This is a genomic window from Arthrobacter sp. B6 (assembly GCF_001663775.1).
Taxonomy (GTDB): Bacteria; Actinomycetota; Actinomycetes; order Actinomycetales; family Micrococcaceae; genus Arthrobacter.
The window spans coordinates 1,582,541-1,640,211 of record NZ_KV467168.1 but is presented as its reverse complement, the minus strand read 5'-3'; the positions used below and the strand labels follow the sequence as shown (position 1 = coordinate 1,640,211).

Below are 57,671 nucleotides of genomic sequence, written 5' to 3'. Positions count from 1 at the left end.
GAACGCCAAGAACCTGTTCACCGGCTGGGTGGACGTTGACCTTAACGACCAGGGCCGCGAGGAGGCAGCGCGCGGCGGTGAGCTTCTGGTGGAGCACGACCTGCTTCCTGACATCCTTTACACCTCGCTCCTGAAGCGCGCCATCAACACGGCCAACATCGCCCTGGACAAAGCCGACCGCGGCTGGATTCCCGTCAAGCGCGACTGGCGCCTGAACGAACGCCACTACGGCGCACTGCAGGGCAAGGACAAAGCACAGACCCTGGCCGAATACGGCGAGGAGCAGTTCATGGAATGGCGCCGGTCCTATGACACCCCGCCGCCGCCCCTGGACGACAACAGCGAGTTCTCCCAGGCACACGACCCCCGCTACGCCAACCTCGGTGCCGCCCTCCCGCGCACGGAGTGCCTGAAGGACGTCCTGGTCCGCTTCCTGCCGTACTGGGAGTCGGACATCAAGGAAGACCTCAAGGCCGGCAAAACGGTCCTCGTCACCGCCCACGGCAACTCGCTGCGCGCCCTCGTCAAGCACCTTGACGGCATCAGCGACGAAGCCATCGCCAGCCTGAACATCCCCACGGGCATCCCGCTGGTCTACGACCTGGACGAAGACTTCCAGCCGATCAAGCGGGGCGGCACCTACCTGGATCCCGACGCCGCTGCCGAAGCCATCCTCGCGGTAGCCAATCAGGGCAAGAAATAGGGCGTACTGAGCAGTTAACGACGGCGGGCCGGTCACCTGAGGTGACCGGCCCGTCGTTCGTATTGGAGTTTTTGTCCAGATAAAGCGCGCTAATCCCCTCGAAAGTGTCTGTATCTGGACAAAAACTCCAACGTGTCAGCTGTGCTCTGTGCCGTTGGGCTGCCAGGCACCCGTCACGAGGTAAGTAACCTTCTGGGCCACGGAAACGCCGTGGTCCGCGAAGCGCTCGAAGTACCGGCTCGCCAGGGCCACGTCCACTGTGGTGGCGGGGGTTTCCTGCCAGTCGGGGCTGGCGATCGCTTTGAACACGCTCAGGTGCAGGTCATTGATGGCACTGTTCGCCTTCAGGATGTCCCGGGCGACTTCAAGGTTGCGGGTTTCCAGCAATACCGTCAGCTTGGCCGCGATCAGTTGGTCCAGCTCGGCCAACTCCTTGAAGGTATCCGTCATCGAGGCCGGGATCACCGTGGAGGGGAAGCGCAGCCGCGCCAGCTGTGCAATGTGGCGGGCGAGGTCGCCCATCCGTTCCAGGGACGCACTCATGCGAAGCGAGCCCACCAGCATGCGGAGGTCGCTGGCGACCGGCCCCTGCAGGGCCAGGATGTCGATGGCGCGCTCATCGAGGCTGTTTTGAAGGAAATCGATGCGGGCGTCGGCGGCGATCACATCCTGGGCCAAATCCACATCCGCCACCTGGAAGGACGTCGTTGCCTTTCCGATCGCTTCGCTGACCAGCTGTGAGATCTCCACGAGCTGCTCACCGACCTGGGCAAGTTCTTCCTGAAAAACCTTACGCACGTTGGCGTCCTTTCCTTGGAACTCCCGCCGGCCTTGTCCGCCGGCGGCAATTCGTGTCGCCGTTCGGCAGTCCAACTCCATACTCTGCCAGCAGCTGGTGAACGATTGCCACTCGCAAGATGAACGTTAGTTGAACCGTCTCCTCAGGAGGGCCTGATGCGGCAATGCCGCGTTTCCCACAGCATAAGCTGGGAACGTGGATCCTATGCTCATCGGTGTCATTGCAGGCCTCATCGGCCTGTCGTTCGGCACCTTCGGCGTGCTCGCCTTCAGGGTCAGCGAAAAGCAGCGTCAGCTGGTGGACTTCGACTTCGATGAACTCGCCCTGCCTGCGGGCGCCGCGGAGGTGCTCGCCGTCGTCGGACGTGCCTTTGTGGTGGTGGATGCGGTGGACGGCGTGGTGAGGGCAAGCCCTGCGGCCTACGCCTACGGCCTGGTACGTGGCCACACAGTGGTCCACAAGCAACTGCTGGACATGACGGCGGGTGTGCGCCGCGACGGTGTAATCATCGAAAAGCAGTTGGAGCTGCCCCGTGGCCCGCTCGGGCAAGGGACCATCGTTGTGCAAGTGCGTGCGGCCATGCTCGGTGAGGAATATATTCTCCTGCTGGCCGATGACCGCACGGAGATCACTCGGACCGAAGAGATCCGGAACGATTTCGTGGCCAACGTATCCCATGAACTGAAGACTCCCGTGGGGGCCATCTCCCTCCTTGCCGAAGCGATCGAGTCCTCGGCTGACGATGAGGAGGCCGTGCGCCGGTTTGCCAAGCGCATGCACAAGGAGTCCGGCCGCCTGGCCGCACTGGTCCAGGACATCATTGAGCTGTCCCGCCTGCAGGGGGCCAGCGTGGCGCAGCAGGGCAGGCCCGTGGATATCAATGCGGTGATCCACGAGGCAGTTGACCGGTCCCAGCTGCCAGCCGAAAGCAAGAACATCAAGATCGTTGTGGGCGGGCACGTGGACGGCATGGTCCACGGCGACCCTGACCTGCTGGTCACGGCGCTGCGCAACCTGATCGACAACGCCATCCGGTACTCGCCGGAGAACACCCGTGTGGGCGTAGGAGTCCGGGCCAAGGAAGGGCTTATCGCCATTTCGGTCACCGACCAGGGCGAAGGACTGTCCCCGGAGGACCAGGAGCGCGTGTTTGAGCGTTTTTACCGCGTGGACGCGGCACGTTCCCGGCACACGGGCGGAACAGGCCTTGGACTGAGCATCGTCAAGCATGTTGTCTCCAACCACGGCGGCGAGGTGACCTTGTGGTCGCAGCCCGGCCAAGGCTCGACGTTCACGCTGCGGTTGCCGGAGATGGAGGGGCAGGACGTCGAGGAAGAACCTGCCTCCGGTCCGCAGGCCGCACGGTCGCGGCACCACGCCGCCCAGCACAGCCATGAATCCCGCGCCGCCGGCGCACACGAACAAGGAGCTAGCGCTTGAGCAGGATCTTGATAGTTGAGGACGAAGAGTCGTTCAGCGACCCGTTGTCCTATTTGCTGGGCAAAGAAGGGTTCGAAGTGGAGGTCGTGGATAACGGACCTGACGCCATCACCGAATTCGACCGCAACGGCGCCGACCTGGTCTTGCTGGACCTTCAGCTCCCGGGGCTGTCCGGGACAGAAGTGTGCCGCCAGCTCCGGCAGCGGTCCGGTGTCCCGGTCATCATGCTGACCGCCAAGGATTCCGAGATCGACAAAGTGGTGGGCCTGGAGCTCGGCGCCGACGACTACGTAACCAAGCCGTATTCCTCGCGCGAACTCGTGGCCAGGGTACGGGCGGTGCTCCGCCGCCAGGGCGAACCGGAAGAACTGATCTCATCCACGGTGCAGGCAGGACCCGTCCGGATGGATATTGAGCGGCACGTCGTCAGTGTGGGCGGCGAGCAGGTACTGCTGCCGCTCAAGGAATTTGAGCTGCTGGAGATGCTGCTCCGGAACTCCGGGCGGGTGCTGACGCGTGGTCAGCTCATCGACCGGGTCTGGGGTTCCGACTACGTAGGTGACACGAAGACCCTTGACGTCCACGTCAAGCGGCTGCGGAGCAAAATTGAGCCGGACCCGTCGACGCCACGGTTCCTGGTGACGGTACGGGGCCTCGGCTACAAGTTTGAACCCTGAACCGGTTAGCCGGCCAGTACAAGTCGGCTAAGCGCGGTCTGCAGAAGGAGGGGCTCCCCACGGGGAGCCCCTCCTTCTGCATCGTGTTCCGGCCCCGGAAGGGCCTAGTGGGCGCCTAGTGCGCTGCCGCGGCAGAGGACGTCGACGGCGAAGGCTTCGGTGAGCTGGTTCCGGCCGGTTCGCCGCCACCCGGTACGTACTTTTTGTACTCTTCCAGGGTTGCATCCAGTACGGGAACGTCGATGCTCTTTGTTACGTTGGTGCCGCTTTCGGTGATCTTGACCGGCACCAGGGAACCGGGAATTCCACCGCTGGTGCTGAGGATCGCTTCGTCGGTGGAGTCGTTGAGCAGCGTGTAGGAGTTTGCCTTCACGGACACCTGCGTCTGCGAGCCTTCGGCTCCGTTGACCGTCAGCTTCACGTCCTGCGACGAGGAGTTGTACACCGCGCCGAGCAGGCGGCCCGGCCGGTCTTCGCCGGCGGAAACGATCAGGAAGTTCCGCAGCTGCAGGGGGCCCAGGTCCGCGAGGACGCCATCCGACGCGGCGTATTGGTGCGAAGTCTGCTGGGGGGTGATGTAGCCGCAGCCGGTCACGGTCACCAGGCTGAGGCCCAGGGCTGCTGCCGCCAGTGCCAGTTTGCCGCGCTGGGCCCGGTTCATCGCAGTGAAACGCACGTCACGTACTCCTCAAGAGTCTTGGAACATTATTCAGCCCATAGCCTATCCGCAAACCCGCCGAAACGCGGATTCCGGCCGGTCACATTGCCCTTGGCAGGGCCCCTCCGATGCACTATTATCCGCATTCGTCAAGGGGTCCGGAGGGGTCGATTCTGCCCATTTTCCGCGTATTCCTGCGGTTCCGGCCCCCTTTCGCGGCCAGTCATATGCCTGAATCGTGATAAACTGGTCTGCGGGAAAGGGGAATGTTTACATGGTATTTGAGGTCGGCGAGACAGTAGTTTACCCTCACCACGGTGCAGCAAAAATTGAAGAAATCAAGATGCGCACCGTCAAGGGCGAAGAGAAAATGTATCTCAAGCTCAAGGTGGCTCAGGGTGATCTGACCATTGAAGTTCCAGCAGAAAACGTTGACCTTGTTGGGGTCCGGGACGTAGTGGGCAAGGAAGGCCTGGAGCACGTATTTGATGTGCTCCGTGCCGAGTTCACTGAAGAGCCCACCAACTGGTCACGCAGATACAAGGCAAATCTGGAGAAGCTTGCTTCCGGTGACGTCATCAAGGTAGCAGAGGTCGTCCGCGACCTGTGGCGCCGGGATCACGACCGGGGCCTTTCCGCAGGTGAGAAGCGAATGCTGGCCAAGGCCCGGCAGATTCTGATTTCAGAGTTGGCGCTGGCCGAAAAGACCGACGAAGAGAAGGCTGCAAGTGTTCTCGACGAGGTCCTGGCTTCCTAAGAATTGAACCCCGGCGGCACGCAGGTGCCGCCGGGGTTTCTTTTTGCCCGGATGCAGGTCCGGGCGGGGGGAGTCCGGGGGACGTAGGCTAGTCCGCATGAGTGATACACCTACGCGCCTTGTCACCGCCCTGATCCTGGTGGCCGCCGGTTCAGGGCAGAGGCTTGGCTACGGCATGCCAAAAGCTGCGGTACCGCTGGGCGGCGAGCCCCTCCTGAGCCATGCGCTGCGCGGCGTAGTCGCGTCCGGGATCAGCAGCCAGGTATGCGTCGTCCTGCCGGCAGGAGATGACGGACTCCGCCAGCTTTGCGAGGACTTCCTGCAGGAACTGGCCGACGGCGGACCCGTCCTGACCATCGTCGACGGCGGCGCCACCCGCGCTGACTCCGTCCGGGCGGGCATCGCTGTCCTGATGGACGGGATTGAGGCGGTGCTCGTGCACGACGCTGCACGGGCCCTCACACCCGAGTCCGTGTTCCACCGGGTTGCCGACGCGCTGGCCTCCGGGGCCGCTGCGGTCATCCCGGCAATTCCGGTCGTGGACACGGTCAAGACGGTGGCCGCCACCACGGGGCAGGACAGTGTCCTGGCACCGGAGATCGTGACCGGGACCGCGCCGCGGGAGGACCTTCGTGCGGTGCAGACGCCCCAGGGTTTCCAGCTCAGCACCCTCCTGAAGGCGCACAAGGCGGCCCAGGCCTTGGGCGAGGAACAGTCCGCAGCCGTGACGGATGACGCCATGCTCGTCGAAATGCTCGGCACGCAGGTCTTCGCTGTCCGCGGCTCCACCCAGTCCCTGAAAATCACCACACCTTTGGACCTGATCCTCGCTGAAGGGCTCCTGGAGGGGCCACTGGGCACCCGATGGGTGGAAGGCTGAGCATGGGACCGGACGGCATGATCCTGCCGCGGACGGGCATCGGTCTGGATGTGCACGCCTTCGCCTCCGCCGACAATCCACGCTCTTTGTGGCTGGGAGGACTCCTGTGGGAGGGCGAACGTGGCCTGGCGGGCCACTCCGACGGGGACCCCGTGGCCCACGCGGCTGCTGACGCGCTGTTCTCCGCCGCCGGGGTCGGCGACTTGGGGACCCACTTCGGAACCGACCGTCCAGAGTTTGCAGGCGCCTCCGGTGCCACGCTGCTGGCTGAGGCGGCGAGGATCGTGCGGACTGCGGGATTCGAGATCGGCAACATCGCCGTGCAGTTTGTTGGCAACCGCCCCAAGTTCGGGCCCCGGCGGGAAGAATCCCAACGCGTCCTGAGTGAGGCCGCGGGCGCCCCGGTCAGCGTCAGTGCCACCACCAGCGACGGCCTGGGCTTCACGGGCAGGGGTGAGGGAATCTCGGCCGTGGCCACTGCGCTGGTGTATCCGGCAGGCGATCTGCGCACTTCGGCTAATCTGGAGCGGTGACCCTGCGCTTTTACGACACAGCATCCGCCGAAGTCCGAGACTTCGTCCCCCTCCAAGCGGGCAAAGCGAGCCTCTATTACTGCGGCGCTACCGTCCAGGGCATGCCCCATGTGGGACACATCCGTTCCGCGATCGCCTTCGACCAGCTCACCCGCTGGCTGGAGTATCGCGGGTACCGTGTCACCGTGGTCAGGAACGTCACGGACATCGATGACAAGATCCTGGCCAAGTCTGAAGCTTCCTTCGCGCCCGGGTTTACGCCCGAACCAGGGGAGCTGCGTGAAGAAGAATGGTGGGCGCTGGCGTACCGCTACGAACAGGAGTTCCTCAAGGCCTACGACACCCTTGGCGTGTCCCGGCCAACGTATGAGCCCCGCGCCACCGGCCATATTCCGGAAATGCATGCCCTCATCCAGCAGCTGATTAACCGCGGCCACGCTTATCCGGCGCTGGACGGGTCCGGGGATGTCTATTTCGACGTACGGTCCTGGGACAGGTACGGGTCCTTGACCCGCCAGAACATCGATGACATGCAGGGCGCCCAGGACGCTGACCCGCGGGGCAAAAAGGATGCCAGAGACTTCGCGCTGTGGAAGGGTTCCAAAGAGGGAGAACCGACGACGGCGAGCTGGGCCTCGCCGTGGGGCGCCGGACGCCCGGGCTGGCACCTGGAATGCTCCGCCATGGTTACCAAGTACCTCGGCACGGAATTCGACATCCACGGCGGCGGGCTGGATTTGCGCTTCCCGCACCACGAGAACGAGATGGCCCAGTCCCAGGCTGCAGGCCACGGCTTCGCCAACTTCTGGATGCACAACGGGATGGTCACCTACCAGGGCGAAAAGATGTCCAAGTCCGTCGGCAATACCGTCAGCCCCGCCGAGATGCTGGAACTGGCCCCGCCACGGGTGGTCAGGTACTACCTGGGCCAGGCGCATTACCGCTCCGTGCTGGACTACCGGCCCACGTCACTGGATGAGGCCGCCGCCGCCGTCGAACGCATTGACGGGTTCCAGGCCAAAGCTGCGGCACGTTTCGGCAACGACTTCGGCTTTGAACCGGACGATTTCGGGCCATCCACCGAGTCCGTCCAGGCTTTCGCCGACGCCATGGACGATGACCTGAACGTCCCCCGCGCGCTGGCGGCGCTGCATGAGACCGTCCGTGCGGGCAATACTGCCCTTGCCGACGGCAATGACGAGGCAGGCCGACACGCCATGAACGCGGTCATGGTCATGACCGACGCCCTGGGCCTGAACGCTGTCGCAGGTTCCGACGCCGCGAACACCAAGGAAGCGGCCGCGCTGGAGGTGCTCGTCGAAGCCCAGCTCGCGGCCCGCGCGGAGGCCCGCACGTCGAAGGACTGGGCTGCCTCGGACGCCATCCGGGACACGCTTAAGGCAGCCGGAATCGCCGTCGAGGACGGCCCGGAAGGCGCCACCTGGAGCCTGCAGCGGGACTGAACCGGCGATTTAACTTGATTCAGTAGACTGGTAGGCAGACTCAGTCGAACAATCAAGGGTGGAACACAATGGCCAACAATGGTCGCCGATCGGTTAAAGCGAAGAAGGGCCCAACCATCGGAACCGGTGGTCATGGCCGCAAGGCTCTCGAAGGCAAGGGCCCCACGCCCAAGGCGGAGGACCGCCCCTACCACAAGGCCCACAAGAGCAAGCAGTTGGCGGAACGGTCGGCTGCAAAGCGCGGGACCGGCGCCCGCAGCGCTGGCGCGGCACGCACCGGCCCCAAGGGAAGGGCCACCGAAGAGGTCGTGACCGGCCGCAACTCGGTGGTGGAGGCACTGCGCGCAGGCATCCCCGCCAAGGCCCTGCACATCGCCATCCGCATTGAAATGGATGACCGCGTCAAGGAGTCCCTCAAAATCGCGGCTGAACGCGGCATCCCGCTGCTCGAAACCGGCAAGCCCGAGCTGGACCGCATGACCGACGATGCCGTCCACCAGGGCCTGGTCCTCCAGATTCCGCCCTACGAGTACCAGGACGCGTATGACCTGGCCGAGGAAACCGTGGATCGGTGGAAGAAGGGCCACGTCGCCAACGCTCCGTTGTTCGTGGCGCTGGACGGCATCACCGACCCCCGCAACCTCGGTGCGATTATCCGCTCCGTTTCCGCCTTCAGCGGCCACGGCGTCATTGTCCCGGAGCGCCGGTCCGTCGGCGTCACCGCCTCCGCCTGGAAGACCAGCGCCGGCGCGGCAGTGCGGGTTCCAGTGGCACGCGCCGCCAACCTGAACAGTGCACTGAAGCAGTTCAAGAACATGGGCATTTTCGTCCTCGGGCTCGATGGCGACGGCGACGTTTCCCTGCCGGATCTCACCCTAGCCACGGAACCCGTGTGCATTGTGGTCGGCTCCGAGGGCAAGGGTCTGAGCCGCCTGGTCCGGGAAAACTGCGACCAGATCGTCTCCATCCCGATCGACTCGGCTATGGAATCGCTGAACGCCTCCATGGCCGTCGGCATCTCCCTCTACGAGGTTTCCAGGCAGCGCGCCACAAAGTAGCACTGCTGCGAGGATGAAGGGTGGCGGCTGCCCTGCGGGCGACGTCACACAATCGGAAGCACTGGTGTTTTCACGCCGGCGGCTAATATTTAGGTGATGGTCATGCCGTTTTTCGACACTGCTTCCACCATGGACGCCTCCACGGCGCGTCCCCTCGGTGTCAGCGTTCCGCGCCCGGATGCCGGGGGTGGATATGTTTCCCACTCCCGCGCGAACGTGGCCGTGTATGCACCAGGTGTGGCCGGCCTGGAGATCGCGTACAAGGCGCCGGGCGGCGAGTGGCAACTGAAGGCGCTGCCCAACGTCAGCCACGGCGTCCACCATGGCATCGTCGACGGTTTCCCTGTCGGGTCGCGATATGGGTTCCGGCCCACGTCCAAAGAGGAGTCTCTGCCGCTCTCAGTCCCCACGCTTGACCTGGACGACGACGGCGGGCAGCCACTGCTGCTCGATCCCTACGGCCGGGCGGTGGACCAGCGCGAGGGTTTCCTGACGAATGTCAGGATGGCCGGAGACTTTGACTGGGGCAACGACGCACGTCCGCGGACGCATTGGCGGAACACGATCATTTACGAGGCCCACGTCCGCGGCCAAAGCATGCTGCATCCGGACGTGCCGGAGGAACTTCGCGGCACCTACGCCGGCATGGCGCACCCCGCCATCATCGAGCACCTCAAAAGCCTCGGGATCACCTCCGTGCAGTTGCTCCCGGTTCATTTCCACCTGGACGAACCCCACCTGCAGAACCTTGGCATGACCAACTACTGGGGCTACAACACAGCCGCGTTTTTTGCGCCCCATCCCACATACGCCACCAAGGCTGCGCAGGAGTCCGGCCCCCAGGCCATCCAGGACGAGTTCAAAGGTATGGTCAAACTGCTCCATGCCGCCGGGCTCGAAGTCATCCTGGATGTTGTCTACAACCACACGGCAGAGGGCGGGCCGGACCGACCCGCTCTGAGTTTCCGGGGCCTTGGCGAGGACAAGTATTACCGCACGGATGGCCACGGGAGGTACCTGGACACCACCGGCTGCGGCAACAGCCTTAATTTCGGCGAACCCCGGGTAGTGCAACTGGTGCTGGACTCGCTCCGGTACTGGGTGGACGAGTTCCATATCGATGGCTTCCGCTTCGACCTCGCGGTGACGCTCTGCCGCAACGCGGCCAATGAATTTGATCCCCGGCACCCGTTCCTGGTTGCCATCGCGGCGGACCCCGTGTTGTCGGACGTGAAGCTGATCGCCGAGCCGTGGGACGTGGGCTACGGCGGCTGGCAGACCGGGCGCTTCCCCGGCGGCTGGGTGGACTGGAACGACCATTTCCGGGACGGTGTGCGGACGTTCTGGCTGGCTGACCGTGCGGCCATTGAAGATGGCGGCCAGGGCGGTTCGGTGGCCAGGCTTGCGGACGCACTGTCCGGTTCGGCCGGTCTCTTCGAAGGTTCCGGCCGCTCCAGGCTGGCTTCGCTCAACTTCATCACCGCCCACGACGGCTTCACCCTGAACGACCTTGTCTCCTACGACCGCAAGCACAACGAGGCCAACGGTGAGCAGAACCGGGATGGCCACGGGGACAACCGCAGTTACAACCACGGGTTCGAGGGGCGCACGGAGGACGAGGCAATTCTGGCCGGGCGCGCCCAGTCCCGGCGCAACCTTATGGCTTCCCTGATGATTTCCATGGGTGTGCCCATGATTACCGCGGGGGATGAGTTGGCTCGAACCCAGCAGGGAAACAACAACGCCTATTGCCAGGACAACCCACTCGCCTGGCTCGACTGGACCCGGACCCCTGAATCTCATGAAATGCTGCGCAGCACCAAGAGGTACATCCGGCTCCGCAAGGAATTTCTCGCCAGCCAACCCCACGATTTCCCGGTGCGCGACGAGCAGTCCTACCTCTACTGGTTTGACCAGTCGGGTGAGCCGATGTCCATGGACCGCTGGAACGACCCCAGGCACCGGGTCATGCAACTTTTGCTTGGCTCGGATGATGGCACGCTGGCGGGGCTGGTGGTGGTCAACGGCAGCAACGCCGACGTGAAGATCACCTTGCCGCAGGTCAGGAACGACGACGGAACGCCCCACCGCCTGTTCGAGCTGAGGTTGACCACTTCGCCGCTGCATGACCTGCGTCAGGGCGGCGTCGTGGCGTCAGGGGAGACGGACCTCGTCGAGGCCAACTCGATCAACATCTACCGTACGTAGTCAGCAGAAGGCAGCTAAGTCACTCCCATGAAGATCTACTCCGCCGACACCTGGACCCTCGAAGAACTGCTGGAGCAAGTCGCGGACGCCGGCCGCCGCAGCCTGATAGTGCCGGCAGCCGACAGCAGAAAGGCCGTGCTTGAGACCTTCAGTGAAGTCCTGAACTTCCCGGAGCACGACGGAATCAATTTGGATGCCCTGAATGATTCACTCCACGACTTTGCGGACAGCATCACGGACGACGGCGTACTTCCCGTCACCGTACTGTGGCAGGTGGCCGCACCTTTCCGGGGCGACAGGTCCTTCGGCATCATCTGCGAGATTCTCCAGGACGCCGAAAGTTACGCCGGCAAGGACCTGGCGGTCACGGCAGTCCTGCTCTAACTGACTTCGTCCACCGCCTCGGACGTTGCCACAACGTAACGCCGGATGTCAGGAAACGGCTCAGGCGTTGACGATCAGCCCCAGCTCCGCCTTGGAAGCCAGTGCCTCATGCGTGGGCAGGACGCGGACTGTGTAGCCGAAGGAACCGGCCCGATCAATCACCAATGACCCGGTGAACAGGTGCCGTCCGCCGCCAAGGTCCTCCTGGACCTTTAGCTCCATCACGGTGACGTCAGCGAGCGTGTCGTTCTCCTCGGCCCGGCCGTACGCCACCTCCACCGATACGTCCTCCGGAAAGAGCGTGTGCAGGGCCACGTAGGCGTTGACCTGGAGGGTGTCGCCGATCTGTGGGTCTTCGGCAACCCCGACGGAGTCCACGTGCTCCACATGGATCAACGGCCAGGCGGCGCGGACCTGGGCGGTCCAAGCGGCCAGGGACCGGGCCTGGGCGTACGAGTCCGTGACAGCCCGACGGCCCGCCTCGGCTGCCGGGCGGTACAGGATGTTCACGTAGTCGCGCAGCATACGGTCGGCCGAAACAGCCGGTCCCAGGTGCGAGAGCGTGTGCTTGATCATGGAGACCCAGTGCGTGGGGACCTTTTCGGTGCCGGATTCCGAGGGGCCGGCCGCGCCGGCGCCTTCGGACACGGTGTTGCCGTAGAAGCGCGGCGCCACCTCGGTCTCCAGCAGTTCGTAGAGGGCGGCAGCCTCGATATCGTCGCGTTCTTCCGGGGACGCGCCATTGTTGGCGGTGGGGATCGCCCAGCCGTTCTCGCCGTCGTACATCTCGTCCCACCAGCCATCCAGCACCGACAGGTTCAGTGAACCGTTAATGGCGGCCTTCATCCCTGACGTACCGCAGGCCTCCAGGGGCCGGAGGGGGTTGTTGAGCCAGACGTCACAGCCTGGAAACAGCGTCCTGGCCATGGCGATGTCGTAGTTCGGCAGGAACGCGATCCTGTGCCGGACCGCAGGATCGTCGGTGAAACGGACCAGTTCCTGGATCATCTTCTTGCCGGCATCATCGGCCGGGTGGGACTTGCCCGCGATGACCAGTTGGATGGGGTGCTCCTTGTGCAGCAGCAGCGCCTTCAGCCGGGCAGGTTCGCGCAGCATCAGCGTCAGTCGCTTATAAGTGGGCACACGCCGGGCAAAGCCGATCGTCAGCACATCGGGATCCAGCACGTTGTCGGTCCACCCAAGCTCGGCGTCCGCGGCTCCACGCTTCTTCCACGCAGCACGGAGGCGGCGTCGGACGTCCTCCACCAGCGCCTTACGCATGGCGCGGCGCAGCGCCCAGACGTCGGCGTCGCTGACGTTGTATGCGAGGTCCCAGCGGCCGTTGGCCTCAGCCTCCGTGCCGAACTGCTCCCTTGCCAGCTTGGATATCCGTCCGTCCACCCAAGTGGGCACATGCACCCCGTTCGTCACCGACGTAATCGGCACCTCGGAGTGGTCGAACCCCGGCCACAGCGCCGAAAACATGCCGCGGGACACTTCACCGTGGAGTTTGGCGACGCCGTTGGCCCGCTGGGCGAGCCGGAGGCCCATCACTGCCATGTTGAACACCGAGGGGTTTCCGTCGGCATAGTTTTCGCGGCCCAGTTCAAGGATCCGGTCCACCGGCACCGCGGGAGCGAGCCCGGCCTGGAAGAAATGCTGGATCTGCGCGATTTCGAAGCGGTCGATGCCGGCAGGCACCGGCGTGTGCGTGGTGAAAACCGTGGAAGCGCGTCCCGCTGCGAGTGCTTCATCGAAGCTCAGCGCGTTGTCGCCGGACATCAGTTCCTGGATGCGTTCAATTCCCAGGAACCCTGCGTGGCCTTCGTTGGTGTGGAACACCTCGGGGGCGTCCCCGCCGGTGAGGCGCTGGTATGCGCGCAGGGCCTTCACACCGCCCATGCCCAGGAGGAGCTCCTGCTGGAGCCGGTGGTCCCCGCCGCCGCCGTACAGACGGTCGGTGATCCCGCGGGCGGCATCGTCGTTGCCCGGAACGTTGGAGTCCAGGAGAAGGAGGGGAACGCGTCCGACGTCGGCGCGCCAAATGTGTGCCAGCAGTCGCCGGCCGTTGGGGAGCGGCAAGGAGATCTGGAGGGGCCGGCCGTTGACGTCATCCGAGGGTTCGCGCAAGAGGGTCAGGGGGAGGCCGTCGGGGTCCAGCACAGGATACGTCTCCTGCTGCCAGGCGTCGCGCGACAGCGACTGCTTGAAGTAGCCCGCCTGGTAGAGCAGGCCAACACCGATCAGCGGCACACCAAGGTCCGACGCGGCCTTCAGGTGGTCGCCGGCCAGGATTCCAAGGCCGCCGGAGTACTGGGGCAGCACCTCGGTGATGCCGAACTCCGGCGAAAAGTAGGCAATAGAGGTGGGAGCGCCGGGGCCCAGGCCCTGGTACCAGCGCGGCTCGTCAAGGTACCGGTCCAGGTCCTCTTCGGCGCCGCGAACCCGCTCCACAACTGACTGGTCAGCTGCCAAGCGCTGGAACTCTTCGCGGCTCACCAGGCCAAGGAAGTTCACAGGATCCTGGCCGCTCTCCTCCCAGACCCGCGGGTTCAAACCCGCGAAAAGCTCACGGGTGGGCCGGTGCCAGGACCAGCGCAGGTTGGTGGCCAACCGGGCCAGCGGCCTGATCGGTTCCGGGAGAACAGTTCGGACGGTAAATCTGCGGATTGCCTTCACCTGCGCCACACTAACCGACAACATGGGCCGCTGGAACAGCTTTAGCTTTCTTTTAGGTAAATGACAGATGAGGCCCCGAAGAAGTCGAATCGCCTCGCGGAAAAGTGCGCAGGCTTAGCAATCTCGGTGATTTCTCGCTAACGTCGAGCCTGTGACGACTAAATCAGGAACCAGTGCAGCAGCAAAGCAAAAAACGAAGGGCCGAATCACTGACGGTCTGCGGTTTGGCCGTTTTCCCATCACTGACGTGCAGCCCGTGGTCGAGGGGGGGAAGTTTCCTGCCAAGGCACTGCCCGGCGAGGGAATTGTGGTTGGAGCCACCGCATTCCGGGAAGGCCATGACCAGCTCGGCGTCAGCGCCGTTCTCCTTGACCCCAAGGGAAAGGAACGCCAGCGCGTCAGGCTGGCGGCCCCACGCGGGGAACGCGGAATGGGAACGGACCGCTGGGAAGGTGTCCTCACGCCGTCGGGCACGGGCAACTGGTCCTTCCTCATAGAAGCCTGGCACGACCGCTACGGGACGTGGCACCACAACGCCGAAGTTAAGGTTGCCGCAGGCATCGACGTCGAGTTGATGCTGGCGGAAGGTGCGGCCCTGCTGTCTGAAGCCGCCGAGGACTCTTCCCGCAACGCGTCGGACCGCCGCACCCTGCGGATGGCCGCTTCGATGCTTGCCAACCCGGCACTCACCGACGAGGAGCGCCTGGGCGCCGGATTCGGCGCGGATGTTGCCGCCGTCGTGGACCGCCAGCCGGTCCGGGAACTGGTTGCCGTCTCCGAGCAGTACCCCCTGTTCGTCGAACGCGACCTCGCCGGACGCGGCGCCTGGTACGAGTTCTTCCCCCGTTCCGAAGGAGCAGTCCGGGACCACAGCACGGGTGCCTGGACCTCGGGCAACTTCAGGACCGCAGCCAAGCGGCTGGACGCGGTGGCCGCCATGGGCTTTGACGTGATCTACATGCCGCCCATCCACCCAATCGGCGTGCAGCACCGCAAGGGGCCCAACAACACACTCATCGCCGGGCCCCACGATCCCGGCTCGCCCTGGGCCATCGGCGCCAAGGAAGGCGGCCACGACGCCATCCACCCGGACTTGGGCACCTTTGAGGACTTCGACGCCTTTGTGGCCCGGGCCAATGAACTGGGCCTGGAAGTGGCCTTGGACCTGGCACTTCAGGCAGCCCCGGACCATCCGTGGGTGGAAAGCAATCCGGAATGGTTTACCACCCGCGTTGACGGCAGCATCGCTTACGCGGAAAACCCGCCTAAGAAATACCAGGATATTTATCCGCTGAATTTCGACAATGACCCGGAGGGCCTGTCAAAAGAAATCCTCAGGATTGTGCTGCTGTGGGTCAGCCACGGCGTCAAGATTTTCCGCGTGGATAATCCGCACACCAAACCCGTCTGGTTCTGGGAATGGCTCATTGCGCAGGTCAACAAAAAAGCCCCCGGTGTTGTGTTCCTGGCGGAGGCCTTTACCCGTCCGGCCATGATGCACGCTTTGGGGCGGGCAGGATTCCAGCAGTCCTACACGTACTTCACCTGGCGGAACACGAAGAAGGAGCTTGAAACCTACTTCAACGAAGTCAGCCACGAGTCCGCTGCCTTCTTCCGCCCCAACTTCTTCGTCAACACTCCGGACATCCTGACCGAGTATCTCCAGTACGGCGGCCCGGCAGCTTTCAAGATCCGTGCCGCGCTGGCTTCCACCGCAAGCCCCTTGTGGGGTGTGTACGCCGGTTACGAACTGTACGAGCACGTGGCGCGGCCGGGTGCGGAAGAGTACATCGATAACGAAAAGTTCGAGTACAAGGCACGCGACTGGGACGCCGCCGCAGAATCCGGGCGTACGCTGGCGCCCTACATCACCCGGCTCAACGCGATCCGGCACGCACATCCGGCGCTGCAAGACCTGCAAAACCTGACGGTCCATCACAGCACCGATGACGCCACCGTGGTGTACTCCAAGCACAAGACCCTCCCTGACGGCAGCAAAGACACCATCATCGTGGTGGTCAACGTTGATCCTCACGGCACAAGGGAAAGTACCGTCTCCCTTGACCTGGCCGCCCTGGATCTCGATCCGGAAGACCTGTTGCACAATGGAGGCTTCCAAGTGGACGACCTTATCTCCGGTGAAACCTGGGAATGGGGAGAGTACAACTACGTCCGCCTGGACCCGCACATCGAGCCCGCACACATCCTGAGCGTGAGGAGAATGCATCAGTGAGTTTCAATCCGCAGGGCTCCGGCCAGCATTTCACTCCTAAAAGCACGTTCGAGCTGAACGCGCCAGGACTTCAACATGACCCGCATTGGTACCGGAAGGCGGTGTTCTATGAGGTGCTGGTCAGGGCCTTTGCGGATGCGAACGGCGACGGGTCAGGTGACTTCAGCGGCCTGATCGACAGGCTTGACTACCTGCAGTGGCTCGGAGTGGATTGCCTGTGGTTGCCGCCGTTCTTCCAGTCCCCGCTGCGCGACGGCGGCTACGACATCTCGGACTACAACTCGGTGCTGGACGAGTTCGGCACCATCAGCGACTTCAAGCGCCTGGTGGCCGAAGCGCATGCACGCGGTGTACGGGTCATCATCGACCTACCGCTTAACCACACGTCGGACCAGCACCCTTGGTTCCAGGAATCACGCAAGGACCCCGACGGCCCGTTCGGCGACTTCTACGTCTGGAGCGACACGGACGAAAAGTACCAGGACGCGCGCATCATTTTTGTGGATACCGAGGAATCCAACTGGACCTTCGATCCCATCCGGCGCCAGTTCTTCTGGCACCGCTTCTTTAGCCACCAGCCCGACCTGAACTTCGAAAACCCCAAGGTGATCGACGCACTCTTCGACGTAGTGCGGTTCTGGCTGGACCAGGGTATTGACGGCTTCCGCGCCGACGCCATTCCCTACCTCTTTGAAGAGGAAGGCACCAACTGCGAGAACCTGCCGGCCACGCACGACTTCCTGCGGAAGCTGCGGACCATGGTCGACGAGAGCTACCCCGGGCGGGTCATCATCGCTGAGGCAAACCAGCCGCCCAATGAGGTGGTGGAGTATTTCGGTACGGAGGAAGAGCCCGAATGCCACATGGCGTTCCACTTCCCCATCATGCCCCGCCTCTACTACGCGCTCCGCGACCAGAAGGCAGCGCCCATCATCGCGACCATGCACGATACTCCGGAAATTCCGGAGGGGGCCCAGTGGGGGACGTTCCTGCGCAACCACGATGAACTGACCCTCGAAATGGTTACAGCAGATGAACGCGCCGCGATGCTTGGGTGGTACGCACCCGATCCGCGCATGCGGGCCAACATCGGCATCCGCCGCCGGCTGGCACCGCTGCTGGACAACTCCAGGGCAGAGATTGAGCTCATCAACGCCCTGCTGCTGTCCCTTCCGGGCAGCCCGTTCCTGTACTACGGGGATGAGATCGGCATGGGGGACAACATCTGGCTGGAGGACAGGGACGCGGTCCGCACGCCCATGCAGTGGAATCCGGACCGCAACGCCGGATTCTCCAACGCAGACCCCGGGAAACTGTACCTACCGGTGATCCAGTCGCTTGTGTATAACTACAACATGGCCAACGTCGAGGCGGAGGCAGCCCACTCAGGATCCCTGCTCCGCTGGACCCGGCAGATCCTCAGCGTCCGCAAGAACCACCCCGCCTTCGGGCTTGGTGCGTTCAAACACGTTGAGGCTGACCACGACGCCGTGGTGGCCTACCTTCGGGAACTCTCCGACGACAACACCGCCGGGGAGGACGGCGAAACGATCCTCTGCGCCTTCAACCTCTCCCAGCATCCGGTAGCGGCGAAACTCCGGGTTCCCCAGTTTGCGGGCCGCGGGCTCCGCGATGTTTTTGGCGGGCAGCCCTTCCCCGGCATCGATGGGGACGGCACCCTGACGCTGACCTTGGGAAGCCACGATTTCTTCTGGCTGCGGATCCGTTCGGCAGCTTCCAACCCGGCTTCCCCATACACGCAAGCGCTCCCGATCCTGTCCATCGAGAACTGATATGAGCCAGCCGATCCTCACTCCGGCCCTTGCTGCACTGCTGCGGGAATGGCTCCCGCGCCAGCGCTGGTTTCCTGTCAAGACAGCCGATTTCTCGCTGGAACAGGTCGGCGGCCTGGGCCTGGCAGAGCGCTCAGCCATGGCCCGGCTGGAAGTCTTCCTCCTGGCTGTCACATCGGCAACTGCGGACGGCGGACAGCGGACCGACGTGCTCCAGGTTCCGCTGAGCCGGCGTGCGGGGCCTGCCGGCGAACTTGAACGGGCCCTCGTCGGGAAGGATGCCGCGGACTCCGAGTGGCCATGGGTATACGATGCCGTCCACGATCCCGACTTTGTCGCTGCCTGGCTGGAGCTGATCCGCAACGGCGGTGCGGCTGCTGCCGGCAATGCGGCTGGCTACCGTTCGCCGTCGGAATACCGCCTGCCCACGGCGCACGGTGTGGTGAAAGTGTTGTCCGGCGAACAGTCCAACAGCTCGGTGATAGTCGACGACGGCGAGTCGGCAGCCATCGTGAAGTTCTTCCGCGTGCTGTCCAAGGGGACAAACCCTGAAGTCGAGGTGGGTGCGGCGCTGACCGCCGCACGTACCTCCGAGGTTCCGGCCACCCTGGGCTGGGTCCGCGGCGAATGGCGTGTACCGGAGGCCGGCAATGCTTCCGTGGCCGAGGGTGAACTTGCCGTCGCCCACGAGTTCCTTGCCGGAGGGCGGGATGCCTGGCGCCTTGCAGTGGACGCGGCCCGCACGGGGACGGATTTCACCGCGGAGGCACATGCCCTGGGTGCCTCCACCGCAACGGTGCACCGCCGCCTCGCCGAGGCGCTGGGCGTGTCCGACGAAGCGGTCCCCGGAGAAGTAATTGCTCCCGGGGTAGCCGAGCGGGTCCGGAAGACATGGGCCGAGGCCAGCGCCGCCGTCGGGCCTTATGACCAGGCACTCGGCTCCCTGCTCAGCGCGCTCGACGGCGTTCCTGCCGGTCCGCTGCAGCGTATCCACGGGGACCTCCACCTTGGCCAGATCCTCCAGGTGCCCGGCCGCGGTGGGGATTCGCCGCGATGGGCCATTCTGGACTTCGAGGGCGAGCCCCTGCGGCCAATCGACGAGCGCAATTTTCCGGACGTCCCGCTCCGCGATGTGGTGGGGATGCTGCGCTCGTTCGACTATGCGGCAGGAGCTGCCGAACGCGAACAGGAAGGCGCCATCGTCCCGGACTCGTGGGTCGACGACTGCGCGGAGGCGTTCCTGACGGGCTACGCGTCTGTCACACCAGGCACCATCGACCGCCTTTCGCCACTGTTTGTGGCATTGTGGCTGGACAAAGCGCTGTATGAAGTTGTTTATGAATTGCGGAACAGGCCCGACTGGCTGGCCATACCAGTTAACGCCTCCAGGCGGCTGCTCAGCGGTAAAGGCTCCGGCGATCAGGCCGGGGCGGCATCGGAAGGTAACAAAATGACAGCACGTACCGATCGGCCCCGTGTGCCGCTCCATGTGGACCCGGACACTCTGGGCAGGGTAGCGAACGGGGAGCACCACGCGCCGCACTCCATCCTGGGTGCGCACCTGGATGACCACGGACACGTGACAGTCCGTACGATCAAGCACCTGGCTGAAGCCGTGTCGGTGGTGACAGCGTCCGGCACGGTGCCGATGACGCACGAGGCCCATGGCATCTGGGTGGCCGTTCTCGAGCCGGAGCAGCCGGGTCATGTGCCGGACTACCGGCTGGAAGTCACGTATCCGGGCGCCGCGCCGCTGACGATGGACGAACCGTACAGGTACCTGCCCACTGTGGGCGAGGTTGACCTGCACCTCATCTCTGAAGGCAGGCACGAAAAGCTGTGGGAGGTGTTGGGCGCCCATGTCCAGCACTACAAATCCTCGATGGGTGACGTTGACGGCGTGTCCTTTGCCGTCTGGGCGCCGAACGCGCAGGCTGTCCGCGTCAAAGGCGACTTCAACGCCTGGGATGGCCGCGAAAACTCCATGCGGTCCCTTGGTTCCTCGGGCATCTGGGAGGTGTTCCTTCCCGGTGTTTTAGCAGGGGCGTGCTACAAATTCGAGATCAAGACCAAGGCCGGGCACTGGGTGGAAAAGGCCGATCCGCTGGCTTTCGGCACAGAGGTCCCACCGCTGACTGCCTCCCGCGTGGTGGAGCCCTCGTACGCGTTCAAGGACGCCGAATGGATGGAAGCCCGGGCCCAGCGGGATCCGCACAATTCGCCCATGAGCGTTTACGAGGTACACCTCGGCTCCTGGCGGCTTGGCCTCGGCTACCGCGAGCTGGCGAAGGAGCTGGTGGACTACGTCAAGTGGCTCGGGTTCACCCACGTCGAGTTCATGCCGGTGGCAGAGCACCCCTTCGGCGGGTCCTGGGGTTACCAGGTCACGTCCTACTTTGCCCCCACATCGCGTTTCGGACACCCGGACGAATTCCGTTTCCTTGTGGATACCCTGCACCAGGCCGGAATTGGCGTTCTCCTGGACTGGGTGCCGGCCCACTTCCCCAAGGATGCCTGGGCTCTCGCCCAGTTCGACGGCGAACCGCTTTACGAGCACGCCGACCCCAACCTGGGCGAGCACCCCGACTGGGGAACGCTGATCTTTGACTTCGGCCGCACCGAAGTCCGGAACTTCCTGGTGTCGAACGCACTGTACTGGCTGGAGGAGTTCCACATTGACGGCCTGCGCGTGGACGCCGTGGCTTCCATGCTGTACCTGGATTACTCCCGCGAAGACGGCCAGTGGCAGCCCAATCGCTTCGGAGGTCGTGAAAACCTGGAAGCCATCTCATTCCTCCAGGAAGCCAACGCCACCGTGTACAAGACCCACCCGGGCGCAGTCATGATTGCCGAGGAGTCCACGGCATTCCCCGGCGTGACCGCGCCGACCAGCCACAACGGCCTCGGATTTGGGCTGAAATGGAACATGGGCTGGATGCACGACTCCTTGAAATACGCTTCCGAAGACCCGGTAAACCGCAAATGGCACCACGGGACGGTCACTTTCTCGATGGTGTACGCGTTCACTGAAAACTTCCTCCTGCCCATCAGCCACGATGAGGTAGTACATGGGAAGGGCTCCATGCTCCGGAAGATGCCGGGGGACCGGTGGCAGCAGCTCGCCAACCTGCGTGCCTTCCTTGCCTACCAATGGGCGCATCCGGGCAAGCAGCTCATTTTCATGGGCACCGAATTCGGTCAGGAAGCCGAATGGTCCGAACAGCACGGCCTGGACTGGTGGCTTGCCGACACCCCCGCGCACCGCGGCCTGCAGCTGCTGACCAAAGACCTGAACGAGCTTTACAGGTCAACGCCCCCGCTCTACGAGCGGGACAACGAACCGGGAGGGTTCCAGTGGATCAATGGTGGAGATGCGGACCGCAACGTCCTGAGCTTCGTCAGGTGGGACAAGGACGGTAATCCGCTGGTCGTCGCCATCAACTTCTCCGGAGGACCGCACGTGGGCTACACCCTTGGTGTTCCGTCTGAGGGTGCCTGGCGGGAGGTCCTGAACACGGATTCTTCCGCCTATGGCGGGTCGGGTGTGCTGAACGCAGGCAAGCTAAAGGCCAGCGCCGAGCCGCTGGACGGCCAGCCGGCCAGCCTGACTGTCACCCTGCCGCCGCTGGGGGCTGCCTACTTCAAACCGGGAGCGGCAGCCGACCTCTAGCCGGACTGCTGGCCTGGCTGGACTGGCTGCGAGAAGCCCGGAATCCTTGGGATTCCGGGCTTTTTCTCATCGTCCGGTTGCCCGGCAGGAGACCCTTCCGGGGGCGGTTGGCTATCCGCGCAAAGTGGTGGTAGAGTTTATTTCCGCGCTGCTCCACGGAGTCAGACGGAAAAAACCGACACGAAAGCCTTAGGCTGATGATGGTCGCGGACGCCGGTTTGACAAGAGTGAAGTCAGCGGGTAAGTTTGAAAAGTTGCTCCGGAGCGATCCATGGCTGTTGTTTGGTTGTGGTGGTGCCGGGTGTGTCTGTTGTTTGAGAACTCAATAGTGTGCCAAGTTTGTTGATACCAATTGTTTATTGATTGGTTGTTTTGGCCAGATCGTGCCGCCCCTGTGGTGTGGTTTGGTTTTTACAGCTGGTTTCAAATTTTGTGCAGCCGTTTTATTCCGTTTTCCCGGGGTTGGTGGTTGTGTCTGTTTTTGTTTTACTTCAACGGAGAGTTTGATCCTGGCTCAGGATGAACGCTGGCGGCGTGCTTAACACATGCAAGTCGAACGATGATCCGGTGCTTGCACCGGGGATTAGTGGCGAACGGGTGAGTAACACGTGAGTAACCTGCCCTTAACTCTGGGATAAGCCTGGGAAACTGGGTCTAATACCGGATATGACTCCTCATCGCATGGTGGGGGGTGGAAAGCTTTTTGTGGTTTTGGATGGACTCGCGGCCTATCAGCTTGTTGGTGAGGTAATGGCTTACCAAGGCGACGACGGGTAGCCGGCCTGAGAGGGTGACCGGCCACACTGGGACTGAGACACGGCCCAGACTCCTACGGGAGGCAGCAGTGGGGAATATTGCACAATGGGCGCAAGCCTGATGCAGCGACGCCGCGTGAGGGATGACGGCCTTCGGGTTGTAAACCTCTTTCAGTAGGGAAGAAGCGAAAGTGACGGTACCTGCAGAAGAAGCGCCGGCTAACTACGTGCCAGCAGCCGCGGTAATACGTAGGGCGCAAGCGTTATCCGGAATTATTGGGCGTAAAGAGCTCGTAGGCGGTTTGTCGCGTCTGCCGTGAAAGTCCGGGGCTCAACTCCGGATCTGCGGTGGGTACGGGCAGACTAGAGTGATGTAGGGGAGACTGGAATTCCTGGTGTAGCGGTGAAATGCGCAGATATCAGGAGGAACACCGATGGCGAAGGCAGGTCTCTGGGCATTAACTGACGCTGAGGAGCGAAAGCATGGGGAGCGAACAGGATTAGATACCCTGGTAGTCCATGCCGTAAACGTTGGGCACTAGGTGTGGGGGACATTCCACGTTTTCCGCGCCGTAGCTAACGCATTAAGTGCCCCGCCTGGGGAGTACGGCCGCAAGGCTAAAACTCAAAGGAATTGACGGGGGCCCGCACAAGCGGCGGAGCATGCGGATTAATTCGATGCAACGCGAAGAACCTTACCAAGGCTTGACATGGACCGGACCGGGCTGGAAACAGTCCTTCCCCTTTGGGGCCGGTTCACAGGTGGTGCATGGTTGTCGTCAGCTCGTGTCGTGAGATGTTGGGTTAAGTCCCGCAACGAGCGCAACCCTCGTTCTATGTTGCCAGCGCGTGATGGCGGGGACTCATAGGAGACTGCCGGGGTCAACTCGGAGGAAGGTGGGGACGACGTCAAATCATCATGCCCCTTATGTCTTGGGCTTCACGCATGCTACAATGGCCGGTACAAAGGGTTGCGATACTGTGAGGTGGAGCTAATCCCAAAAAGCCGGTCTCAGTTCGGATTGGGGTCTGCAACTCGACCCCATGAAGTCGGAGTCGCTAGTAATCGCAGATCAGCAACGCTGCGGTGAATACGTTCCCGGGCCTTGTACACACCGCCCGTCAAGTCACGAAAGTTGGTAACACCCGAAGCCGGTGGCCTAACCCCTTGTGGGAGGGAGCTGTCGAAGGTGGGACTGGCGATTGGGACTAAGTCGTAACAAGGTAGCCGTACCGGAAGGTGCGGCTGGATCACCTCCTTTCTAAGGAGCACCTACAGGTTCCTGCTGCGTGTATGCGTTGGTGGGGGTTTGTCAGGAGTATATGCCCGTTGCGCAGACGTAAGTTCTGCGGCGGGTGCTCAAGGGTGGAATATCAACGGATAGCGGCTGCCTGGTTCTTGTCCTGGTCTAGTACGGATGCTCTTTGGGTGTTCTGGAACGGCGGGGTGGGGGTTTGGGTGGTTTAGTGTTTGGCACACTGTTGGGTCCTGAGGCAACAGGGCCGGGGTTCTTCTGTGAGGGAGGGTTCTGGTGTTTGTTTGTTTCTGGTTTCCTGGCTGCATCGATCGCATGCGTTGGCCCTTTGGGGTTGTGTGTGGGGTGTGTGGTTTGGGGTTGTTGTTTGAGAACTACATAGTGGACGCGAGCATCTTTTATAAGAAGCAATTTCCAAGAATATGAACCTGGATCTGGTTCGCATGCCTTTTTGGTGTGTGGAGCGGTTTCTGTGGTTCTCTCGAAAATTACTCCTTGATCTTTTGTGGTCAAGTTTTTAAGAGCACACGGTGGATGCCTTGGCATTAGGAGCCGAAGAAGGACGTAGGAATCTGCGATAAGCCTGGGGGAGTCGATAACCGGACTGTGATCCCAGGGTGTCCGAATGGGGAAACCCCGCCAGGGGCGCGAGTTGCCTGGTGACCCGCATCTGAACACATAGGGTGCGTGGAGGGAACGCGGGGAAGTGAAACATCTCAGTACCCGCAGGAAGAGAAAACAATAGTGATTCCGTCAGTAGTGGCGAGCGAACGCGGATCAGGCTAAACCGTTCCATGTGTGATAGCCGGCGGGCGTTGCATGGTCGGGGTTGTGGGACTTTCCGTACTGTCTCTGCCGGGACAGTGGGGTGTGATGTGCTGGCATAGGTGAACGGTCTTGAAAGGCCGGCCGTAGAGGGTGTGAGCCCCGTAACCGAAATGTTGAGTGCCGCCTGGAGAGTATCCCAAGTAGCACGGGGCCCGAGAAATCCCGTGTGAATCTGTCAGGACCACCTGATAAGCCTAAATACTCCCTAATGACCGATAGCGGACCAGTACCGTGAGGGAAAGGTGAAAAGTACCCCGGGAGGGGAGTGAAACAGTACCTGAAACCGTGTGCTTACAATCCGTCGGAGCAGCCGCACCTTGTGTGCATAGTAGTTGTGACGGCGTGCCTTTTGAAGAATGAGCCTGCGAGTTAGTGTTACGTCGCGAGGTTAACCCGTGTGGGGAAGCCGTAGCGAAAGCGAGTCTGAATAGGGCGTTGCAGTGGCGTGATCTAGACCCGAAGCGAAGTGATCTACCCATGGCCAGGTTGAAGCGACGGTAAGACGTCGTGGAGGACCGAACCCACTTCAGTTGAAAATGGAGGGGATGAGCTGTGGGTAGGGGTGAAAGGCCAATCAAACTTCGTGATAGCTGGTTCTCCCCGAAATGCATTTAGGTGCAGCGTTGCGTGTTTCTTACCGGAGGTAGAGCTACTGGATGGCTAATGGGCCCTACAAGGTTACTGACGTCAGCCAAACTCCGAATGCCGGTAAGTGAGAGCGCAGCAGTGAGACTGTGGGGGATAAGCTTCATAGTCGAGAGGGAAACAGCCCAGACCACCAACTAAGGCCCCTAAGCGTGTGCTAAGTGGGAAAGGATGTGGAGTTGCGAAGACAACCAGGAGGTTGGCTTAGAAGCAGCCATCCTTAAAAGAGTGCGTAATAGCTCACTGGTCAAGTGATTCCGCGCCGACAATGTAGCGGGGCTCAAGTACACCGCCGAAGTTGTGGCATTCAGATATTAGCTAAGCCCTTGTGGTTCAGGCGTCTGGATGGGTAGGGGAGCGTCGTGTGGGCAGTGAAGTCGCGGTGTAAACCAGCGGTGGAGCCTACACGAGTGAGAATGCAGGCATGAGTAGCGAAAGACGGGTGAGAAACCCGTCCGCCGAATGATCAAGGGTTCCAGGGTCAAGCTAATCTGCCCTGGGTAAGTCGGGACCTAAGGCGAGGCCGACAGGCGTAGTCGATGGACAACGGGTTGATATTCCCGTACCGGCGAAAAACCGCCCATGCTGAACAGGGGATACTAACTGCCCGAGACCTGCCCGATCACCCTTGTGGTGTGAGGGTTTTGGTGGAGCGCAGGACCTGATCCTGGGAGGCAAGCGTATTAACAGGTGTGACGCAGGAAGGTAGCCAAGCCGGGCGATGGTTGTCCCGGTCTAAGGATGTAGGGCGAACGGTAGGCAAATCCGCTGTTCATGATGCCTGAGATCTGATGGGACCCCCGTTTGGGGGGATTTGGTGATCCTATGCTGCCGAGAAAAGCATCGACGCGAGGTTTTAGCCGCCCGTACCCCAAACCGACACAGGTGATCAGGTAGAGAATACTAAGGCGATCGAGAGAATTATGGTTAAGGAACTCGGCAAAATGCCCCCGTAACTTCGGGAGAAGGGGGGCCCCAACCTTGAACACCACTTGCTGGTGGGAGGGGATCGGGGCCGCAGAGACCAGGGGGAAGCGACTGTTTACTAAAAACACAGGTCCGTGCGAAGTCGCAAGACGATGTATACGGACTGACTCCTGCCCGGTGCTGGAAGGTTAAGAGGACCGGTTAGCCGCAAGGCGAAGCTGAGAATTTAAGCCCCAGTAAACGGCGGTGGTAACTATAACCATCCTAAGGTAGCGAAATTCCTTGTCGGGTAAGTTCCGACCTGCACGAATGGAGTAACGACTTCCCCGCTGTCTCAACCATAAACTCGGCGAAATTGCAGTACGAGTAAAGATGCTCGTTACGCGCAGCAGGACGGAAAGACCCCGAGACCTTTACTATAGTTTGGTATTGGTGTTCGGAGTGGCTTGTGTAGGATAGGTGGGAGACGTTGAAGCCCGGACGCCAGTTCGGGTGGAGTCATCGTTGAAATACCACTCTGGTCACTTTGGACATCTAACTTCGGCCCGTAATCCGGGTCAGGGACAGTGCCTGATGGGTAGTTTAACTGGGGCGGTTGCCTCCTAAAAAGTAACGGAGGCGCCCAAAGGTTCCCTCAGCCTGGTTGGCAATCAGGTGTCGAGTGTAAGTGCACAAGGGAGCTTGACTGTGAGAGAGACATCTCGAGCAGGGACGAAAGTCGGGACTAGTGATCCGGCGGTACATTGTGGAATGGCCGTCGCTCAACGGATAAAAGGTACCTCGGGGATAACAGGCTGATCTTGCCCAAGAGTCCATATCGACGGCATGGTTTGGCACCTCGATGTCGGCTCGTCGCATCCTGGGGCTGGAGTAGGTCCCAAGGGTTGGGCTGTTCGCCCATTAAAGCGGTACGCGAGCTGGGTTTAGAACGTCGTGAGACAGTTCGGTCCCTATCCGCTGCGCGCGCAGGAAATTTGAGAAGGGCTGTCCTTAGTACGAGAGGACCGGGACGGACGAACCTCTGGTGTGTCAGTTGTACTGCCAAGTGCACCGCTGATTAGCTACGTTCGGATGGGATAACCGCTGAAAGCATCTAAGCGGGAAGCTCGCTTCGAGATGAGATTTCCATACACCTTGTGTGTGAGAGGCCCCCAGCCAGACCACTGGGTTGATAGGCCGGATGTGGAAGCGAGGACTAACGACTCGTGAAGCTGACCGGTACTAATAGGCCGATAACTTACACCACACACCCCTTTCGTGAACGGCATTCAAAAGACGTTCACACCACGAAAAGGGTAAAAAGAAACAAGACTGCTTGCGTCCACTATGTGGTTCCCAAACAACAAACCAAACGTTGCTTGCGGAACACAACTAAATAACAACACCACAGTTCCCTAACAGGAACATGTTGTAACCACAGACTTCCCACACACCCGCCCCCTGGCGGCGTGTGACGGGTAACAGGGTTACGGCGGTCATAGCGTGGGGGAAACGCCCGGTCCCATTCCGAACCCGGAAGCTAAGACCCACAGCGCCGATGGTACTGCACCCGGGAGGGTGTGGGAGAGTAGGTCACCGCCGGACATAAATTAGGCTCAGGCCCCGACAAACACGTCGGGGCCTGACCCATTTAACCCACCACCCATCACCTGCACCTTTTCACGCAACCCCCACCCACACCCTGCAGCCTTCCGCCCGACCCTCTCCCACACCCTGCAGCCTTCCGCGCGACCCTCTCCCACACCCTGCAGCCTTCCGCGCGACCCTCTCGCACCCCCTGCAGCCTTCCGGGCGGCCCTCTCCCACATCCTGCACCCTTCCGCGCGACCCTCTCCCACACCCTGCAGCCTTCCGCGCGACCCTCTCCCACCCCGCGGAACCCGACCAGGGGCACCCCCACCGCACCGCCGTCGTACCCTGTCCGGACGGCACAAAAGCGAGAGAGCATCCCGGCAAAACCCGCAACAAATGAGAGAGCATCACCGAGAAACCTGTATCAAGTGAGAGAGCGTCAGGGTAAAACCGAAGGTTGTCAAGCTGTGTGGAGTCATTGGGTTTGCTGTGTGGGTGTTTTTGTTGCCGGGAGGTTGATTCCTGTGTGGCTGGCGGGGGCTGGTGTGATGGGGCGCTGGTGGAATCGTTCGGGGTTTTTGTCGTAGTAGCGCTGGAGTGCGTGGTCGCGTTTTTGCCAGGTTTCTTTCCAGGAGCCTCGTGGACTTCGGCGGGCGAGAAAAGTGCAATGCCTGAGTGTTTGTGTTGGGTGTTGTACCAGGGCACGTAGTCGGCGAGGTAGGCCCGGGCGGTCTCGAGTTCTTTGAAAACGCGGGGGTAGCCTGGCCTGTACTTCATGGTCCGGAACCCGGACTCTGAGAAGGGGTTGTCGTTCGAGACGTAGGGCCGGTTGTGGGAGAGTTCGATGCCGTGGCTGGTGAGAGTGTCGCGGAGCAGGTTTGATCTCATCGCCGGCCCGGAGTCGGCGTGGACGATGCGCGGGGCGCCGTGCCGGGCGATAGCGGTTCGAACATCTCCACCGCGAGGTGGTCGGCTTCTCGGTCTTCGACCCGCCAGGCAACCATATGGCGGGAGTAGATATCAAGGACTGAGTAGGCTTTGAACGGCTTTCCCCGCCAGGGTGAATACAGATCGGTGATGTCCCAGGACCAGACCTGGCCCGGTCCGGTCGCCATCACAACCGGTTTCTCCCGTGGGGGCCGGTTGTTCCGGCTCCTGGTAGGGATCGTGGGGCGCAGCATCTGGTCCTCGATCTGGGCCGCGACCCGCCACCAGGTCCGGCGGGAAGCGAGGACCACCCCCTTGTCCCACGCGGCCGCGTAGGAATGGTCAACCGAGACCTGGTTGGCCCAGCCGTCCAGAATGTATTCGCAGATCCGGTCGCGATCCCCGGTGCTGATCCGCGATTCATAGGCCCGCTCAGACTGGGCGAGCGGGTCCTGCACGCGTTCGCGGGGGTTCTGCCGGTAGTGCCAGGTCGAGCGCGACACGCCGGCGCACTCGAGGGCTTGCCGCTGCGAGCCGGTGAGCTTTGTCAGCTCCCGGACGAGGAGGTTCTCGGCTTCGATGAACCTTTCGGATCTTTCGTCCGGGCCGTATCGGGCTCTGGCACGTTCAACTCGTGCAAGAGCCCGATAGCTTTTCCCAGAGCAGTATTCGTGCCTTCAAGTTCACGGATACGGCCCTTGAGCTGTTCGACTTCGGACTGGTGTTCAGCGATCTCCTTGGCGCGCGCTTTCTAAAACGCGGACCACTCGCCATTCGTGCGGGCCATACCCCCATGCTCTCGTGGAATCAGATTCCGGTCGAGATCACCCTCTTGCACCATCTTCCGCCACCGCCGGAACGTCCATTCAGTCACTGGCTGAGAGGCAAGCCATTCCTTCCTCGTCCCATACGGCTGCACGTAATACTCATGTACCAATTCCCGAATCTCATCGCGGCTAATACCTCGCGGACCAACAGTCATGGCTGCTCCTGTTCCCTTCAATCACTGACTGACTCACAACCAGCCTGACGTAGAGGGAACCTGCATCAAGTGAGAGAGCGTCCGGGTAAGACCCGCAACAAGTGAGAGAGCGCCCGGGGTGTGAAGATGCCCAGGATTGGCTTCAGTCTTCGGAGCGACTGGTGCTCCACGGGTAAAGTTGCTGTCCATGGATAACCTCTTCAGCCACGCAGGTGGCTCCACTCCGGAACCGGGGGACGCTCCGGGCGCTCTGGACCCTTTGATCCTGACGGTGACCGTACCCGGTCATGTGGCCCAGGCCTTCGCCGGGTTCACCGACCATACCCACCTTTGGTGGCCGCTGGAGTCCCATGGTGTTTATGGAGCCGGCTCCTACGTGGAGTTTGAAGAGAACCTGGTCCTGGAAACCGCTGACGATGGCCGGACGTCCATCTGGGGGACTATCGACGACTGGCAGCCGCCGCTGTCCTTCCATGCCACCTGGCACCCGGGTTCGACAGCGTTGTGGTCAACAGAGCTGCGCGTAGCCTTCCGGGCTGTAGCGGAGGGGACAGAGGTCCGGCTGATCCACGACGGCTGGGAGGGTGCTGAGGATCCTGCAGCCGCGCGGGCAGAGTACGCCGCGGGTTGGCCCATAGTCCTGGAGCGGTATGTGCGCTTTATGGGTGGCAGCCCGGATGAAACGAAGACGGAGGCGCTCTAGCCTGGCGGCACTGCCGTGCTCGTCCGGATAATTAGCTCTGTCGGGTACTCCCGGTCAGTTGCGGCGCCGGAAAGGGCGGGCGTAGCGGAGCGGGGATCACCTGGATTTGTCCCAAGAGTTTCCAGCAGGAGCCGCGCGGCGAGGGCACCTTGGCCGCGGGCGTCCTGGTTGATGGTGGTCAGCCCAAAGACGTCGCCCAGTTCGTGGCCATCCATGCCGATGACGGACAGGTCATGCGGCACCCGCAGCCCGAAGTCGCGGGCGGCGAGAATGGTACCGATAGCCATCTCGTCGGAGGCTGCGAAGACCGCCGTAGGACGTTCAGTCCCCATTCCCAGCAGCTTGCGTGCACTCGTGTACGCGCCCCCGATGGTGAAGTCCGCTGAGATCTGCCATTCCGGCCGGACAGGCAAGCCTGCGGCTTTCATGGCCGCCTCGAATCCGGCCTGTCGGATCCCCGGCAGCTTGAAGTCCTGATTTCGCGCGGGATCGCCGGTCAGATGGGCTATGCGCGTGTGGCCCAGCTGGATCAGGTGGTTAGTAGCCTTGCGGGATAGCTCCGAATCATTGATGCGGATGGTGGATGCACCGGCCAGCGCCCCGCCGATGCCCACGATGGGGCGGTGGATGGCCAGGAGCTGCTGTATCTCGTCGTCGGTCAGCACTAAGGCAACGGCGATCACCGCATCGAGGCGTTTGCGCAGCAGGAAATCGTTCAGGACACTTTGGCGCCGCGCCGGGTGGTCGCCCACGTTGTACAGGGTGAGGTCGTAGCCGGCATCAAGCAGCGTGGCAGAGACGCCCTCCAGCACTGATGAAAAGTACCACCGGTGCACTGATGGCATCACCAGGCCAACATTGTGGTTGCGTCCCGACGCCAGGCTTGAGGCGTGGTAGGACGGCACAAAACCGAGCTCTTCGGCGGCTGCTTTCGCGAGCTTTCGGCTCTTCGCCGAAACGTTGGCTTTTCCGCTGAGTGCTCGCGACACCGTGGCAATGGAAAGGCCGGCACGGTCGGCAACGTCCTTGATGCCTGCCATCCGGACTACTCCGCGTCGCCAGCTACCAACTGCAGCCAGACGGTCTCACCTGAGGCGAGGAAGTGGCCGGACTCCGGGTCCGCGCTGCGGAGGAGTACGTCGCCCTCGGGCATTTCGAGGGGCTCATGGTTCAGGTTCATAAGCACCAGCGTAGTGCCGTTAACGTAGCCGAGCGATGACCCCGTGCACCATTCATCCGCCCACGCGAGGGAACCGCGGCCCAGGCCAACCTCCCGCCGGAGCGCCAGAGTGCGGCGGTACAGGTTCAGGTGCGACGACGGCGATGCAGCCTGGACGTCACGCGCCAGCTCGGTGAACCCGGACGGCAATGGGAGCCATGGCTGCTCTCCGGAGCCGAAGCCCAAATGGCGCTCCGACGCCTTCCAGGGCAGTGGAATCCGGCAGCCATCGCGCCCCAGGCGTTCGCCGCCGGTCCTCGCGAAGGTGGGATCCTGCCTCATACCCTCGGGGATGTCGATCCCGTCCGGCAGACCGAGCTCTTCGCCCTGGTAGAGGTAGGCCGCACCGGGCAGGGCAAGCATAAAGAGTGAAGCTGCGGCAGCCCGCCGTCGGCCAAGAGCAGTGTCCGGCTGCGGATCCGCGGGGCCGATACCGTCGCCGTCCCGAGGGCCGTGGCCGTTGTAGCCGAATCGGCTCGCGTGCCGAACGACGTCGTGGTTGGACAGCACCCAAGTGCTCGGGGCACCTACGGCGTCCAGCACTGTCAGGGAGTCGGTGATGACGGACCTCAGCCGGTACACGTCAAGGCCGGCGTGCAGGTACGGGAAGTTGAAGGCCTGGTGCATCTCGTCTGACCTCACCCAATGGGCAAGGCGGGGGAGGTCGACGCTTGCTTCGGCGCACAGAATCCTGTCCGGACCGTATTCGTCCAGGATCAGGCGCCAGGCACGGTAGATGTCGTGGATGGCCGGCTGACCAAACATGGGGGCTTCGTGACCCGGGAAGCCGTCCGAGCTGCCGCCGTCGGCCCTGCCGCCCCAAGCCGGAAGCCCCGGAGCCTTGACCAGTGCGTGGGCGACATCCACACGGAAGCCGGAGACGCCGCGGTCCAGCCAGAATCGGAGTACCCGTTCAAACTCGGCATGGACGGCGGGGTTGTCCCAGTTGAAGTCAGGCTGGGACGAATCGAAGAGGTGCAGGTACCACTGCTCAGGCTGGCCGTCCGAGCCGATGACACGCGTCCACGCAGGTCCGCCAAAGTGGGACTGCCAGTTGTTGGGAGGTTCGTGCCCGTCAGGTCCGTTGCCGTCGCGGAAAATGAACATGTCCCGCTCGGAGCTTCCGGCGGGTGCGGCCAGGGCAGCCTGGAACGCGGTGTGCTGGTCCGAGCAGTGGTTGGGTACCAGGTCCACAATGACCCGCAGGCTCAAGCGGTTGGCCTCGGCCATCATGATGTCAAAATCGCCCAGGGTGCCGAAGATCGGGTCAACGTCGCAGTAGTCGCTGACATCGTAACCGGCGTCCCGCTGCGGTGACCGGTAGAAGGGGGAGAGCCAGACGGCGTCCACCCCCAGTTCGGCAAGCTGCGGCAGCTCCGCGGTGATTCCGGCGATGTCGCCGATGCCGTCCCCGTTCAGGTCGCGGAAGGACCGGGGATACACCTGGTAGATGACGGCCGATCGCCACCAGCCCGGGGTCTTGTCGGCGTCGTGGATGAGGGTCAGCGGACCAGCCAGCGGCGCGGGGGCAGTGATCACGGAATCAACAGACATGGGAGTCAGCCTAGTTGGGCGGGTCCAGGAATGGAAACGCTTCCAGTGACTGTGAAACAGGCAATGGGGGCCAAATGCGCCCAAGTGAGCCTGACCTGTGGAAACGCTTGCAGTACCGACGAAATATGACGCGGCTGCGGTATTGGTGCCCGCCCTAGACTGGAGGAAACGGCGACGACGGGACTGGAGGCTGCGTGGTCAGCATCGTGAAGGAACTTGAAAAGGCACTCGGGCCCGGCCAGGTCAGTGCCGAGGAAGCCACGCTCGCCCGGTACGCCGTGGATCAGGCCCCGGTGCTGGACTTCCACTTGCCGTTGGCGGTGGTTTTCGCCGAATCCGTGGCGGATGTCCAGGCCGCAGTAAGGTGCTGTTCCAACCGCGGGATTGCACTGGTGGCACGCGGGGCAGGGACCGGGGTCTCCGGCGGCGCGCACGCCAGCCGGAATTCGGTCATCCTCTCCCTGGAACGGATGGACCGCATCCTGGACCTTAACCCCGACGACGAGACCGCCGTCGTCGAACCCGGTGTGATCAACGCCGTCCTGAACGAGGCGGCGGCCGTCCACGGGCTGATGTACGCGCCTGATCCGGCGAGCTTCCGCTCCTCGACAATCGGCGGCAATATCGCCACGAATGCCGGTGGCCTGCGGTGCGCGAAGTACGGCGTCACGCGCGACTCAGTCCTGGCACTGGACGTAGTGCTCGCTGACGGATCAGTCATCCACACCGGACACCAGACGTTCAAGGGCGTCGCCGGGTATGACCTCACCGGGCTGTTCGTTGGGTCCGAGGGGACGTTGGGCATCGTGGTAGGCATAACGGTCCGGCTGAAGTACCTCCCGCGTGACGTGCACACCATCGCGGCGTTCTATCCGGACTTCAGGCTTGCCGCGGCCGGCGTCCTGGCCGTGGGCAGGGCCCGTGTCCAGCCGGCCATCATGGAACTGCTCGACGGCGGCACGCTGGCCCAGCTGGACAGCATTCACGGCTCTGATCTGACCACGCGCGGACGGGCCCTGCTGCTGATCCAGACTGATGGCTTCGGTGCTGCGGCGGAGGCCGAGGTGGTCCGTAGGGTGCTGGCGGCCGGAGGTGCGCTGGTCACCACTGAATCCAGCGCCGAGGCCGAGCAGCTGGTGGAGCTGCGCCGCCACAGCCGTGGCGTCGAAGTGGATGACGAATACCGCGTGGGTGAGGACGTTGCCGTGCCCCGCTCACGCCTGGTGGATTACGTGGCCGCACTGGAGGCGATGGCCGCTGCCCACGCGGTCAGCCTCAAGGTGGTGGCACACGCCGGGGACGGCAACCTCCATCCGACGTTCTGGGTGGACCGGCTGGACAACGCCGTGGATGAAGGCGCCATGGAGCGCCTGAACCTGGCTTTGGATGCCTCGATCAACGCCGCGCTGGAGATGGGCGGCACCATCACCGGAGAACACGGCATCGGGCAGTACAAGCTGCGCTGGCTCGGACTGGAGCAGCCGGAACCCGTCAGGGAACTGCAGCGCAAAATCAAAAAGCTCTTTGATCCGGCCGGCGTCCTTAACCCGGGCAAAGCAATCTAGGCCCCGCCGCTGCCCCATCCAAGTAGCAGTAAGTGTCGTTATGGCGCCGCATAGCGACATGTACTGCTACCTGGTTGGGGTTGATTTAACACAGCCGTGCTAATGCGCCCACGGCCCTTAGCAGGGTCAGTCGTCGACGTCCGGGTACTCGTCGATTGTTTCATCGGCACCGTACCGGGACTCCTCAGTCTCCAGTTCGAGGATCTTCAGCATTGCTGTGTCCGGGTTCAACATGATGGCTGCCTCGTCCCGACGGTGCCGCAGGATGGAGTCGATGTAGGACTGTACTGCTTCGGCAAGCGGGATGTGCCGTTCCTGCTTCTCAGACATGTACCAGCGGTGTTCCAAGACCTCATGGACCGCTTCGGCGGGTTCGAGCTTGCGGGAGAGGTCCCGCGGGATGGAACGGACGATTGGCTCGAAGACCTGGCTGACCCAGAGGTGGGCGCTGTATTCCTCGTCCATCTCCGGGTTGTTGTCCGCCCGGAAGGAATCCATGTCGTTGAGGAGGCGGCGTGCCTGGTTCTCCTGGGCGTCCAGCCCGGTGAGGCGCAGCAGCCGGCGCATGTGGTGGCCGGCGTCCACCACTTTGGGCTGCAGCTGGATGGTGGAACCGTTCTGCGTGGTTTTGATCGCATACTCTTCGACGTCGAAGCCCAGCTCGTTGAGGCGGCGGATGCGGGCCCCAACGCGCCAGCGTTCGCCGAGTTCGAAGGATTCCTTTTCCGTCAGCTCGGTCCAAAGGCGACGGTAGCTGTCCATGATCAGTTCACTGGTGGCAACGGGGTCCACCTTGTCTTCGATCAGGCCGCCGTCCAGGAGGTCCATCAGCTCGCCGGCGATGTTTACCCGCGCGATCTCCAGGTCATATTCACGCTGGCCAGTGGACAGGTCCGGGTACAGCTCGCCGGTCTCGGCGTCCACAAGATACGCCGCGAACGCGCCGGCGTCCCGGCGGAAGAGGGTGTTGGAGAGGGAGACATCGCCCCAGTAGAAGCCGATCAGGTGCAGGCGCACCATCAGGAGGGCCTGGGCATCAATGAGGCGGGTGAGCGTGTCCTTGCGCAGCATCTGGGAGAACAGCGCGCGGTACGGCATGGAGAACTTCAGGTGGCGGGTGACCAGGACCGGGTTCAGGGGCCGGCCGTCGAGCGTGGTCCGGCCGGTGATCACGGCCACGGGTTCCACGCAGGGTACATCCAGCCGGGCGAGCTTTCGCAGCATGTGGTACTCGTGGCGGGCAACATGCTCGGAGGTTTCCTTGATGGCGATGACAGAGCCGCCCAGGTGGGCAAAGCGCACGATGTGCCGGGAAATACCTCGGGGGAGCGCCGCAAGGTTTTCGGCAGGCCAGTCCTCAAGTGCGATATGCCAAGGGAGGTCCAGGAGTTCCGGATCGGCGGCGGCGGCCGTGATGTTCAGCGAGCTGGAGACCGCGGCGAGCTTGCTGTCATTGGCGCTTGCCGCCTCAAACCGTGGCAGTTTGCCGATCTGCGCGTAGTCGGTGGGTTCGTCGTGCCACTGGGCGCTGTTTTCCTCGGTCATGGGTCAATTCTTCCGTACGTGGGGGCAGCTGGCCTAAACATCGGACTTAACGCCGACGGCGGCCCGTCCAATAGGAGGGCCGCCGTCGGTTGGTTAGTGCGCTGGTGGGATTAGTCGCCCAGGCGCAGACCGGTTTTGGTGTCGAAGAGGTGCACGTGGCCCGACTGCGGGCGGACGTAGATGGCCTCGCCCTTCATCGGGGGACGGCGACCGTCGACGCGTGCCACGATGTCGTGGTCCTTGCCGTCGAGCGAGGTGTGGCCGTAGACGTATGCGTCGGCGCCGAGCTCTTCAACGACGTCAACTTCAACCTTGAGGCCTTCACCTGCGGCGACCTGCTCGAGGTCCTCCGGGCGTGAACCGAGCGTGACAGTGGCGCCGTGGGCCTCTTCGAGGATGTTGCGGGGAACCGGGTAAACCGTCCCGCCGAACTGGACGCCGCCGTCGACGACGGGCAGTTCCAGCAGGTTCATGGCGGGGGAGCCGATGAAGCCGGCGACGAAGACGTTCTTGGGCTTGTCGTAGAGGTTGCGCGGGGTGTCAACCTGCATCAGCAGGCCGTCCTTCAGCACAGCCACGCGGTCACCCATGGTCATGGCCTCGACCTGGTCGTGGGTCACGTAGACGGTGGTAACGCCCAGGCGGCGGGTCAGGGATGCGATCTGCGTACGCGTCTGGACACGGAGCTTGGCATCCAGGTTGGAAAGCGGCTCATCCATGAGGAAGACCTGCGGGTTACGCACGATGGCGCGGCCCATGGCAACACGCTGGCGCTGGCCGCCGGAGAGTGCCTTCGGCTTGCGGTCCAGGTACGGCTCGAGGTCGAGAAGCTTGGCTGCTTCGCGGACACGCTCGGCACGCTCTTCCTTGCTGACGCCGGCGATCTTCAGTGCGAAGCCCATGTTGTCTGCAACCGTCATGTGCGGGTACAGCGCGTAGTTCTGGAAAACCATGGCGATGTCGCGGTCCTTCGGCGGAACGTCGGTGACATCGCGGTCGCCAATGAGGATACGGCCGGCGTTGACATCCTCAAGGCCTGCGAGCATGCGCAGCGAGGTGGACTTGCCGCAACCGGAGGGTCCAACGAGGACCAGGAATTCGCCATCGGCGATGTCGATGTTGAGCTTATCGACGGCGGGCTTTTCTGTGCCCGGGTACAGACGCGTAGCGTTATCAAAAGTAACTGTAGCCACAGTTATCAATCCCTTCACCGGCAGGTACGTGCCGGACGATCCGTTGTGAATGGTTCATGTAATTCAGTTATGTACTGCATGATGTACTCCCCGGCCGAGGCCGAGGAGTATCAAATGATGCCGCACGGTTCTTGTGCGCCACATCACAAGCAAGAGTATGTCAGATCAAAGGTGAATTGGACTAAATGTTACGGAGGTCACATGTGAGGTTGGCTACTGGCCGTGTCCGCCGAAGTTTTCAGGTTCCTCTTCAGCCACTGCCAAACTTCGCTCCTGCAGCAGGGTCTCCAGCAACTCGGCCACGTGCACGGGGGCTTCCACCCTGAACTGCGCCTGCGTGAAGTCGAGCCCCACCTTCACGCCAACGTCGCCGGATTCGAGCCGGGCCAAGGCGTCCTCGTCCGTGGTGTCGTCCCCGGCGAACAGGACGGCCGTTGCCCCGGTGATCTGCCGGAGGAAGGTGACGCCCTCACCCTTCGAGGCATTAACCACGGAGGTTTCGAGCACCTGCTTGCCATTCTTGAGGAACACACCGTGGCGGTCCTGCAGAACGGCGCGGGCGGCCGCCACCGCGTCCGCCGCCACATCGGGAGTGGCGAGGCGGGTGTGCAGGACGACACCGGCGGGCTTGTCCTCCAGGAGGGTGCCCGGGGCCTGCTCGACGATTTCTTCCAGGATGCCCCGCACTTCAGCTAACAGCGCACGCTGGTCCTCGTCCAGGGTCAGCTCTGCGGATCCCGGGCCAAGCCAGGCTTCGGCGCCGTGGCTGCCGATCAGGAGCGTGTCTACCGGAGGCGAAGCCACCGCCCGCAGGCTGGCGAGGGCGCGTCCTGAGATGAGTGCCGTCGTCGTGCGCGGCAGGGCGGCGAGCCCGGCAAACGCGGTGGCGGAGCGGGGGAGCGGGCGGGCGTCGCCGGCATGGTCCACCAGCGGTGAGATGGTGCCGTCGAAATCCATGGCCACAAGCAGGTGCTCCGTCTGGGCGATGCGCCGGAGGGCGTCCCGGAGTTCCGGGGAGAGAGTCAGCGGGCTCTTGGCGGGGCGGGCATCAGGAGTCATCTCGGACCACCTTTTCGTTGAGGGCCTGCAGGAAGTCAGCGGACCAGTGGTCCACATCGTGTTCGAGGATCTGCTTGCGCATGGACCGCATCCGGCGGGCGGAGTCCTTGGGGTTCATGTTGACGGCCCGCATGATGGTGTCCTTCAAGCCGTCGATGTCGTGCGGATTCATCAGGAGTGCCTGCTTCAGCTGGTCAGCTGCACCGGCAAACTCGCTGAGGACCAGCGCGCCGTCGTTCTGGGTTCGGGCCGTCACGTACTCCTTCGCGACCAGGTTCATGCCGTCCCGCAGGGCCGTAACCAGCATGACGTCTGCGGCAAGGTACAGAGCCACCATCTCCTCCACCGGGTAGCTGTGGTGCAGGTAGCGCACGGCGGTGTTCTGGATGGTGTCGTAGGTGCCGTTGATGTGGCCCACGGTGCCTTCGATCTCCTCGCGCAGGAGCCGGTACTGTTCCACCCGCTCACGGCTGGGGCTGGCCACTTGGATGAGGGTGGCGTCCCCGACGGTCAGTTTGCCTTCGTTCAGGAGTTCCTCGAACGCCTTGAGACGGTGGCGGATGCCCTTGGTGTAATCAAGCCGGTCGACACCCAGGAGGATGGTTTTGGGGTTGCCCAGGTCCTGGCGGATCTGGCGGGCACGTTCGATGATCTCCGGCTTGTTGGCCAGTTCGCTGATCTGTGCCACATCGATGGAGATGGGGAAGGCCTGGGCCCTGGCGATGTGCGTGATTTCGCCGTCGTGTCCCTTGACGTGCACCTGCTGCTGCTTGACGCTGGCGCCAAGGAACCGCCGCGCCGAGCGCATGAAGTTGCCGGCATCGCTGGGGCGCTGGAAGCCCACCAGGTCTGCGCCCATGAGGCCGTCGATGATGGCCTGCCGCCACGGCAGCTGGGCGAAAATCTCCGGCGGAGGGAACGGGATGTGGTTGAAAAACCCGATGCGCAGGTCAGGCCGGGCCTCGCGCACCATCCGTGGCACCAGCTGCAGCTGGTAGTCCTGGATCCAGACGGTTGCGCCTTGATCGGCATGGCGAACGACGGCGTCCGCGAACCTTCTGTTCACCCTGCGGTAGGCGTCCCACCAGGTCCGGTGGAACTCCGGGGGAGCGATGACATCGTGGTAGAGCGGCCAGAGCGTGGCGTTGGAGAAGCCTTCGTAATACAGCTCAACATCGTCGGTGCTGAGCTGGACGGGGACCAGGTCCATCCCGTCGTGGCTGAACGGACTGACTGTCTCATCCGGGGCGCCGTGCCAGCCCACCCACGCGCCGTCGGTCTTGGTCATCATCGGCGCCAGGGCGGTCACGAGGCCGCCCGGTGAGCGCCGCCAGCCGGAGCCGTCGTCGCCGCTTTCACCTGCAGCGCAACGGTCTACTGGCAGCCTGTTGGACACCACCATGAAGTCGTATTTTGCGCTGTCATCGTGGCCGTGTCCGGCAGGGCCGGAGTCAGTCGCGGCGGTAGGTTTTTCCTGGACGGGTGTTTGCATTGCGGCCCCCTGGGGTTGCTTGTGCCTTTAGGCCCACCCTAACGGGGCGGAATCTTCCGTGCTATTCGTCCGTTGGTCAAGGGGAGGAATAGTTGAAAGCGCAAGCTCCCAGGTTTCTCCCCTAAAATGATGGAGTTGCCACTGAGTGGTCCCCCCACGTCGATCGACCCAAGGAACACATGAGCCCCGCAAATGAAGTACGTAAGTCCAAGGCTGAGCGAACAGCGGAGGCCCGCGAGAAGGCGCGCCTGATCCGTGAAGCGCAGCTTAAGAAGGACAAACGAAACAAGCTGCTGATCGGCTGGGGCATTGTGGTGGCAGTGGTTGCCATCCTGGCGGTTGTGGCACTCGTGGTGACCACCTCCATGCGGGATAGCGCGCCGATCGCGGACCAGGGGCCGACGCCGGCAAACGGCAACGTGCACGGCGGCATCACCCTGCTGGCCAACACAGAAGTGGCCAAGCTGGATCCCGCCACGGTTGACGCCGCCTCCGTGGGCGAACCGCCGGAGACTGCTCCGGCGGAAGTAGTTGCCCCGGGCGCCGAGGCCGAGCCCGGAAAGCCCGTCAAGGTTGTCCTGTACGTCGATTTCATCTGCCCGGTCTGTAAAGACTTCGAGGCGCGCTATGACGAGCAGCTGACTGCCCTGCGCAACGAGGGCAAGATTACGGTGGAATACCGCGCGCTCGGCTTCCTGGATAACAGGTCTTCGACGAACTACTCCTCGCGGGCAGCCAACGCTGCGGCGTGCGTCGTGAACGAGTCACCGGAGAAGTACAAGGAGTTTGTTGACTCGCTGTTCGACAACCAGCCGGCAGAAGGCGGCGCGGGCATTTCTGACAATGATCTGAAGAAGATGGCCTCGGACATGGGCGTCAACATCGACTCCTGCGTGGACGACAAAACCTACCGGCCCTACGTGAAGTTCACCACCAAGGAAGCCGCGGCCATCGGCATCACTGGCACGCCCACCGTATTCGTGGACGGCAAGCAGTGGGGCAAGGGTGACAGCGCCCAGACACCTTTCCCGGACTTCCTGCAGGCAGCGATCGACGCTAAGGCATAACCCGCCTGGTTGCCTTCGGAAGGCCCGGTCCTGGATTCGTTCCGGGGCCGGGCTTTTCCGTGGAACCTTATCCAGGTCCGCAGTTTTTACCAGCGGGCGGACTTGGGCTAACCTTATCTAGCGCCGTTCAGGCGAGGCCCGTCAGGGCACGCCTCCTTAGCTCAGTTGGCCAGAGCACCGCTCTTGTAAAGCGGGGGTCGTCGGTTCGAATCCGACAGGAGGCTCCAGAAACCCCTCCGTTCCGGGAAGTTTGCCCCGAACGGAGGGGTTTTTAACGTGTACGAGCCCCGTCCTTCGGGACGGGGCTCGTACTCGATTCGGTGTTGGTCATGTAACTGGCGAACTGCACGTTGGAGGACCGGCGGCGGGCCCGGCAAGGCCCGGCACACGCGTCGCTTGACCGCAACGTGCGCCTGTTGCCACTAATTGATCGGCGCGGGCGGTCGTTCGTCGCTGAGCACGGCCAGGGTGTTGTCGGCGGCGAGCATCGCCATCGCGGTACGGGTCTCGACGGTGGCGGAGCCGAGGTGCGGCACGAGCACCACGTTCTCGAGCCCGAGCAATCCGGGGTGCACGCTGGGCTCGTTCTCAAAAACGTCGAGCCCGGCGCCCGCGATCTTCCCCTGGCGAAGCGCAGACGCGAGCGCCGCTTCGTCGACAATCGGTCCACGCGCGGTGTTCACCAGGTACGCCGAGCTCTTCATCGCCGCCAGTTGCTCGGCGCCCACCAGATGATGCGTGGCAGGCCCGTACGGGCAGTGCAACGAAACGACGTCGGAGATGGCCAGCAACTCATCGAGATCGACCCGCCGGGCGCCCAGCTCGGCAGCGACCCCTGGATCGATCTCACTGCGGGACTGGTAAACGATCTCCATGCCGAAGGCCTTGGCCCGGCGCGCGGTCGCCTGGCCGATACCGCCCATGCCGACTATGCCGAGGGTCTTGCCCTGCAGGCTGCTGCCGAGCAGGAAGAACATGCCCCACTTCCAGTCCTGGCCGGAGCGGATGAGCCGTTCCCCCTCGCCGAGCCGTCGGGTCGCCGAGAGGATGAGGCCGAGCGCGATGTCGGCCGTGGCCTCCGTGAGCACGCCGGGTGTGTTGGTGGCGACGACGCCCCGTTCGGTGCAAGCGGGCACGTCGATGTTGTCATAGCCGACAGCGACGTTCGCGACCACCTTGAGCTGCGGGCCGGCGGCGTCGAGCAGCTCGGCGTCGATGCGTTCGGTGAGCAGGCTCACCACGGCATCGGCCCCGGCTACCCGGCGCAGGAGCTCCTCGCGGCCAATCGATTCCGGACCCTTCCAGGCATCGACTTCGTGCTCGGTGCGCAGCTTCTCGAGTGCGGCTTCGGGTACACGTCCCGTGACGACAACCCGGCTCATGCCGTCTCGATCCACTTGCGCAGCCGGCCGAGGCCGTCGCGGATATCGGCGACGTCGATGCCCGAGTAGGCGAGCCGGATGTACTGCCGCTCTTCGCCGGGCTGGCGGCGGCCGAAGTGCTCACGTGTGCAGAAGGAGACGCCGGTTTCGTACAGGGCTGCGGAGGCGAACTCGCCCACTGCCGTGTAGCCCATGCGCTCCATCACTTCGGTGACGTCGGGGAAAAGGTAGAACGTCGACTGCGGTACGGCGACGTGCATGCCGGCGATGTCGTTCACGAGTTCGCAGGCGGCATCCCGGCGGACGCGCAGGATGTCGAGCATCTGCTGTACGGGTTCCTGTGTGCCACGGAGCGCTTCGATGCCGGCCCATTGCACGTAGTGCGTCGTGCATGACTCATCGTTGGTGTTGAGGGTGCTGAGAATTTTGGCGATCTCGATCGGGGCGACGGCGCAGCCCAGGCGGGATCCGGTCATGGCGAACTTCTTGCTGAACGTGTAGAGGATCACGGTGCGCTCCGCCATTCCGGGAAGCGACGCGATCGAGCTTGAGACACCCTCATAGCGCGTCTCGAAGTACGCCTCATCGGAGAGTACCCAGAGGTCGTGCTCCTGCGCGAGCTGCGCGATGGCCTCCCGCTCCGCCGCAGTCGACTCTGCCGAGATGGGGTTCTGCAGGTCGTTGTAGATGATTGCGACGGTATTCGGGGTGATAGATGCGCGCACCTGGTCCAGGTCGATCGCGAAGCCCTGGCTCGTGGGCAGGTAGCGGTACGGCACGGCCGTGCCACCGAGGTACTCGATCTGCGATTCGTAGATCGGGAAGCCGGGGTTGGGGTAGAGCACTTCCTGGCCCGGGTTCATGACCGCCTGCAGGAACTTCGTGATGACCGGCTTGCCGCCCGTCATTACGACGACGTTGTCAGGGGAGAACGTGATACCACGGCGGGCGCCGAGATCATCGGCGAGGGCCTCGCGCAGCTGCGGGATGCCGGGGCCTGGGCAATAGCCCGTATAACCGTCGGCGATGGCCCGGTTCATCGCTTCGACAATATGGGGGGCCGTTGGGATGTTGATGTCGCCCAGATGGAAGGGGTACACACTGTTCCCCTTCGCCTTCCAGGCGGCAGCGGCTTGGGCGACGCTGAAGGCGGTTTCGGTGCCCAGGCGTTCGAGCCGGTGCGCGAGTTGCTGCATGCTGTTCCACTCCTCATCGAGTTGACGATCGATCCTCTGCTTTTCAGGTCGACAGGACTAATATATCAGACCGCGCGGGATGATATGCAGAATAATTCTCACGGAATCTTGACCGCGGAATCGGAAGCCCGTTCGATGATTCCCTGCGGTCATGGTTCCTTTGCCGGTATCTGGGGTGGCGACGTTCGTCTGCCCCTATTTCTGGGTCCCGGTGAGGCCTACACTGTTTTGCATCCAGCGGTTGCATGCAAGGAGAACGTCATGGCGGTCATTGAGCAAGTGCGTGAAGGAATGCACGTGGTAGCAGCGGATGGGAAGAAGATCGGAAAGGTTGAGGCCCTGAAGATGGGTGATCCGGAGGCCGTGACAGCGGACGGCCAGGTCGACCCCGAAACCGGAGGCCTTGTCGGTACCGTGATCGATGAATTTGCAGTGACCTCCAAGCTGCCCCACCACACCGCGGAGAGGCTACTGCGAATCGGTTATGTGAAGGTTGATAAGTCCGGTCTGTTCGCTGGACATGCCTACTTCGCCTCAGATGAGCTCGACCGCGTGGAGGGCGACACGCTGTGGGTCAAAGAGGGCGGGCACACCGATCACTGAGGTGGCTCGCGTGACTCACGGGCGCGCCCAGACGTAGCGGTAGCGCTCGACGACGGGGAGCAGCACCCGGCCGCCTGCTCAGTCCGAATCGATCAGGTCCAGCAGTTTCTTGGCGGCGTCGCGGATGTCGTCGTGGCCGTACTGGCCGGCCCGGCTCTCCAATGAAATCACGGCACAGCGGTGGACCTTCTTGAAGTCGCCGAAGGGGAAGCTCACACTTCCTTTCGTGCCGTCGGATTTCTCGTCGTCGCGTCCCAGATGCCACTGCGCGAAGTCGCCAAAGCCGTGCTTGTCGATGAAGGCGTTTTCGTCGTCGGCCGAGGGCGCGTGCTCACTCCAGTCATCGCGGACGTCGCGTTGCACTTTCCCGCTCTTGATGAGTTCGCGCGCGTGCGTCAGGGCCTTGCGGTTGAGTTTGACTGCCATGGGTGCCTCCCTCGGGTCGCGACTGAACTGCCTGCCTTTCAGCCTAGAACTGACGTTCGCGGGGCGCCACAGCAGGGGCAACGCGGTGCACGCTGCGTCAAGGGTTAACGGCCGCGGGACTGCCACGAAACGCGGCCACAACATTCGGCCCGTACTTTCGGGGCATGACTCCTCTTCTGCCGTGGAAATCACAGAACGGTAGCAAATTGTCTGGTTCAGCACACTATTCTCCAAGTCACGGCATAATGACCTAAACTGCTTCACTGAGGTGCCTGAAATGGCGCTGCGCAGCAACGAAAGTGAACACGCTATGGCTACCGATTACGACGCTCCACGTAAGCAAGAAGAAGAGTCTCCCGCAGAATCACTGGAAGCCCTCCAGGCCTCCCGGTCGGGTGCTGCCCAGACCGCAGTTATCGACGTCGATGAGAACGACACAGCCGAAGGCATCGACCTTCCGGGCGCTGACCTCTCCAACGAAGAGCTGACGGTCATTGTTGTTCCCGAGCAGTCGGATGAATTCACGTGCTCGTCGTGCTTCCTGGTCCGCCACCGTTCCCAGGTTGCCCGCGAAAAGAACGGCATGAAGTACTGCCGCGAGTGCGAGGGCTAGACAGCATTCAGTCCGTTTTGCAGGCGCCGCCTCCGCTCAGGGGGCGGCGCCTTTATGCTGTTCGGGACCAACCTCAAAAAGCCGCGTGCCGGCGTCGTTATGTCGCATAACGCTTCCGTCCAGAAACGGTGTTAATTGGGTTTCTTTTACCGCCGCCAAGCCTCCAGAATTACGCCGGCGTGACCGGAACCGGGGGCATTTAACGGTTCCGCCCCGAAGCGGACACAACCCTACTTAAGCGGGTTTCGGGCTCCTACGCTTGAGCTATCCAATCACTCGAAGGGTGGCCCACAATGAAAAAGTTTCATACGTGGCTGACGGTCATCGTGATGGCTGTCGGATTGGGTTTCCTGGCTCCGGGGCCCGCCTCGGCAACCACATCCTATTGCGGACTTGTATGGGGATCGCTGGCCGAATCAAATCCAGCGATGAGCGCCGCATCAGTAACCAACGTGCGGACGGGGCAGCACTACTGCTTCGACCGGATGGTGGTTGATCTCAACGGCCCTGTGGCCGGCTATAACGTCCGCTACGTCGACAACGTGGCGCAGGACGGTTCCGGAAATCTGGTTCCCCTGCGGGGGAGGGCGTTCATCCAGGTCACTGTGACCGCGCCGTCCTACGACAGTGAAACCGGCAGCGCTACGTACAGCCCGGCCAACCAAGCCGAACTGTCCAACGTGGCGGGTTACCAGACCTTCCGTCAGGTAGCTTGGGCAGGCAGCTTTGAAGGCTACACAAACGTCGGCCTGGGTGTCCGTGCACGGCTCCCGTTCCGGGTATTCACCCTGGACGGACCGGGTTCCGGATCCCGGCTGGTAGTGGACGTAGCGCACTTCTGGTGACCTTCCGTTCAACGGTGAACCAGCGTTGAGATAAGCACAGTAAACCAAGAACGGCACCCTGCCCCGGAAATCCGGGTCAGGGTGCCGTTCTGTACGCGAGCGGAGGGGCAACCAGGGTGGCGGCGCCTAGTCCGGCACCACCAGCGCGGGGGTATCGCGGCGGATGGTCTCGCCACGGAAGAACCCGGGCCGGAGACGGGCCATGATCAGCATGAAGACGGCACCGAGCGCCAGGATGCCGATGCCCAAAACAAACACCAGCCCCACACCGAAGACCTCAGAGCCACTGCCGAACTCCGGAGCCCAGCTGTCCACGGCCGTCTGCAGGAACACCACAAACAAACCCACGCCGCCCAGGACCGGGCACAGCAGCCGGAGCACGAAGTTGCGGATGCTGCTGAAAACGCTGTTCCGGAAGTACCAGGCGCAGGCGATGGCAGTAAGCCCGTAGTAGAAGCAGATCATCAGGCCCAGCGCCAGGATGGTGTCATTCAGGACGTTCTCGCTGATCACATGCATCACCGCGTAGAAACCCGCGGAGAGGACGCCGGCCGCAATAATGGCTGTGCGCGGCGTCGAGAAGCGTTTGCTCAGCCGGCTGAGCGGCTTGGGCAGGGCGCCGTAGTGGGACATGGCCAGCAGGCTGCGGGACGGCGACATAAAAGTGGACTGCAGGGACGCCGCGGAGCTGGAGAGGACGGCGAGGGACATCAAGATGGCGAACGGCCCCATGATGGGGGAAGCCAGGGCGATGAAGATATTTTCCTGGTTATCGGGGTTGCTGAGCCCGTTGCCCGTATCGCCGATGCCGGCGAACATCATGGTGGAGATGCTGATCAGGAGGTAGATGCCCAGGACGATTACGGCGGTCAAGGTCCCGGCCAGTCCAGCCGTCTTCTTGCCGTTGGTGGTTTCCTCGTTCACGGTGAGGCACACATCCCAGCCCCAGTAAACAAAGATGGAGAGCGAGATGCCGGCCGCGATCTGGCCGAACGTCTCGATCTTGGTGACGTCAAACCACTCCCAGCTGAACGGGATGGCGGTTTCAGACGTGGACCAGTTGGCGAAGGCCATGGCCACAAACAGGCCCAAGACCAGCAGCTGGAACCCCACCAGGCCGTACTGCACGAGCTTGGTGGTGTGCATGCCGCGGTAGCTGATCCACACCGCCAGGGCCACGAACACGAAGCACGTCAGCACGTTCAGCGGCTTGTTGGCGGCGAGTTCGGCCAGCTCCGGTGAACCCGTGAGCTGGGCGAGAAAGAGATAGAAGAAGTCCACAGCCACTGCCGCCAGGTTGGACAGGACAATGATGTTGGCCGCCAGGAGCCCCCATCCGCCCATCCACCCCACCCAGGGCCCGAAGGCTTTGGTGACCCAGGTAAACGTGGTGCCGCTGTCCGGGGAGTCGGCGTTGAGCTCCCGGTAGGCGAGGGACACCAGGATCATGGGAATGAAGCCGATCAGGAAGATCACCGGCAGCTGGAGCCCGGCTTCATTGATCGTGGGGCCCAGGGCGCTGGTCAACGTGTACGCCGGTGCAATGGTGGATATGCCCAGGACCACCACGGCGAGGAGGCCCAGCTGCCCGCCCTTCAGGCCCTTGGCAGTGATGCCGTGCGATGAACCGGCGGCGTTGTTCCCGCCCGGCTGGCCGGCAGGGGTGCTCTTGCGGATCGTTTGAGTCATTGTCCAGCGCTTTCTACGAGGCAGCAGGCTGCTGTTGGGTGATGCAATGGATGCCGCCGCCGCGGGCGAAGAGCTCCCGCGCGTCGATGCCGACAACGCGCCGTCCGGGGTAGGCCTCTGCCAGGATCTGCAGTGCCTTGTCATCGTTGGGGTCAGCAAAGGTACAAGCGATGACGCCGCCGTTAACCACCACATGGTTGATGTAGCTGTAGTCCACAAACCCCTCGTCATCCCACAGTGTTTCAGGCGCGGGGACTTCGATGATGTTCCACTCCCGCCCGGCCGCGTCCCTCGTGGTCCGGAGGTGCTCGATGATGTCACGGCTCACCTGGAAGTCCGGGTGGCGGGGGTCCTGCTGGGAATGCACCAGCAACGTGCCGGGGGAGGGGATGGCGGCCACGATGTCCACATGCCCGCGCGTGCCGAACCGTTCCGAGTCCCTGGCCAGCCCGCGGGGCAGCCAGACCACGTGTGTTGCGCCAATGGTGCGTGCAAGCTCCGCCTCAACGTCCGCGCGGCTGAGCCCGGGGTTGCGGCCCGGATCCAGCTGTACGGTTTCCGTCACCAGCACGGTTCCCTCACCGTCCACCTGGATGCCGCCGCCTTCGTTGACCAGGGCGGACACGATGTGCCGGGCATCTGCGCGGCCGGAAACCTCGCCGGCGATCAGTGCGTCCTTGTCCCAGCGTGCCCAGTCCTGGGCGCCCCAGCCATTAAAGACCCAGTCGACGGCGCCGAGGCTCCCGTCCTGGTCGAGCACAAAAGTGGGGCCGATGTCCCGCATCCACGCATCGTTGAGCGGGGCGGTGAGTACCTCGACGTCCGGGTGGAGATAGCGGGCGGCGATGCCGACGTCGTCGGGGTCCACCACCATGGTGACCGGCTCGAATTCGACGGCGGCATTGGCCACCGCTGCCCACGTGGACCGGGCAGCGTGGGCAGCGTCGGCCGTATCCCCGAGGGTGTATCCCCCGGTGGGGAAGGCCATCCAGAGACGGTCCTGCGGGGCCGTTTCTGCGGGCATGCGCCACGCGCTCATGAGGTCACCCCCAAATATGCCGGTGCTTCGCCGCCGAGCGGCTGGTCACGTCGCACGGGTTCGCTCAGCCGGCCGTAGGTGTCGGGGCGGCGGGTTGCCAGGAACGGGAAGAGCGTGAGCCAGTCCCGGCGCTGGTCCAGGTCGAGGTCTGCCACCAGGACGGCGGAGGCATCCCGCGGCGCCTGGGCCAGGATCCTGCCGTAGGGATCGGAGATGAATGAAGAACCGTAGAAGTTCAGCGTTCCCTCGCTGCCCCAGCGGTTGGGGGCAATCATAAAGAGACCGTTGGCGATGCCGTTCCCCACGATCACCTGCTGCCACAGCGGCTGAGTGTCGAAGTCCGGGTGGTCCGGTTCGGAGCCGATGGCGGTGGGGTAGACCAGGATCTCGGCGCCGCCGAGGGAGTAGAGCCGGGCCACTTCCGGGAACCATTCATCCCAGCACGTGGGCATGCCCAGCCGGGCACCGCCAAGTTCTGCCGGCGCGTGGACCTCGTAGGCGTCGGCCGCTGCGGGCCCGGGGCGGAAAAATTTGTCTTCGTAGTATCCGGCAGTGACCGGGATGTGCAGCTTGTGCGTGCGGGCCAGCAGTTCACCTTCGGGGGAAACCAAAATGGCGGTGTTCAGCCCCAGGCCATCGTCACTGCCATCCGGGTTCTCGGCCTGCTGATAGAGGGAGGCGTGGACGGACACTCCGTGGCGGCGGGCCGACGCAGCGGCGAAGCGGAAGGTCGGTCCGGTGAGCAGGTCCTCGGCGGTGTCCGACGGCCTCGGCCGGTCCGCCCTTGGCTGTGCGGCTCCATGCCGGGGGATGTCGTTCTCCGGGCGAGTGTCCGCCGGGTAGCGGGAAAGCGTTAGTTCGGGCAGGAATACCACCGAGGCGCCGAGCCGGGCGGCACGGCCGATGCCCTCGTCGAGTTCAGCCTGCAGGACGGCAGTGTCTGCATGCCAGCGGTGCTGCACGACGCCGACCCGGAGGGCAGGGCGTTCGGACGGCATTGTCCGGGCGAGGGAGGCGGGCGAATCGAGGCAGGAAATTTCAATCATGTGCTTACTTCCAGTGAGACGACCGTCACTAAATGAATGACGTTCATTTAGTATGAACGGTGCGGGCCTTTCGCGCAAGGCCCTAAATGAATCACGTTCTTTTAAGTTGCTCGGAGTGCATTAGTAAGCTCACTGAGAAATTTTGCTCCCTCCCGTCAAACCGGCTGATAGCGTCGGGACTACTGGACCAATCGAGGAGGATTCATGAAAGCTTCACCGACCCTGACCAATAACCTCCAGGCTGTACTCGCGGACCTGATCGAGCTGCATCTCCAGGGCAAGCAGGCCCACTGGAACATCGTGGGGACCAACTTCCGGGACCTGCACCTGCAGCTGGATGAGATCGTGGATGCCGCACGGCAGTTCGCGGACGACACAGCTGAGCGGATGCGCGCCCTGCATGCCCTTCCCGATGGCCGCAGCGCCACGGTGGCCAAGAGCACCAGCCTCGCCCAGTTTCCCGAGGGCCTGATTAACACCAAGGACGCCATTGAGCGGATCGTTGCCGCCCTCGAGGCTGCCGTGGGGACCATGCGCAAGGTCCATGACGAAGTGGATGAAGAGGATCCCACCACTGCAGACCTGCTCCATGAATTCATCGCCAAGCTGGAGCAGTACGCCTGGATGGTGAACGCCGAAACGATGAAGGCCTCCGCAAGCGTCACTGCACCGGACGCAAAATAGCGAAGCGCCCGTAGCGGCGCACAGTCAGAGGGCGCCCGGCGTCGGATTTATGTCCGGCGCCGGGCGCTTTTTCGTGCTGGCCTGTGGCCGGGTGCCGAGATGTATGCGGGACCTGGGCGCCGCCGTCGTCTACTCCGCCTTGGGAACGCTGTGAAGCACGACGGCGGCAGCAGCCGCCGCTCCTGCCATCAGTACCAGCGCGATCCCCGCGGTGATATGGACGCCGGAATCGAAGGCCGCGCGCGCTGCGGCCCGGAGGGCTTCCGCGAGCGGCGCAGGCAGGGCCGCGGCCAGCTCGATGGCGCCCGCCAAGGTTTCGCCGGCCTGGTGTGCAGCTGTCCCGGACGTTGCCTCTGCGACCCCGGCGGGAACCAGGAGATTGTGCTGGTACGAAGCCGTCAGGATGGAGCCCAGGACAGCCGTCCCCAGCAGTGACCCCACCTCGTAGCCCGTCTCGGAGATGGCGGCCGCCGCGCCTGACTTTTCGGCGGGAACGGCGCCCAGGATGAGGTCGTTGGAGATGGTCTCTGCGGTGCCCACGCCCAGGGCCAGGATGAGCAGCGCTCCCAGCAGGATCGCCGGCCCGGTGCTGTGGTTGCCGAAGGCGACCAGGCCGTGGCCGGTTGCGCTCAGGGCAAGTCCGCCGGCCACAACAAAACCCGGACGGACCTTTCGTACCAGGGGCACAGCCACCAGTCCGGCCACCACTGTTGCCAGCAGGGCCGGGATCATGGCCACACCGGACGCGGACGGCGTCATCCCCTCCAGGAGCTGAAGGTGCTGGGCGAGGAACAGAATGAAGCCGTTGAAGGAAAACAGGGCCAGGATGTTTGCCAGGATGGCTGTGCTGAACACCCTGTTGCGGAACAATGACATGTCCAGCAGGGGGCTGGCCAGCCGTAGCTGGCGGCGGACAAAAACGAATCCCATGGCCAGGCCAAACCCGGTGAGGAATACAGGGAGGGTTCCGAAGCCCTCCGTGGCCAGTTCCTTGATGCCATAAACCACCGGCACCATCACCAGCAGGGACAGCAGGATGCTGGGGAAGTCCACCCGCCCGGGGCGGGGATCCCTGGACTCCGGGATGAACGCCGGTCCAAATGCCAGGAGGGGCAGCATGATGGGCACTGCGACCAGGAGGATGGCGCCCCACCAGAACTGTTCCACGAGCCAGCCCCCGAAAATCGGGCCAAGTGCGGCCCCGCCGGAGAAGCCCGCCGCCCAGATGGCCACAGCCAGCCGGCGCCGATTGGGGTCCGGAAAGATGTTCCGGATCAATGACAGCGTGGACGGCATCAACATGGCGCCGAAGAACCCCAGCGCCGCCCTGCCCGCGATGAGCCACTCGGCGCTCGGGGCGAAGGCTGTGGCAGCGGAGACTGCCGCGAAACCGACGCTGCCGATCAGGAGCAGCCTTCGGCGCCCGATCCGGTCGCCCAAGCTGCCCATGGCCACCAGCAGCCCGGCAAGAACCAGGGGATAGGCGTCCACGATCCACAGCAGCTGGACGCCTGATGTCTCCAGGCTGCGGGCGATGGCCGGCAGTGCGAATGTCAGCGCTGTGTTGTCCACGGCCACGAGGAGGACCGGGAACATCAGCAGTCCCAGGGCGAGCCAGTCGCGCCACCGGCCCTTGGCGGGAGCCGGTGTTGACCTGTCAGTGGACGGCGTGGCGGGTGTGCTGTGTGTGTTGTGCCGGAAGGTAGCGGACATCGTCATGCAATAACTATACCGTCCGGACGGTATAGTTAATAAATTGAGGTCCGCAGGATGGATGATTGGAACCATGGCCAGAAAACCCGTCGCGCGTGATGCCGTCCTCGACGCCTTTGAAGAACTCCTGATTGACGTCGGGGAGCGGGCTGCCACGCTGGATGCGGTGGCCAAACGGGCAGGTGTGTCCAAGGGTGGCCTGCTGTACCACTTCCCCAACAAGGAATCGCTGATCACCGCCACTCTTGAGCGCCTGGATCGCCTGGCAGGGGAGGATCTTGCCGTTATGGCGGCCGCACCCGAGGGGGCGGCCGCGTATTTCATCCGGTCATCGCTCTGGTCCGACACGCCCATGGACCGCTCGTTTGTTGCTGCGACGCGCCTGGCTGAGGTGGCCCATGAGGATGCCCGCCGCCGCTTTGCGGCCATCCAGCAGCAATGGCTGGACCTGATCGCCGCCGATGTCGGCAAAACCATGGCGAAAGCCGTGCTGTATATGGGGGACGGGCTGTATTTCAACGCCATGTGGGAAAGCGGGCCCTCCGGTAATGCGGACGGAAGGCAGGGCGACGTGGAGGAACTCCTTTCGGCGGTGGAGCGGCTGAGAGGCTAAGCGGCCACGTAGCTGATCCTGCCCATGCGTGCCGTCCCATTTGCCCGAAAGCCTGCGGCATAGGACAATTGGTGATGGCTGTCACCGGCCACCCAAAATGTGTATCCCAATTGAATAAGCCTTTGATCTGCGGCGGGAGAGTTCTGCTAGTAGGTACAGCAGGCGCCGTAGGAGCAAACCCTCCCCAGGAATCTCTCAGGCCCACGTACCGCCGCGGCGAGGCAACTCTGGAAAGTAGCAGGCTGTCCGCCTGGGGTGTCCCGCACTCCGGAACGCCAGGACTGCCCGCTCACCGAAGGTGCAAGCGCGGTTCCGCAGCAGCGGCCCACGTGGAAACTCTCAGGTCCAATACAGAGCGGGGAGGAACCCGAATCGATGTGGCGCACCCTGCGCCGCCTGAGTTATGGAGTTCCTTGTGACCGTCTATCCGGCCTCCGCCGCCCCAGCCACCGCCACCTCAGCGTCCGCGCCTTTTGTCGACCGGCATATCGGCGCCCGCCGCGAGGCCGACGTCGACGCCATGCTCAAGGCTGTCGGCTACGACACCGTTGATGCGCTGGTGGACACCGCGGTCCCGAAGGACATCCGCCAGGACACCGCACTGGACCTGTCGGCTGCGCTGAGCGAGGTGGAAACCCTCGCCGAGCTGCGCCGGCTCGCCGCCAAGAACAAGACCGCCGTTCAGATGATCGGCCAGGGGTACTACGACACCGTGACGCCGCCGGTGATCCGCCGCAACATCCTCGAGGCCCCGGCCTGGTACACCGCATACACTCCGTACCAGCCGGAGATTTCCCAGGGCCGGCTCGAGGCGCTGCTGAACTTCCAGACCATGGTCCAGGACCTCGTGGGCCTCCCCGTCGCCAACGCCTCGCTGCTGGACGAATCCACAGCAGTAGCGGAAGCCGTACTGATGATGCGCCGCGCCAACAAGAACAAGGACGCCCGGGACGGGAAGACTGTCCTGGACGCGGACTGCCTGCCGCAGACCATCGCCATCGTGAAGGGCCGCGCCGAAGCGCTGGGCTTCGAGGTGGAGGTGGCCGACCTCTCCCAGGGCCTGCCCGACGGCGTCATCAACGGTGTGGTGCTGCAGCAGCCCGGTGTGTCAGGACGGGTATTCGATCACTCCGCCGTCATCGCCGAAGCCAAAGACCGCGGTGCCTTGGTGACGGTGGCCGCCGACCTGCTGGCCCTGACCCTGATCACCCCTCCGGGTGAGCAGGGCGCCGACATCGCCGTCGGCTCAGCCCAGCGTTTCGGCGTTCCGCTGTTCTACGGCGGCCCCCACGCCGCCTACATGGCCGTGCAAAAGGGCCTCGAGCGCTCCATGCCCGGGAGGCTGGTGGGCGTCTCCAAGGACAATGCCGGGGTGCCCGCCTATCGTCTTGCGCTGCAGACCCGCGAGCAGCACATCCGGCGCGAGAAGGCCACGTCCAATATCTGCACCGCGCAGGCCCTGCTGGCGATCGTGGCGTCCATGTACGCCGTGTACCACGGCCCGGACGGACTGAAGGCGATCGCCCTGGCCGCCCACGGCCACGCCAGGACCCTGGCCGCATCCCTGAAGGCGGCGGGCCTGGACGTGCTCCACACCAGCTTCTTCGACACGGTCACCGTCTCGGTGCCCGGCAAGGCAGCCGGGATCGTTGCCGCCGCCGAAGCCAAAGGCATCAACCTGCGCAGCATCGACGCCGACACCGTGGGCTTCTCCACGGATGAAACCACGACGGCGGCAATCGTCGACGGCGTGCTGGCCGCCTTTGGTGCCGAGGCCGTAGACGCGGCTGCCGGCACGGACACTGGGTTCGCGCTGGACGCCGCCGTCGGGCGTTCCTCCGAGTTCCTGCAGCACCCCGTGTTCAGCACCCACCATTCCGAAACGCAGCTGCTGCGCTACATCCGCAGGCTTTCCGACCGGGACCTCGCGCTGGACCGCACCATGATCCCGCTTGGCTCCTGCACCATGAAGCTGAACGCCACGGCAGAGATGGAAGCCATTTCCTGGCCGGAGTTCGCGTCGATCCACCCGTTCGCGCCGGATTCCCAGACCGAGGGCTGGCGGGAACTGATCGCCGACCTGGAAGCGCAGCTCACCGAGATCACCGGCTACGACCAGGTCTCCATCCAGCCCAATGCCGGTTCGCAGGGGGAGCTCGCCGGGCTCCTGGCGATCCGCGGCTACCACCGCTCCCGTGGCGATGACCAGCGCAACGTCTGCCTCATCCCGGCCTCAGCCCACGGCACCAACGCGGCGTCGGCCGTCCTCGCCGGCATGAAGGTAGTGGTAGTGGCTACCGCTGCGGACGGAACCATCGACCACACGGACCTCTACGCCAAGATCGAGGCCCACAAGGACGCGCTGTCCTGCATCATGATCACCTATCCGTCCACCCACGGGGTGTACGACGCCGACGTCCGCGAGGTCTGCGACGCCGTCCACGCCGCCGGCGGCCAGGTGTACATCGACGGCGCCAACCTCAACGCCCTGGTGGGCCTGGCCCAGCCGGGCAAGTTCGGCGGCGACGTCTCCCACTTGAACCTGCACAAGACCTTCTGCATCCCGCACGGCGGCGGCGGACCCGGCGTCGGGCCGGTCGCAGCCAAGGCGCACCTGGCGCCGTTCATGCCCGGCAACGCTGCCACCTGGACCGAAGGCGATGACGTTCCGATCTCTGCCTCGCGGTTCGGCTCCGCCGGCGTGCTGCCCATTTCCTGGGCGTACGTCAAGCTCATGGGTGGCCAAGGCCTGACCGAAGCCACCAAATCAGCGCTGCTCGCGGCGAACTACATCGCCGCCCGGCTGAACGACTTCTTCCCGGTGCTGTACACGGGTGAAGCCGGACTGGTGGCGCACGAATGCATCCTGGACCTGCGCGAACTGACCGCTAGAACCGGAGTGACTGCAGAAGACGTGGCCAAGCGCCTGATCGACTACGGCTTCCATGCCCCCACCCTGGCGTTCCCCGTCGCCGGAACGCTGATGGTGGAGCCCACCGAGTCCGAGGACCTCGGCGAGATCGACCGCTTCATCACCGCGATGATCGCAATCCGTGCTGAAATCGACCAGGTGGCCCACGGCGACTTCACCCTGGTGGACAGCCCGCTGCGCAACTCCCCGCACACCGCGGCAGCCGTCATCAGCAGCGGCTGGGACCGCGCCTACCCGCGCGAACAGGCCGTGTTCCCGGTCGCCTCGCTCAAGCAGGACAAGTACTTCCCGCCCGTGGGCCGCATTGACGGCGCCGCCGGGGACCGAAACCTGATCTGCTCCTGCCCGCCGCTTTCCGAGTTTGAGAACTAAGGATTTTTCGATGACTGAGAACTACACAGCCCTTTACGAAGAGCACAAGAAACTCGGCGCCTCGTTCACCGATTTCGGTGGCTGGCAGATGCCGCTCAAGTACAGCTCGGAGCTGGCCGAGCACCACGCCGTCCGCAAGGCCGCAGGCATCTTCGATCTGTCCCACATGGGCGAAGTATGGGTGACCGGCCCGGACGCCGGCGCGTTCCTGGACTACGCGCTGGTGGGCAGGATTTCCGCGATGCCCGTGGGCAAGGCCAAGTACTCGCTGATCTGCAACGAGGACGGCGGCATCATCGACGACCTCATCATGTACCGCCGTCCAGTTGCTGAAGATGGCACGGACCGCTTCCTGGTGGTCCCCAACGCCGGCAACGCCAAGACGGTCGCAGCTGAACTTGTCCGGCGTGCGGCCGGCTTTGACGTCGTGGTGGACGATGCCTCCGCCGAGACGTCACTCATCGCCGTCCAGGGCCCCAAAGCGGAGGAAATCCTTCTCCGCCTGGTCCCCGCCGCCCAGCACAGCCTGGTCACCGGGCTCAAGTACTACGCCGCCGTCGAGGTTCCCTTCCTCGTGGCCGGAGCCGGCCAGGAGCTTCTGCTGGCCCGCACGGGTTACACCGGCGAGGACGGCTTCGAAATCTTTGTGGCCAACGAAGACGCCCCGGCACTCTGGCAGGCCATCGTGGCTATCGCGGATGAAGGGGAACTGGTACCTGCCGGCCTTGCCTGCCGCGACTCCCTCCGCCTCGAAGCCGGCATGCCGCTGTACGGCAACGAACTCTCCCTGGAAGGCGACCCGTTCGCCGCCGGCCTGGGACCCGTCGTCGCGCTCTCCAAGGAAGGCGACTTCGTGGGCAAGGCGGCGCTCGCCGCCAAAAAGGAAGCGGGCGCCGGCGACACCTCCGGCCGCAGGCTCGTAGGCCTCAAAGGCCTCGGACGCCGTGCCGGCCGGGGCCACTACCCGGTCCTCAAGGACGGCGCCGTCGTCGGTGAAGTCACCTCCGGCCAGCCCTCGCCCAGCCTCGGCTACCCGGTGGCACTGGCCTACGTCGACGTCGCGTACACCGAAGCCGGCACCGCCCTGGACATCGACCTCCGCGGAAAGACGGAGCCATTCGAAGTCGTGGCACTCCCGTTCTACAAGCGCCAAAAATAGTTTTCGGGTTGCGTTGGGCCTGAGATCCTCTGCGTGCTGCCCCTTCGTCGCTCTGACGCACGCTGCCGGATCCCAGCCCCAACGCTCTCTCACTTCCTGCAGTGATTGAGCCAACGCTCTCTCACTTCCTGCAGT

The 57,671-nt window shown here is 63.4% G+C and carries 41 protein-coding genes, 1 tRNA gene, 3 rRNA genes and 1 riboswitch (1 of these 46 cut by a window edge); of the genes, 27 read left to right on the top strand and 18 right to left on the bottom strand.

Features of this window, described 5'->3' with window-relative positions; all coding sequences use genetic code 11:
* Window positions 1-703: the 3' portion of a phosphoglyceromutase gene (locus tag AU175_RS07050; protein ID WP_066287001.1), read on the top strand. It extends 44 nt beyond the left edge of the window; 703 of the gene's 747 nt are visible here — the last part of the coding sequence; the start codon falls outside the window, past its left edge; the stop codon is at window positions 701-703.
* Between the two features lie 135 nt (window positions 704-838).
* Here AU175_RS07050 and phoU read toward each other — a convergent pair whose 3' ends face one another.
* A complete protein-coding gene (gene phoU / locus AU175_RS07045) occupies window positions 839-1,501 on the bottom strand; it encodes a phosphate signaling complex protein PhoU (RefSeq protein ID WP_066286999.1) in 663 nt (220 codons plus the stop codon).
* 205 nt (window positions 1,502-1,706) lie between these two features.
* Between phoU and AU175_RS07040 the strand changes: the two genes are divergently transcribed.
* Together AU175_RS07040 and AU175_RS07035 are read left to right on the top strand one after the other, a co-directional pair.
* Window positions 1,707-2,942: a sensor histidine kinase gene (locus AU175_RS07040; protein ID WP_066286997.1), complete on the top strand. Its 1,236-nt coding sequence runs from the start codon at window positions 1,707-1,709 to the stop codon at window positions 2,940-2,942.
* Window positions 2,939-3,619, top strand: a complete 681-nt coding sequence (locus tag AU175_RS07035; protein ID WP_066286996.1) for a response regulator transcription factor — start codon at window positions 2,939-2,941, stop codon at window positions 3,617-3,619. The genes AU175_RS07040 and AU175_RS07035 overlap by 4 nt, the downstream gene beginning before the upstream one ends.
* A 115-nt stretch (window positions 3,620-3,734) precedes the next feature.
* Here the strand turns inward: AU175_RS07035 and AU175_RS07030 are convergent, their stop codons facing one another.
* On the bottom strand, window positions 3,735-4,280 hold the full coding sequence (locus AU175_RS07030; protein WP_066286995.1) for a hypothetical protein: 546 nt from the start codon (window positions 4,278-4,280) through the stop codon (window positions 3,735-3,737).
* 271 nt (window positions 4,281-4,551) lie between these two features.
* Between AU175_RS07030 and AU175_RS07025 the strand changes: the two genes are divergently transcribed.
* The 7 genes from AU175_RS07025 (at window position 4,552) to AU175_RS06995 (ending at window position 11,560) form a co-directional block, all read left to right on the top strand.
* Complete coding sequence (locus tag AU175_RS07025) at window positions 4,552-5,034, top strand: CarD family transcriptional regulator (RefSeq protein ID WP_026266570.1); 483 nt, start codon at window positions 4,552-4,554, stop codon at window positions 5,032-5,034.
* 97 nt (window positions 5,035-5,131) lie between these two features.
* Window positions 5,132-5,914 carry a 2-C-methyl-D-erythritol 4-phosphate cytidylyltransferase gene (gene ispD / locus AU175_RS07020; protein WP_066286991.1) on the top strand — a complete coding sequence of 261 codons (783 nt, stop codon included), beginning with the start codon at window positions 5,132-5,134 and terminating at the stop codon, window positions 5,912-5,914.
* A 2-nt stretch (window positions 5,915-5,916) separates the two neighbouring features.
* Window positions 5,917-6,447, top strand: coding sequence for a 2-C-methyl-D-erythritol 2,4-cyclodiphosphate synthase (ispF, locus tag AU175_RS07015; RefSeq protein ID WP_066286989.1), 531 nt, complete (start codon window positions 5,917-5,919; stop codon window positions 6,445-6,447).
* A complete protein-coding gene (cysS, locus tag AU175_RS07010; protein WP_066286987.1) occupies window positions 6,444-7,910 on the top strand; it encodes a cysteine--tRNA ligase in 1,467 nt (488 codons plus the stop codon). The genes ispF and cysS overlap by 4 nt, the downstream gene beginning before the upstream one ends.
* Window positions 7,911-7,978: 68 nt before the next feature.
* Entirely contained in the window at window positions 7,979-8,968 is a 990-nt protein-coding gene (gene rlmB / locus AU175_RS07005) for a 23S rRNA (guanosine(2251)-2'-O)-methyltransferase RlmB (protein WP_066286985.1), read from the top strand.
* Window positions 8,969-9,064: 96 nt separating this feature from the next.
* A complete protein-coding gene (gene glgX, locus AU175_RS07000) occupies window positions 9,065-11,176 on the top strand; it encodes a glycogen debranching protein GlgX (RefSeq protein WP_066290705.1) in 2,112 nt (703 codons plus the stop codon).
* Window positions 11,177-11,203: 27 nt separating this feature from the next.
* Entirely contained in the window at window positions 11,204-11,560 is a 357-nt protein-coding gene (locus AU175_RS06995) for a barstar family protein (RefSeq protein ID WP_066286983.1), read from the top strand.
* A gap of 60 nt (window positions 11,561-11,620) precedes the next feature.
* Here AU175_RS06995 and glgP read toward each other — a convergent pair whose 3' ends face one another.
* The gene (gene glgP / locus AU175_RS06990; RefSeq protein ID WP_197497058.1) at window positions 11,621-14,239 is read right to left on the bottom strand and encodes an alpha-glucan family phosphorylase; all 2,619 of its coding nucleotides are present in this window, start codon (window positions 14,237-14,239) and stop codon (window positions 11,621-11,623) included.
* A 151-nt stretch (window positions 14,240-14,390) separates the two neighbouring features.
* Here glgP and AU175_RS06985 point away from each other — a divergent pair, with 151 nt between their 5' ends.
* The 6 genes from AU175_RS06985 (at window position 14,391) to rrf (ending at window position 27,930) form a co-directional block, all read left to right on the top strand.
* Complete coding sequence (locus AU175_RS06985) at window positions 14,391-16,472, top strand: alpha-1,4-glucan--maltose-1-phosphate maltosyltransferase (RefSeq protein ID WP_066286981.1); 2,082 nt, start codon at window positions 14,391-14,393, stop codon at window positions 16,470-16,472.
* Entirely contained in the window at window positions 16,469-18,265 is a 1,797-nt protein-coding gene (treS, locus tag AU175_RS06980) for a maltose alpha-D-glucosyltransferase (protein WP_066286979.1), read from the top strand. The genes AU175_RS06985 and treS overlap by 4 nt, the downstream gene beginning before the upstream one ends.
* A 1-nt stretch (window position 18,266) precedes the next feature.
* Entirely contained in the window at window positions 18,267-21,935 is a 3,669-nt protein-coding gene (locus tag AU175_RS06975) for a 1,4-alpha-glucan branching enzyme (protein ID WP_066286977.1), read from the top strand.
* A gap of 491 nt (window positions 21,936-22,426) precedes the next feature.
* A 16S ribosomal RNA gene (locus AU175_RS06970) occupies window positions 22,427-23,952 on the top strand.
* A 501-nt stretch (window positions 23,953-24,453) separates the two neighbouring features.
* Window positions 24,454-27,592, top strand: a 23S ribosomal RNA gene (locus AU175_RS06965).
* Window positions 27,593-27,813: 221 nt separating this feature from the next.
* Window positions 27,814-27,930, top strand: a 5S ribosomal RNA gene (gene rrf, locus AU175_RS06960).
* Together the 16S, 23S and 5S rRNA genes form the textbook arrangement of a ribosomal RNA operon.
* Window positions 27,931-28,005: 75 nt before the next feature.
* Here the strand turns inward: rrf and AU175_RS22740 are convergent.
* The gene (locus tag AU175_RS22740; RefSeq protein ID WP_197497057.1) at window positions 28,006-28,806 is read right to left on the bottom strand and encodes an integrase core domain-containing protein; all 801 of its coding nucleotides are present in this window, start codon (window positions 28,804-28,806) and stop codon (window positions 28,006-28,008) included.
* Window positions 28,803-29,348 (bottom strand): hypothetical protein, encoded by a 546-nt coding sequence (locus AU175_RS21665; RefSeq protein WP_156642217.1) that lies wholly within the window; start codon window positions 29,346-29,348, stop codon window positions 28,803-28,805. Before AU175_RS21665 ends, AU175_RS22740 begins: the two co-directional genes overlap by 4 nt.
* 666 nt (window positions 29,349-30,014) lie before the next feature.
* On the opposite strand from AU175_RS21665, the gene AU175_RS06950 reads away from it, so the two are divergent.
* Entirely contained in the window at window positions 30,015-30,530 is a 516-nt protein-coding gene (locus AU175_RS06950; RefSeq protein WP_066286976.1) for an SRPBCC domain-containing protein, read from the top strand.
* On the opposite strand, the gene AU175_RS06945 is transcribed toward AU175_RS06950, so the two are convergent.
* Both AU175_RS06945 and AU175_RS06940 read right to left on the bottom strand, forming a co-directional pair.
* A complete protein-coding gene (locus AU175_RS06945) occupies window positions 30,527-31,570 on the bottom strand; it encodes a LacI family DNA-binding transcriptional regulator (protein WP_066286974.1) in 1,044 nt (347 codons plus the stop codon). The genes AU175_RS06950 and AU175_RS06945 overlap by 4 nt on opposite strands.
* A 5-nt stretch (window positions 31,571-31,575) precedes the next feature.
* Complete coding sequence (locus AU175_RS06940; RefSeq protein ID WP_082979044.1) at window positions 31,576-33,303, bottom strand: glycoside hydrolase family 13 protein; 1,728 nt, start codon at window positions 33,301-33,303, stop codon at window positions 31,576-31,578.
* A 194-nt stretch (window positions 33,304-33,497) separates the two neighbouring features.
* Between AU175_RS06940 and AU175_RS06935 the strand changes: the two genes are divergently transcribed.
* A complete protein-coding gene (locus AU175_RS06935) occupies window positions 33,498-34,868 on the top strand; it encodes an FAD-binding oxidoreductase (protein WP_066286972.1) in 1,371 nt (456 codons plus the stop codon).
* Between the two features lie 126 nt (window positions 34,869-34,994).
* Here the strand turns inward: AU175_RS06935 and AU175_RS06930 are convergent, their stop codons facing one another.
* The 4 genes from AU175_RS06930 to AU175_RS06915 form a co-directional block, all read right to left on the bottom strand.
* A complete protein-coding gene (locus AU175_RS06930) occupies window positions 34,995-36,413 on the bottom strand; it encodes a DUF4032 domain-containing protein (protein WP_066286970.1) in 1,419 nt (472 codons plus the stop codon).
* Window positions 36,414-36,523: 110 nt separating this feature from the next.
* The gene (locus tag AU175_RS06925) at window positions 36,524-37,606 is read right to left on the bottom strand and encodes an ABC transporter ATP-binding protein (RefSeq protein ID WP_066286968.1); all 1,083 of its coding nucleotides are present in this window, start codon (window positions 37,604-37,606) and stop codon (window positions 36,524-36,526) included.
* 213 nt (window positions 37,607-37,819) lie between these two features.
* A complete protein-coding gene (otsB, locus tag AU175_RS06920) occupies window positions 37,820-38,665 on the bottom strand; it encodes a trehalose-phosphatase (RefSeq protein ID WP_066286966.1) in 846 nt (281 codons plus the stop codon).
* Window positions 38,655-40,157: an alpha,alpha-trehalose-phosphate synthase (UDP-forming) gene (locus AU175_RS06915; protein WP_066286964.1), complete on the bottom strand. Its 1,503-nt coding sequence runs from the start codon at window positions 40,155-40,157 to the stop codon at window positions 38,655-38,657. The genes otsB and AU175_RS06915 overlap by 11 nt, the downstream gene beginning before the upstream one ends.
* Window positions 40,158-40,336: 179 nt before the next feature.
* Between AU175_RS06915 and AU175_RS06910 the strand changes: the two genes are divergently transcribed.
* Both AU175_RS06910 and AU175_RS06905 read left to right on the top strand, forming a co-directional pair.
* Complete coding sequence (locus tag AU175_RS06910) at window positions 40,337-41,224, top strand: DsbA family protein (RefSeq protein WP_066286963.1); 888 nt, start codon at window positions 40,337-40,339, stop codon at window positions 41,222-41,224.
* A 150-nt stretch (window positions 41,225-41,374) separates the two neighbouring features.
* Window positions 41,375-41,451, top strand: a tRNA-Thr gene (locus AU175_RS06905).
* Window positions 41,452-41,646: 195 nt separating this feature from the next.
* On the opposite strand, the gene AU175_RS06900 is transcribed toward AU175_RS06905, so the two are convergent.
* Together AU175_RS06900 and AU175_RS06895 are read right to left on the bottom strand one after the other, a co-directional pair.
* Window positions 41,647-42,606 carry a 2-hydroxyacid dehydrogenase gene (locus AU175_RS06900; RefSeq protein ID WP_066286960.1) on the bottom strand — a complete coding sequence of 320 codons (960 nt, stop codon included), beginning with the start codon at window positions 42,604-42,606 and terminating at the stop codon, window positions 41,647-41,649.
* Window positions 42,603-43,802 carry a pyridoxal phosphate-dependent aminotransferase gene (locus AU175_RS06895; protein ID WP_066286958.1) on the bottom strand — a complete coding sequence of 400 codons (1,200 nt, stop codon included), beginning with the start codon at window positions 43,800-43,802 and terminating at the stop codon, window positions 42,603-42,605. The genes AU175_RS06900 and AU175_RS06895 overlap by 4 nt, the downstream gene beginning before the upstream one ends.
* 261 nt (window positions 43,803-44,063) lie before the next feature.
* Between AU175_RS06895 and AU175_RS06890 the strand changes: the two genes are divergently transcribed.
* Complete coding sequence (locus AU175_RS06890) at window positions 44,064-44,405, top strand: hypothetical protein (protein WP_066286957.1); 342 nt, start codon at window positions 44,064-44,066, stop codon at window positions 44,403-44,405.
* 78 nt (window positions 44,406-44,483) lie between these two features.
* Here AU175_RS06890 and AU175_RS06885 read toward each other — a convergent pair whose 3' ends face one another.
* Window positions 44,484-44,831, bottom strand: coding sequence for a hypothetical protein (locus tag AU175_RS06885; RefSeq protein ID WP_066286956.1), 348 nt, complete (start codon window positions 44,829-44,831; stop codon window positions 44,484-44,486).
* A 310-nt stretch (window positions 44,832-45,141) separates the two neighbouring features.
* Here AU175_RS06885 and AU175_RS06880 point away from each other — a divergent pair, with 310 nt between their 5' ends.
* Window positions 45,142-45,444, top strand: coding sequence for a DUF4193 domain-containing protein (locus AU175_RS06880; protein ID WP_066290696.1), 303 nt, complete (start codon window positions 45,142-45,144; stop codon window positions 45,442-45,444).
* 293 nt (window positions 45,445-45,737) lie between these two features.
* Complete coding sequence (locus tag AU175_RS06875; protein ID WP_066286955.1) at window positions 45,738-46,289, top strand: AMIN-like domain-containing (lipo)protein; 552 nt, start codon at window positions 45,738-45,740, stop codon at window positions 46,287-46,289.
* 126 nt (window positions 46,290-46,415) lie between these two features.
* On the opposite strand, the gene AU175_RS06870 is transcribed toward AU175_RS06875, so the two are convergent.
* Genes AU175_RS06870 through AU175_RS06860 form a run of 3 tightly spaced genes read right to left on the bottom strand, consistent with a single transcriptional unit; the run spans window position 46,416 to window position 50,063 of the window.
* Entirely contained in the window at window positions 46,416-47,978 is a 1,563-nt protein-coding gene (locus tag AU175_RS06870; protein ID WP_066286953.1) for an APC family permease, read from the bottom strand.
* A 13-nt stretch (window positions 47,979-47,991) separates the two neighbouring features.
* Entirely contained in the window at window positions 47,992-49,017 is a 1,026-nt protein-coding gene (locus AU175_RS06865; protein ID WP_066286951.1) for an agmatine deiminase family protein, read from the bottom strand.
* On the bottom strand, window positions 49,014-50,063 hold the full coding sequence (locus tag AU175_RS06860; protein ID WP_066286949.1) for a nitrilase-related carbon-nitrogen hydrolase: 1,050 nt from the start codon (window positions 50,061-50,063) through the stop codon (window positions 49,014-49,016). The genes AU175_RS06865 and AU175_RS06860 overlap by 4 nt, the downstream gene beginning before the upstream one ends.
* Window positions 50,064-50,267: 204 nt before the next feature.
* On the opposite strand from AU175_RS06860, the gene AU175_RS06855 reads away from it, so the two are divergent.
* Window positions 50,268-50,747, top strand: a complete 480-nt coding sequence (locus tag AU175_RS06855; protein ID WP_066286947.1) for a Dps family protein — start codon at window positions 50,268-50,270, stop codon at window positions 50,745-50,747.
* A 129-nt stretch (window positions 50,748-50,876) separates the two neighbouring features.
* On the opposite strand, the gene AU175_RS06850 is transcribed toward AU175_RS06855, so the two are convergent.
* Window positions 50,877-52,460 carry an MFS transporter gene (locus AU175_RS06850; RefSeq protein ID WP_156642365.1) on the bottom strand — a complete coding sequence of 528 codons (1,584 nt, stop codon included), beginning with the start codon at window positions 52,458-52,460 and terminating at the stop codon, window positions 50,877-50,879.
* A 73-nt stretch (window positions 52,461-52,533) separates the two neighbouring features.
* Between AU175_RS06850 and AU175_RS06845 the strand changes: the two genes are divergently transcribed.
* From AU175_RS06845 to gcvT, 3 genes are all read left to right on the top strand, one after another.
* On the top strand, window positions 52,534-53,073 hold the full coding sequence (locus AU175_RS06845; protein WP_066290694.1) for a TetR/AcrR family transcriptional regulator: 540 nt from the start codon (window positions 52,534-52,536) through the stop codon (window positions 53,071-53,073).
* A gap of 123 nt (window positions 53,074-53,196) precedes the next feature.
* A riboswitch (glycine riboswitch) is annotated at window positions 53,197-53,294 on the top strand.
* A gap of 182 nt (window positions 53,295-53,476) precedes the next feature.
* Window positions 53,477-56,377: an aminomethyl-transferring glycine dehydrogenase gene (gene gcvP, locus AU175_RS06840; RefSeq protein ID WP_066286942.1), complete on the top strand. Its 2,901-nt coding sequence runs from the start codon at window positions 53,477-53,479 to the stop codon at window positions 56,375-56,377.
* A 10-nt stretch (window positions 56,378-56,387) separates the two neighbouring features.
* Window positions 56,388-57,536: a glycine cleavage system aminomethyltransferase GcvT gene (gene gcvT / locus AU175_RS06835; protein WP_066286940.1), complete on the top strand. Its 1,149-nt coding sequence runs from the start codon at window positions 56,388-56,390 to the stop codon at window positions 57,534-57,536.
* Window positions 57,537-57,671: the final 135 nt, after the last annotated feature.

Coding starts and splice junctions, on each gene's coding strand:
- AU175_RS07040 (WP_066286997.1), top strand. CDS start 1,707: ATGCTCATCGGTGTCATTGCAGGCCTCATCGGCCTGTCGTTCGGCACC.
- AU175_RS07030 (WP_066286995.1), bottom strand. CDS start 4,280: ATGAACCGGGCCCAGCGCGGCAAACTGGCACTGGCGGCAGCAGCCCTG.
- AU175_RS07025 (WP_026266570.1), top strand. CDS start 4,552: ATGGTATTTGAGGTCGGCGAGACAGTAGTTTACCCTCACCACGGTGCA.
- ispD (WP_066286991.1), top strand. CDS start 5,132: ATGAGTGATACACCTACGCGCCTTGTCACCGCCCTGATCCTGGTGGCC.
- ispF (WP_066286989.1), top strand. CDS start 5,917: ATGGGACCGGACGGCATGATCCTGCCGCGGACGGGCATCGGTCTGGAT.
- rlmB (WP_066286985.1), top strand. CDS start 7,979: ATGGCCAACAATGGTCGCCGATCGGTTAAAGCGAAGAAGGGCCCAACC.
- glgX (WP_066290705.1), top strand. CDS start 9,065: ATGGTCATGCCGTTTTTCGACACTGCTTCCACCATGGACGCCTCCACG.
- AU175_RS06995 (WP_066286983.1), top strand. CDS start 11,204: ATGAAGATCTACTCCGCCGACACCTGGACCCTCGAAGAACTGCTGGAG.
- AU175_RS06975 (WP_066286977.1), top strand. CDS start 18,267: ATGAGCCAGCCGATCCTCACTCCGGCCCTTGCTGCACTGCTGCGGGAA.
- AU175_RS22740 (WP_197497057.1), bottom strand. CDS start 28,806: ATGAGATCAAACCTGCTCCGCGACACTCTCACCAGCCACGGCATCGAA.
- AU175_RS06950 (WP_066286976.1), top strand. CDS start 30,015: ATGGATAACCTCTTCAGCCACGCAGGTGGCTCCACTCCGGAACCGGGG.
- AU175_RS06945 (WP_066286974.1), bottom strand. CDS start 31,570: ATGGCAGGCATCAAGGACGTTGCCGACCGTGCCGGCCTTTCCATTGCC.
- AU175_RS06940 (WP_082979044.1), bottom strand. CDS start 33,303: ATGTCTGTTGATTCCGTGATCACTGCCCCCGCGCCGCTGGCTGGTCCG.
- AU175_RS06930 (WP_066286970.1), bottom strand. CDS start 36,413: ATGACCGAGGAAAACAGCGCCCAGTGGCACGACGAACCCACCGACTAC.
- otsB (WP_066286966.1), bottom strand. CDS start 38,665: ATGACTCCTGATGCCCGCCCCGCCAAGAGCCCGCTGACTCTCTCCCCG.
- AU175_RS06915 (WP_066286964.1), bottom strand. CDS start 40,157: ATGCAAACACCCGTCCAGGAAAAACCTACCGCCGCGACTGACTCCGGC.
- AU175_RS06910 (WP_066286963.1), top strand. CDS start 40,337: ATGAGCCCCGCAAATGAAGTACGTAAGTCCAAGGCTGAGCGAACAGCG.
- AU175_RS06900 (WP_066286960.1), bottom strand. CDS start 42,606: ATGAGCCGGGTTGTCGTCACGGGACGTGTACCCGAAGCCGCACTCGAG.
- AU175_RS06895 (WP_066286958.1), bottom strand. CDS start 43,802: ATGCAGCAACTCGCGCACCGGCTCGAACGCCTGGGCACCGAAACCGCC.
- AU175_RS06890 (WP_066286957.1), top strand. CDS start 44,064: ATGGCGGTCATTGAGCAAGTGCGTGAAGGAATGCACGTGGTAGCAGCG.
- AU175_RS06885 (WP_066286956.1), bottom strand. CDS start 44,831: ATGGCAGTCAAACTCAACCGCAAGGCCCTGACGCACGCGCGCGAACTC.
- AU175_RS06880 (WP_066290696.1), top strand. CDS start 45,142: ATGGCTACCGATTACGACGCTCCACGTAAGCAAGAAGAAGAGTCTCCC.
- AU175_RS06875 (WP_066286955.1), top strand. CDS start 45,738: ATGAAAAAGTTTCATACGTGGCTGACGGTCATCGTGATGGCTGTCGGA.
- AU175_RS06870 (WP_066286953.1), bottom strand. CDS start 47,978: ATGACTCAAACGATCCGCAAGAGCACCCCTGCCGGCCAGCCGGGCGGG.
- AU175_RS06865 (WP_066286951.1), bottom strand. CDS start 49,017: ATGAGCGCGTGGCGCATGCCCGCAGAAACGGCCCCGCAGGACCGTCTC.
- AU175_RS06860 (WP_066286949.1), bottom strand. CDS start 50,063: ATGATTGAAATTTCCTGCCTCGATTCGCCCGCCTCCCTCGCCCGGACA.
- AU175_RS06855 (WP_066286947.1), top strand. CDS start 50,268: ATGAAAGCTTCACCGACCCTGACCAATAACCTCCAGGCTGTACTCGCG.
- AU175_RS06850 (WP_156642365.1), bottom strand. CDS start 52,460: ATGTCCGCTACCTTCCGGCACAACACACACAGCACACCCGCCACGCCG.
- AU175_RS06845 (WP_066290694.1), top strand. CDS start 52,534: ATGGCCAGAAAACCCGTCGCGCGTGATGCCGTCCTCGACGCCTTTGAA.
- gcvP (WP_066286942.1), top strand. CDS start 53,477: ATGGAGTTCCTTGTGACCGTCTATCCGGCCTCCGCCGCCCCAGCCACC.
- gcvT (WP_066286940.1), top strand. CDS start 56,388: ATGACTGAGAACTACACAGCCCTTTACGAAGAGCACAAGAAACTCGGC.